We start from the raw sequence: 57,671 nt of genomic DNA on the forward strand, positions 1-57,671 counted from the left end.
TGCAAATAGGCCGGAGCACTGGGAAAAGCTGCGCGCTGGTGGCCCGGGGGTTGGCAGCGGCCCGCTCCGCGTTTCGGATTGGGAGTGCAAAAGTGCGGCCTTTTCCCGTAGCTTCCAAACCCAGACGCGAAAATATCCGTTCAGGGCCGCACTAAAAGACTCTTCTGCCACACAATCAGCTAGATTCATTTTGCAGTTATGTGCCCTTCGTGTTAGCGGATAGTTTCTGGAGTGGTAAAATCCGGGGGAATGGGACGGACTAGGCGCGGGCGGCGAGATTCATATTGCCGAATAGTTTGCCCTAGCGCTGCTAAGAAGGGTAAGCCGACAGTTTCGTACTCGTACGCTCCATCATTGATAATACCATCCTTGTTCACATATAAAACGGCACTCAGCATGAATTCCGTTTGATGGGTGGAATCAGCAAAGTAAGCGACATCGGCAAGGTAGCCGTGTGACATACCTACTATATTGTAGATGCGGAGGCCGGGCTCCTTGGTTGCTGTTGGGTGGCGGCCATACAACAGGTACTTCTTATAAGCATCGAAATACCGACTGCCTTTGTACATATTATACAGGGAGCTATGCGGCGTATGATGGAGGTAGTAGCGTAAAAACGCATAATCGGTAGCAGTGAGGCGTAGGCGTTGGGCGGCGGGCAGGGCATCGGGGAACAGGACTGCTTGGAGCAGGCTTGTGATGGACAGTAGCGGCAGGTAATTGGCTGTGGTAAAATCGTAGGGCTGGGGAATGATGCGGCCACCAGCCTGATGGGCCCGTCCCTTAGTAATGCGACCAAGGGGTAACGACAAGGGGTGAAGGTTGACAGCTGCAGGCTGCTGGTATACGACCTCTGCGGTAGCGGCACTCCGGAACTGTATCGGGTTGGTGTACCGGTTGGCGGCTGTGTCGCAGGGGGCGAAGCGGCGCACGATGCGGGACTCCGGGTAGCCAAGTTCGGCCAAGCGGGCATTAAGCGGGCCCTGGCCCAGAAACTCGTAGAGGCGGTTGTAGGCGTGATTGTCGCTGACGAGCAGCATCCGTTTGATATAGTTACCGACGGTATTGACCTGGTCGGAGTCGGGAGAGGGATTGTAGGGCGCAGGCGTTTGGCAGCGGAAAGCCACGCCGGTTTGCATGGGCGAACGACGCGTGAGGCCAGGTCGACTTAAATCATTAAGCTTTTCGAGGGCCAGAGCGGCGGTGGGCAGTTTTACCAAACTGGCCGGATTGAAATACTGGCGGGCATTAAGTCGAAAGTGGTGCGGTACAAACGTGGGCCGCTGCTGCGCGTCGCGGTTGATTTGGGTGTAGATGATTTGCAGCTCGTAGGCTTCGGCTCGGTTAACAACAGGCAGCAGGCGGGCGTCAGAATGCAGTAGACTATCCAACAATGGGCTGTTGGGGACAGTAGCAACATGGGCTGGGCTGGTTTTGGCCGGAGAAAGGGCAAGGGCGGTGCCTAATACCCCCACAGTAAGTAGCGCAGCAAATCGAATCATGGAGGAAGATACGGTGAAACCCCTCTCCCGCTTGGGGCCGGGAAAAGATGAAAGCCGTTTCCTGATAGGAAACGGCTTTGGGGTGTATTGATTTCGTGCTAGTAGCCGCCGAGCCGGCTTGTGATTCGCCCGCTGACAGTGAATGTAGAACGGAACATCATCACATTAGTGCTTGGCTTGGTCCTGTAGACGGAGGCACTATATATATAGGAGTGCTTACGGCTGCACGGGCTTGCGGTTCCGGGCCAGCAGTAAGTTGGAATCGTTCTGCCGCCAATTGTAGCCGGTACCAAACGGTAATGGGCGCGGCGGGTTGGCTTTATCGGTATAGGCGGCGGTGAGGGCCGGCTGATACTGTTTGGCGAACAGGTTGATGGGCCGCTTATAGGTGCCGTAGTAGGTAAGCTGCCAGTTGGTGGGCGGGAGGTACTTCATGGCAATGCCCGAATCATCCTGCAACAGGTAATTACTGCGTTCCAGAATGAGGGTGCGCACTTTGCTGAAGTAGCTTTTGTGCATTAGGTAGGTAGCCGACTTCACGTAGGTAGTAAGCGGGCCGAGGCTGCGCACATAGTTCAAGGCGGCTTCTTTCGTCTTGCCAAGCTGCCAGTCGCTGAGGTCGGCGGAGAGGTACACGACGGTTTTCGGAGGGCCGGCTTTGCTGCGCAGTTTCACTTCTACTCCGGGCACCACGTTGAGGCCAGGCTTTTGCACAGTGGCCGAATCGGCATCGGTGAGTTGGCCTTCGGGAGTGAGCTGCACGTAACGCAAGGCTTCCACCTGATGGTCGGTGCGGGCGGCAAACAATAGCAGCAAGGGCACTACACCGCCGATGTTAACGCGCTGGTTGCTGCGCTCCGCCGTTTTGACAATGGAATTTGCCTTGCTGAGGGTATTGGTGTCGGGTTTTTTGGAATTCAACTCCACCGCCATATCGTTGGTGCGGAAAAAGCTGAAGTTGAGAACGGACCAGAGGGAGGCTTTCAGGGCCGGAAAGAGGCGCGGATCTTCCAGCGTAGCCGGGGCCGGCACTGTTCCAATCGGCTCCAATCCCATCAGCACGTAGGTGGTGCTGGTAGGAAACATGGTAACGACGTTAAGAAAATCGGGGCCACTGAAGGGGTAGAATACTGTAGGGCTGGCGGCGCGCACTGAATCCAACTCGGTGGCAGCCCACTGCTCTATTTTGTCAGTGCGGGTGGCGTGGTAGGTGGTCCAGCTTTTGGCCTGGTCAGCGGCATATGCCTGCCAGGCGGGCTGAGCGGTAAGAGGGCCCAGTTCACTTTGCTTGCTAACGGGCAGACCCGCCAGAAACGCGGCTATATTGTGGGTAGTGGTAGTATCGGGGGCCGCCGGGGAGGCCGGAGCAGCCGGCGGGGTAGCGGTGGTATCAGGCGGGGCGGCGGGGGGAGCGGCTTGTTCCTGGCGGGCGGTTTTTTGTTCGGAGCAGGCAACCAGCGTTACAACCAGGGCCGGTATCAGAAGCCGGACAGGGAAAAGGCGCATAGAACGGAATAAGGTGAAGATGTAGCGAAAGGTAAGAAAAGCCCGTTTATATAGCGTTTCTAGAGTTTTTCGCCGCACTGCCAGCAGTATTCGGCTTCCCGCTTGTGGTCAGGGGCCTGGCAAACGTGGCAGACGACTTGCCTGTATGGAGAAACGGGCGGGGCGGCGTTACCGGCTCCGGCCATTTGGGCAGAGACGATGCCGGTGGGCACAGCAATAATAGCGTACCCCATAATCATCAGCACCGAAGCCAGGGTTTGCCCCAGGATGGTAACGGGCGAAATGTCGCCGTATCCCACGGTGGTTACCGTAACAATGGCCCAGTAAATACTCTTCGGAATGCTGCTAAAACCGTTCTGGCCGCCTTCCACTACATACATAAGCGTGCCGATGACAGTGACCAAGGTGAGTACGGCAGACATGAAGACCAGAATCTTGAAGCGGCTGGCTTTAAGGGCCGTCACGATAAACTCTCCCTCACCCACAAACTGCCCCAGCTTGAAAATACGGAAGACCCGCAGCAGCCGCAGCGTACGAATGACAAGCAGGTAGCGGCTGCCCACCATCAGCAGGCTGGCCAGCGTCGGTACAATAGCTAAAAAATCGATGATGCCTAACAGGCTGAAGGCGTACGTGAGAGGCCGGCGGACCACTAGCAGCCGCGCCAGGTACTCCAACAGAAACATTCCCGTAAACACCCACTCAATAGCGCGCAAGTAGCTACCGTACTGAGCATTGATGCTTCGCACACTTTCCAGCATCACTACCACCACGCTCAGCACAATGGCTACCAGCAGGGCCACATCGAAATTGCGCCCAGCACGGGTGTCCGATTCGAAAATAACCTGGTACGCGCGTTGTTTCCAGGCTGGCTGCGAAGAGTCGGGGGTGGGACTGGACATGCAAAGGGGCGGCAGAGAAGGTTAGGCGCGAAGCACGCGGCGCCGGCTTAGCCAGTATACCAGCAGCCCTACCACCAACGTAGCCAAGCCGTAGAGCGTTTCCTGCGGTTTGTCGCGGGCAATAAACCAAAGTGTCCAGCCATTGAGCAATAGAAACACCAGTGGCGTAACCGGGTAGCCCCAGGCGCGGTAAGGGCGCGGCAATTCCGGGTCCCGCATCCGCAGAATAAACAGCCCCAGTACTGTCAAGAACGTGAACAGATTCAGAATAAAGCCGGCATACACCACCACTTCCGAAAACGACGACACCAGTACGAACAGCAACGTAAGTGCCCCTTGGAACAGCGTGGCCCGCACTGGCACACCCGCTGCGCTACGCTGTGCTAGCCATTGCAGGGCCGGCACATCCTCCCCCATGGCCTGCACAATGCGTGGCCCGGCAAATACCATGGAGCTGACGGTAGAAACCAGTAAAGCCGCAATCAGGCCGCCCATCAGCCGGCCGGCCGCTGCTCCCAACAGGGAAGTAGCCGCCACGAAACCCACTTCCACCTGGCCTTTCAGCTGGGCAACGGGCGTAGAGTACAGGAAGATGAAGTTCAGCCCAACGTACAGCACCAGCACAATGGCCGTACCAGTAAGCAAAATCCGGGGCAGGTTGCGCTGCGGATTTTCTAATTCGCCCGTGAGGTAGGCAGCCGCGTTCCAGCCCGAGTAGGCATAGGACACGAAAATCAGGGAAACGGCAAAAGCAGGACTCAGCAGCTGCTGCCAATCAGAGGAGGTTTGGGGCAGGAAGGCCAGCGGCTGGGGTTGAGCCAGACACAAACCGGCTCCAATAAAGCCCGCCAGCACGGCCACTTTCACGGCGGTTATTACTACCTGCAGGCGGCTGCCTACCTTGCGGCTACTGGCGTGCACCGCTGTGAGCACCACCACCACTACCACGGCCAACACCCGGGGCGGCAACGCGGGCCATACGCTCCCGGCGTACCGCTCCAATGCCAGAGCAGCGGCGGCAGTTGGAGCCGCAAACCCTACCGTAGCCGATGCCCACCCCGATAAAAAGCCCAGCGCCGGATGATAGATGCGCGACAAGTAGTGGTACTCCCCGCCCGAGCGGGGCATGGCGGCTGCCAGCTCTCCGTAGCATAAGGCTCCGCACAGGGCAATAATCCCTCCTACCACCCACAGCATCAACAGCACAAAACCACTCTGGATAGTCTCTACCTGAAACCCCAGGCTGGTGAAAACCCCGGTACCTACCATATTGGCCACTACCAGGGACACGCCGGTCAGGACACTGATTTTATAAGGAGACGGTGAGGAGGAGGTCATGCAGAACAGGGTTTGGCGGCCAAAGATGCACATTCCGGCCGGCTGGCCGCTGCTTTCTTCTAATCCAGCCCCCTACCCTTCTACCCACCCAGCATGGCTGGTGAAGCTCGGCTTTTGAGTTACGTCTGCTCTCCAGAAAACCAGCTGCGCCAACGTGTTTGCTGCACCTCTATACATGCGTTCCGAAAGCTATAACCAATAAAAAAGGCCCGCCAGCAATGCTAACGGGCCTTTTCATACTGACTGTGGCCTGATACTTAGGCGCTAACTTTGTCTTTGGGGCGCTTGTAGAGCGGTACAGTGCTGCACGGCTCCCCATACATAATGCTGGCGGCCACGGGTAACAGCTTCTGCATAATAGCCACGTAGGCGTAGGTAGGTACGGGCTTGTCGCCGCAACCCTTGATGACCAGTTTAGCGTCGCGGAATTGCTCAGCGTCTACTCCGGCAATTGCTTCCTGAAACAATTCCTGCTCCAAGGCTTCCAGGTTGCCAAATACATAGCGGTGAGCATGGTTTTGGAGCTTACCAGCCAGGAGCATGTAGGCCCAAGTGGGTACAATGGCATCCGCAGAACAGATGATGGCCACGTTCTTGCCATCGTACTGCGCCCAATCGTGGGTTTTGATGAACTCCCGAAAATCCTTCTCGCGCAGCATCAGCCCATGAAACAGGTTATCCTTGATATCATACACTACCCGCTCACCGGCATGAATGAACTCCTCCAGGTTGAAAGTGACCAGACCGGAGTTGGCTACACGGTTTACAAACTCTTCCATGCGTATTAGTGCTTCGTTGGTAAGGCTGAGGGCCTAGTATTCGGTGGAATAGCCGAGCCCTATGCTTTGTTCTTGGGAGTAGTAGTGTACACGTCTTTCAAATAGAACGGCTCGTAGTACGCTACGTCTTTGAATTGTTGCTGCTCATAAGCCCGAAGCGCCAATGCTCCTACGGCCACTGCCGAGGGCTCAATACCAGGCAGAAACCCGGCTTGGGCCTTTTCGGCTACCAACGGCTGAAACTTAGCAGCTCCGCTTCCGAAGAATAACAACGAATGCCCGGCCAATTGTTCGGCCAGCGTGTGTTCATCCAGCAGCAGGGATGCAGGAGCAAGTATTTCGGTACCCTCGGCGCGGTACACGCCGGCGTATACTTCCATCCGGCGGGCATCCAGCATGGGGCAATACAGAAACTGCTCGGGCCGGGCCGTAACGGCGGCTACCTGGTAGGCCAGGCTTTGCAGGGTACTAATGGCCACTAGCGGAATGTCCAGCGCATAGCACAAGCCCTTTGCGGCCGCCGCCCCAATACGCAACCCAGTGTAAGAGCCCGGACCATCGGAAACCGCCACGGCTGCTACATCCTGCAACGTGTGCAGCGTGTTCTCCAACAATTGATTGATGAGCACACTCAGGTGTGAAGAATGCGACTTTTCCAGCCGCAACTCCGACTGCCCAACTAGCTTACCAGTATCCAAGCGGTGCAAAGCAACGGAACAGACTGGCGACGAGGTTTCGAGGGAAAGAATAAGGGTGGACATAGGGCAAAGGTACGGCCAACGGCAGTAAGCTTTATGATGCTTGTTTTTCTGTGCCCAACTCCTCTAGAGCTTTTTTCTCCCACTCTGCTTCTTCCAGCAGCTTATTAAGGCGAGGTTGAATGAACCACACCCCAAACGGCCAGAAAAAATACATTAAAAACCACAACACGGTTTTGCGAGTATCAGGCCGCTGTCCGGTTTCGACGGCTTGCAGCAGCGAGGCCGCAAACCAGTGCACATGCAGGTAGGCAAATATCACATAAAGGAAGAGCCAGCCTACAGTCCCATTAACACGCCAACCCGTTGTAGAAATATAGAAGTTAGGGTCCTCACTGATGGCACTATACCCCCAAGCAGCTAATACGAGGAAGCCATCTATCAGCAGCCATGTATTGCTATAGCCATCTTGCTTAGGACGTAACGCCAATAACTCACTTGACTGCAGTACCAGCCAAGACAATAGCGTAAATGCGCACAGAAAGCCTAGTACTCTGTCGGTAATGCTATCTGTGGTATACCACGATAGGAAATGTGGCCCTAACAGCAACAGAAAGACCTGCCAATGCTTTGCACGCAGTACTAAATCATTCATTCACCCTTTGTATAAACAGAAAAGACAACCCCAATATCGGATTGTCTTTTCTGTTTATACAAAGGTTTTATTTACTGTCGGCCGCCCGCCGTGCTGCGCTTAGCCTCGGGGCGGTTTTTTGCTTCCACAGTACCCGGCTTTAGCAAGGCGGCATAGCGAGGCACATCATTAAGCACGGCCTGCGCCATCAGAATGTTGGGGTCATCGTCGAAGCTAGCTTCAATGCCGCCTTTCTGGAAGTAATAGCGCGACACAATTTCCTGTTCCAGCAACTCCCGAATTTCGGGTTTGAAGCGCATCAGGTCGTTGGCTTTGTTGGTGGTTACCTTCCGGCGCATGGCTTCCAACTCTACTTTCACGTCGTCGTAGTGCTTTTCGTCCTTGACTTTTTTGGTCAGGTCGGCTAGCGCCTTCTCCGCATCCGTACTGTAGTTGATGTCCTTCCCCTTGAGGTAGTCCATGAACTTCTGGTAATCGGCGTCGGTGAGCTTAAACTGGCGGGCGGGGACAATGGTAGCATGCTCCGAGCGGTAACGCGTAGCGTAATCAAACAGGTAGCTTTTCTGGAGCAGTACCCGCGTGATGTCGGCAATTTCCCGGTCTACTACTTCTACGTCGGGAGCCACGCCGCCACCGTCGTACACGGTACGGCCGGCTACCGTTTTAAAAGCTGTGCGCAGCGAATCGGGCACTTTGCCCAGCGTGCCGTCGTCGGCGCGGTGCGAGTAGTCGATTTCCTGAATGCAGCGGCCACTCGGAATGTAGTATTTCGCCGTCGTCACTTTCAACTGTGAGTTGTAGCTCAGGGGGCGGGTGGCTTGCACAAGGCCTTTCCCAAACGTCCGCTCCCCTACCAGCACAGCCCGGTCGTAGTCCTGCAACACCCCCGATACAATCTCGGAGGCCGAGGCTGAGCGGTTGGAAGTAATAACGACCATAGGAATCTGGGTATCGAGGGGGGCATCCAAGGCTTTGTAGGTCTTGTTCCAGTCCGACACTTTGCCTTTGGTGCTCACGATATCCTTCCCCTTGTCTACGAACAGGTTGGAGATATTCACGGCCTCGTTGAGCAAGCCGCCGGGGTTGTCCCGAATATCAAATACCAGCTTTTTGGCGCCTTGTTCTTTCAGCTTCGCCACAGCCAGCCGTACTTCCTTGCCCGCATCTACCGTGAAGCCCGAGAGCTGGAAGTAGCCAATTTCAGGTGTGAGCATACCGTAGTACGGCACGTTGTCTACCTGAATCTTGTCACGGGTAATGGCAATTTCCACCGGGGCATCCTGGCCGTAGCGGGTTACCATCAGCTTCACTTGGGAGTTGGCCTGCCCCTTCAGCAGCTTGCTGATGTCGGCATTGGACTTCTTGTCCACATTCACCCCGTTGATGGTCAGGATTTCGTCGCCCGGTAATAGGCCGGCTTTCTGGGCGGGGTAGCCTTCGTAGGCGGCCTGCACCACCGTTTTACTATTGCGCTTCACTACTACTGCCCCAATGCCACCGTACTGGCCCGTGGTCATGGTGCGGAAGTCTTCAATATCGTCCTCCGGGATATAGTTGGTATAGGGGTCCAGGGACTTAAGCATGGCGTCGATACCCGTTTTCACCAGCTTGGCTGGGGGTACCTCATCCACGTAATAGGTGTTCACCTCCTTAAATAAGGTGGCGAAGATGTCGAGGTTCTTGGCAATTTCGAAGTACCGCTCATTGTCGGTAGCCGCGCGGAAGGATACGAGCAGACCGGCACCGCCCAGCAAGGCAGCCACGGCCAAAGATTTTTTGCGCATAAAAGGGGCTGAAGGCAACTGTACGACCCTAAACGGTACGCCGGAGGGTCGGTTTGCATTTCACTCCTGAAAAGCTGCCCCCCAGCACATTTGTTGTCAAGACCCGGCTCCTGCCTCCGCAGTTGCACCGGTCTCGGCAAGCAAACGCTCCAGCCCTGAAGTTAATTTCTTTTCGATAAGGGCCAAGGGCTTTTTTTCCTTGCCGGTGTAGATAATGGCCAGTTGGGCTACCCGATGCCCGCTGGGGGCTTCCAGCAGTCGGTACTTGTTGAGGCGGTAGGCCTCCCGTAGCAGACGCTTCAGGTAGTTGCGGTCAACGGCCCGCTTAAAGTTGCGCTTGCTCACGCTCACCAGTACCTGCGGCGGCTCGGCGGTGGGCGTTTCGGTGGCCCGCCAGGTAAGGCGCAAGGGGTATAAACCAAAAGAAGAACCCTGCCCGAAAAGCGCTTCAATGAGCTTTTTTCGGCACAGATGTTCTTCTTTCGGGAACGAGTAGGAGCGTGCGCCCGGCGTTGAAACAGGAGTCGTCATCGGCGGGGGCAGCGGCCATTCAGCCGCCGGCAGCGGCTTAGCGCTTATGACGACCTTCGTCAGATACGGTCAGGCGCTTGCGGCCTTTGGCACGACGACGAGCGATTACGCTACGGCCGTTAGCGGTTTCCATGCGCGAGCGGAAACCGTGCTTGTTGCGGCGCTTGCGCTGCGAGGGCTGAAAAGTACGTTTCATGGTATGGGTAAGTGACTCTGTTACAAGTAAGGCCGGCAAAGGTAACAGGATGATTTGGAAAAGGCAATGCTTCTGGCAGCTTTTTCCGGCCTTCTACTCTGTTACTTAGCAAAAACCACGTCACAAGATACGGTGGTTTTTCCGCTTGAATCCGTACACTTTCCTGTACTGGCCGTTTGGCAATACGTACCTTTACGCCGGGCTTTTCGGTGCTGCCGCTTCCTTGCTTTCCATGATTCACTACCACGTTTCCTTCGACAATCCGCTCACGTTTTACCTGCACATTCAAATGACGTTTGAAGTGCCCGCGGGCACCGAAGCGCCCGTGAACCTGCAGTTGCCCGCGTGGCGGCCGGGGCGGTATGAGCTGCAGAATTTTGCCCAGAAGCTGCAGCATGTGGTAGTGGAAGATGCAGCCTCAGGCGCGCCGCTAGCGGCGCGTAAAATCACCAAGGACCGGTGGCAGCTGAGCGGCGCGGCGGGCCGCACAGTACGGGTGCGCTACAACTTCTACGCCCACCAGATGGACGCTGGTGGCTCCTGGCTGGATGAAACGCAACTGTATCTGAACCCAGTACAAGCCTTCATGTACCTTGAAGGTCGGGAGGAAGAAACCAGTCAGCTGCTGCTGGAGCTACCGGAGGGCTGGCAGATTGCCTGCGGGCTTCCTCAACGGGGCCCTAATCTGCTGGAAGCGCGCAGCTTCGACCATTTAGCCGACTCGCCGCTCATTGCCAGCCCCACGCTGCAGTACCGCAATTACGAGGTCAATGGGTTGCCATTTTACATCTGGATACAGGGAGAATGCCCCGTCGACTGGGCCCGGCTGGTGCAGGATTTCCGGGTATTTAGCGAGGAGCAACTGAAGCTATTTGGCTCGTTTCCAGCCCAAGACTACCATTTCCTGAACCAGATTCTGCCTTACAAGCACTACCACGGCGTAGAGCACCTTAACTCCACGGTAATTGTGCTGGGCCCGGCGGAGCTACTCATGACCGAAGGCCTGTACAAGGAGCTGCTGGGCGTGAGCTGCCACGAGCTATTCCACGCCTGGAATATCAAAAGCATTCGGCCAGCCGAAATGCAGCCCTATGACTATGCCCGCGAGAACTACTTCCGTACCTGCTTCATAGCCGAAGGCATTACCACCTACTACGGTGAGTACCTGCTGGCACGCAGTGGCTTACGCACCGCCGAGCAATATTTTGCCGAGCTGAACACAGTGCTGCGCAAGCATTACGATGACTACGGCCGCTACCACCTCTCGGTAGCCGATGCCAGCATGGACCTGTGGCTGGATGGCTACAAGCCCGGCGTACCGGACCGCAAAGTATCGGTGTACCACAAAGGCGCTCTGGTAGCCCTACTGCTGGACCTCACGCTGCGGCAACTCTCGGGTCATCAGCGGAGCCTGGATGACGTGATGCGCCGCCTATGGGAAAACTTCGGCAAAACCGGCGTGGGCTACACCGAAGAGGACTACACTCAGATAGTGCAAGAAGTGGCGGGGCGTGATATGCACGCTTATTTCGACAAGTTCATCTACGGTACGGCCCCGCTGGAAGAACCACTGAACCGAGTGCTTGGCTTTGTGGGTTGCCGCCTGCGCATGGATGAAAATGCCTCAGTTTCAGAAGGAGTATATGGGTTTCGGACAGTGGTGAAGAACGAGCGGACGGAGGTAACGGATATTTTGCCCGATGCCCCGGCAGCCTTGGCCCTGACCGTGGACGATGAAGTAGTGGCTGTTAATGGCCGCCGGGTGGATATGAACCTGCAGGTATTGCTCAGCGACGGTGCTGACCACCACGAATTAACTGTTTTCCGACAAAATCGGCTCCTGACGGTGGCGCTGGCAGCTGATTCGACGCACCGGTTCTGGCAGAAAATAACGGTGGAAAAGCTCCCTTCCGCTACTGCTGAGCAGCAGGCTAGTTTCCAGCAGTGGCTGGGCCAGGCCTTTTAGTCGAAAATCCAGTTTGATTTTCCGACCTCTACCCTCCCATTGCCAGTATAACTGTGCACTTTCTTTCTGCGGATTTCTGTACCGTTTGCCGTGGCTAATATTCGCAGTTTAGGAACTCTCTGCACGCTTTTTCCTTTTCGTTCTCTGTCCACCCGACAACGACGCGCCTTTCGACCCAAGCCTACTCTATCACTCATGTTCCGGTTTCGTACCGTAGCAACCGTCCTGCCACTGGCGGTGGTGCTACCGGCCTGTTCGTTGCGTATGCAGCCTGCCGAAAAGTCTCGGCCCAGCGTTGCATTACCGCCCCTGCCGCCTCCCAAGCCCCCGCGCATCTACCGCCTTCAGCACCTGGATACCTTGGTACAGGTACCAGGCCGGGTTCTGCGCATTTATCCGGCACCCCGCCAAGCCTATACCCAGCTGAAAAGCCCCGACTGGGTACTCACCAAACCAGCCTCGGCGGAGGAAGAAGAATCCTTCCTTGATTTTGCGTCGGAGGAAAAGATGCGCTTAGGCAAAGCCGGCCCGCGGGTACTGCGCACCGGGCGGGCGTTGCGGCTGCGCCCCACAGCAGCCCCGGAAGTGCGGCTGGTGAATAACCCCGCCGAAGACGAGCGGAATGTAGCCTACGAGTATCTGGCCACCCTACCCAGCATTCATCAATGGCTGATTTCGGTGCATTTGTATGAAGGCGGGTATTATATGCTGGTGGATCAGCGCAGCGGCCGCCGCACGCAACTGATGGCCCCACCCGTAATTGCCCCCGACGGCCGCCACTTTGTGTGCGGTAACTCCGATGTGCTGGCCAGGTTTGAGCCCAGCGGCCTGCAACTCTGGAGTCTCGATGATAAAGCGCCCCGCCTGCTCTGGGAACGGCAAACGGAATGGGGCTGTACTCAGCCGCGCTGGCTTGATAACCGGACCATTCTGTTTGAACAGGATTTCTTCGACAAAGGCGACGTAGATACCCGCGTAGTACGTCTCACAGTGGTACCGTAGGAACTCTTAGTAAAGCAAAAAGCCCCACCAGATTGTTTGGTGGGGCTTTTTGCTCTACTAAGGCCAGCATAACCGGCTTTTTTATCGGGGCCTTTCTGACTTTTATTTACTGACATGGCCACCGGGCGGGCTGTCTTGATCTGGTTACTAGCTTGGGTGATGAAGTCCTGATCTAGATTCTGGGGCTGATTGCTCCCACTACTGGAATGGTTTCGTGCATCCAGGTCCACGGGATTGGCCTCCGGCCGGCTAGCGTCCTCGGACCCATGGGCGTGTCCCGCTTGTTAGCTACGGGCTTATTCTATTCGCTTTTTGTAGCAGCAAGAGTGAAAGGAGAAGCAGGTATCTATGCTGCTCCTACTGCACTACTCCCATCTGGATTTACAAAACAGACAGGCTTTCTTCTAAGCTAAACACTAGATAAACACAACATGAACGTTGCACTTCGTGTGAATAGCTCGAAAAAAGCCTGCCTGATACTTACGAATAAAACAAGGTGAATTAGTCGCCTTGCTTGCCGGGGCCTTTGCCCCCACCTACCGACATTGGGTTATTGCCTTGGGGGTTATTGCGGATGTTGTGCACTCCTTCGCCGGCCGAGTTACCGTCGGTGGTGTTACCGTGCGCCGATACGTCCATGGTATTGGGACTTTGCACCTGGGTACTTTTCTTTTTGGTATTGGCCGCCGGGTTTACGGAAGTTTTATCGTTGGTCAGGTCGGTTTGCTTTTTGCTCATGCTCATAGCCGTGGGATTTACGGGTGAATGAATATTCCTTGTACCCGGTAGCGTTGGCGCAGGTTGCTACAAAATTTGGCTCATTCTCAAAAGCTATAACGCAAAACACCTGTCATCCTGAGCGGAGCAAAGGACCGTATCACGTCAGAACAAGTCGTTCTCATGTGATACGGTCCTTTGCTCCGCTCAGGATGACAGGTGTTTGAAGCTACTGCCGGAACAGTTAGGCTTCGGTAGCTACGGGCTGCACAGCCACCAGCTCACCGAACTGCTTTTCGCGGGCTTCAATTTCTTCCTGGGTCAGGTTAAGTAAACGCTCCGTACCGAATTTCTCCACGCAGAATGAGGCCATAGCGGAGCCGTGAATCACGGCGCGCTTCATGTTCTCGAAGCTGATGTCATCGGTGGCAGCCAGGTAGCCAATGAAGCCACCCGCGAAAGTGTCGCCGGCGCCGGTGGGGTCGAATACTTCCTCCAGGGGCAGGGCCGGAGCGAAGAAAATCCGGTTTTTATGGAATAGCAAGGCGCCGTGTTCCCCCTTCTTAATGATGAGGTATTTCGGGCCCATTTCCATGATAATTTTGGCCGCCTTCACCAAGGAGTGCTGACCCGACAGTTGGCGGGCTTCCTCATCGTTGATGCTGAGCACGTCTACCATCTCAATGGTCGTTTTCAGCTCGTCCATGGCCACATCCATCCAGAAGTTCATCGTATCCATCACAATGAGCTTGGGGCGGTTTACGAGGCGCTGAATCACGAGGCGCTGAATCTGGGGCGTGAGGTTGCCCAGCATCAGGTACTTGCAATCTTGGTAGGAATCGGGCAGAATGGGGTCGAAGTCGGCCAGCACGTTCAACTCAGTAGCCAGGGTTTCGCGGGAGTTCAGGTCGTTGGAGTACTTGCCCGACCAGAAGAACGACTTCTCGCCCTGCTTGATCTGCAGACCTTCGGTGTCCACGCCATGCTCACCCAGCATCACGATATCCGACTGCGGAAAGTCGTCGCCTACTACGGCCACGATTTTCACGGGCTTCACCGAGTAGGAAGCTGACAGGCTGATGTACGTGGCGGCGCCGCCAACAATCTTGTCAGTTTTGCCGAAGGGGGTTTCCAGGGCATCGAAGGCCACCGTACCGATAACAACCAGACTCATAGACTCAAAGGGAAAATAGGTTCAAGGTTCTACTTATACCAGCCCGCAACACTAAGCGGGGCCGAATCCTTCCGGACAAGCGCAAAAAAGCTGCACACTACCCGAGCAGGGCAATAAAAAAGGCCTCTGCCGAGGAGGAGAGGCCTTTTTCGAAAATTGATGGGTAAATAATGGGGCTCGAACCCACGACCTTCGGAATCACAATCCGACGCTCTAACCAGCTGAGCTATATCTACCGTGTTGGGTATTGTGTCACAAAAGTAGGCCTACCTGGGGGATTTGCAAAAATATCGGGCAGTTTTTTTCCATTGACGCGCTAACTACCTGTTACGCAAATTGGTGGGCGCACTGCATGAAATGCCGTTTTTCAGTTTCGTACGCTCCTTGGATGGTACGTACCGGGGCCCACGCCCGGATTCCGCGTACCTTTGTGGTTTACAACACGCTTTGCTTTATGTCCGACACGCCGCAGCCGCTTACTTTCGCTGATTTCAAACTCAACAAACAACTCCTGACGGCAGTGGAGGAGGCAGGTTTTACGGAGCCCACGCCCGTGCAGCAGCAAACCATTCCGCTGCTGCTGGCTGGCCACGATGTATTAGGTATTGCCCAGACCGGCACCGGCAAAACCGCCGCGTTCGGCCTGCCCCTGCTGATGAAGGTGAAGTACGCCCAGGGCATTCACCCGCGCGCTCTGGTAATGGCTCCTACCCGGGAGCTGGCCATGCAGCTGGAAACCCACCTTAAAAAGCTGGCGGTTTACACTGATTTGCGGATTTTCGCCATCTACGGCGGGCTGGGTCCCAAAACGCAGATCGAAACCATTGCCAAGGGCGTGGATATCCTGATTGCCACACCGGGCCGCCTGATGGAGCTGTACCTGAAGGGTGATTTGGTGCTGAAGGAGCTGAAAACCCTGGTGCTGGATGAGGCCGACAAAATGATGGATATGGGCTTCATGCCCCAGATCCGGCGCCTGCTGGAAGTGATTCCGCGCAAGCGCCAGAACGTGCTGTTCTCGGCCACGATGCCGGAGAAAGTGACCACGCTGAGCGAGGAATTCCTGGAGTTTCCGGTACGGATTGAGGTGACGCCCGCCGCCACCTCGGCCCAAACCGTGACTCAAACGCTGTACGAGGTACCCAACCTGCTCACCAAAATCAACCTGCTGGAGTACCTGTTCCTCGATTGGGACACTTACCACCGCGTGATGATTTTCACGCGTACCAAGGAACACGCCGACAACGTGGCCAGCTTCCTGCAGCGCAAAGCTCACGGTGAGGTGCGGGCCATTCACGGCAACAAGGGTCAGAACATGCGCATCAACGCCATGGAGGCCTTTAAAGCCGGGGAAGTACGGTTTCTGGTGGCTACCGATGTGGCGGCCCGGGGCATTGATGTGCCCGAGGTGTCGCACGTGGTAAATTTCGACGTGCCGCTGGTGTACGACGATTATGTGCACCGCATCGGCCGCACAGGCCGGGCCCAGCACACCGGCGCGGCCATCACCTTCGCCAACGAGGCCGAGATGTACCACATGGAGCGCATTGCGGAGTTGATCCGACAGGAAATTCCGCTGCTACCCATCCCGGAAGGCGTGGAAATTGCCAAAACCTCCTTCGATGAGCAGCAGAACATGGACCGGGAGAAGGATGAGCGGCGCAAGCGCGAGGACCCTAACTTCAAGGGCGCCTTCCACGAGCGGAAGGAGTGGATTAAGCCCGGCGTGACCATTGATAAGCGCACCGGCAAGGAGTTCAAAGCCGGACCCAACCGCAGCCAGAAGGGCAAAAAAGCCAACCCCTCCAAAGGCAAAGCATCCTCCCACTCCTCCAAAGCCTTCCGCGCTGCCCAGGGCCGCGCCCGCGCCAAGCGCAGTAAGTAGTGAAGTGGTGAAATGGTGAAGTTGTGAAATGGTGGGTGGCCGTTCTAAAAGCGCATTTCGCGCCAGCAGAACGGCCACCCACCATTTCACAACTTCACCATTTCACCGCTACCGGTAGTGGTCGAAGATGGGCAGGTGGCTAAACCGAATGGCTAACAGGGTGAAGGCAAAACCCCAAAAGGCGGCGCTCCAAGCCATGTGCAGCAGAATGCGCCAGCGCGGCACGTGCAGTTGTGTGGCAATAACGGTACCGCCCACCGGGCTGAATAGGATGGGTGTAAGAAAGGCAATGCCCACCATGCCGAAGCGCCGGTAGATGCTCACGATGGTGCGGGTGCGGCGGTTGAACAGCGGCTTGCCTTTCTGCTCCCGTTTGTGCCGCAGGTGCAGGGCCCACCGCCGGCCCAGGCCCGATATCAGCACCACCGTCGTCATCATGCCCGCCACCGACAGGCCCCAAACCAGCGGCATGGGCAGGCCCGCCGCCACGCCCGCAATGGGAGCCGCTACGAACTTGAACATGCCGATGGCGAAAACCGTGGCGTATTTGAGCAGATCAGGTAACACGGGACAGAAGCAGTAAACGAGAGAAGCAGAACAAAGATAACCGGTGAAAGGCCGCCGGGTTGGAGACAGGCCGTTAGCAGACTGTTACGAAACCTACCGGTTGCAAGCCTGGTTCAACGGCTGGGGTTTATAGCTTGCTGCCGTACGACAGGTCGCCGGCGTCGCCCAGGCCGGGCACAATGTAGGCCTGCTCGTTGAGGCCCTGGTCGATGGCGGCAACCCAGAGCGTGGCTTCGGGTATTTCGCGCGTCACGTACTCCACACCCTGGGGGCTGGCAATAACGGCGGCAATGTGCACCTGCCGGGGCGTACCGAAGCGCAGCATGGCCCGGTAGGTTTGCACCAGACTTTTACCCGAGGCCAGCATGGGGTCGGCCAGAATCAGGACCCGCTCATCCAGGCTGGGGGCCGAAAGATAGTCGACCTGTACCTGCACCTGGGCCGTACCCTCGATGCGGTAGGCGGCGGCAAAGGCAGATGGCGACTGGTCGAAGTAGTTCAAAAAACCCTGGTGGAAGGGCAACCCGGCCCGCAACACGGTGGCTAGTACCGGAAAATCGTGGAGCAGCTTGCCGCTGGACTCGCCCAGGGGCGTGCGTACGGTCTGGTCGGTGTAGCTGAGGTGGGCGCTGATTTTGTAGGCAATGATTTCGCCCAGGCGCTGCAGGTTGCGGCGGAAACGCAGGGAATCCTGCTGCACGGTTACGTCGCGCAGCTCGGCCAGAAAGTGGTTGGCAACGGAGGGTTCGGCACACACTTCGTGCACGCGGGGGTTGGCCGCAGCGGCGGCTGCAGCGGAAAGGTTGGCAGAAGAAGGCGTCAGCGCATCCATTTCAGGTACCAGGGGCGTTGGGTGAAGGATAAGGCCGCGTACGGAACGGGCGCGGCCCCGAAATTGGCAAAAAAACGAGCAATAGACGGTATCATCCCGCCCTCAAAATCGAGCACCAGCCCGGGTGTGCCGGCGTGGGCCCGGATGGCAGCATCTACCAGCAGCAACGGGGCCGCCGCCTTTTTACCTTGCACGGAGGCCGCAGCAAACAAATACACCAGCCGGGTACGGTATAGCACGAACAACGCTCCGGCCAGCAGCTCGCCGGTTTCGGGGTGCCGGGCTACGCGGATTTCCAGCAGGCGCCGGGCCGCCAGTGCCTGCACCAAGCGGCGCAGCACGGCGTAGTGGCGGGCTTGCAGGCCGGCGGCCGGGCCCTGCGTGTGCTGAAATAAGGTTAGCAGCGGCTCGATATCCTGGGTCTCGGCCACGAGCGGCGGAAGCTCAGCGGCCGCCTGCAGGCGCAGGCGGCGGCGGTAGTCGGAGCAGTAGCCGGCCCGGATGACTGCATACGGCTGCTGCAACGGGAGCAGGTACGTCTGGCGCTGCTGCACTGCCAGTGGGGACGGCACGGTGGCGGGCAGGTGGTTTTCGTCGTTTAGCTGCAGGTAGCCACGCGTGTAGCGAGCGGGCAGCGTACTCAACGGCCAGTTTTCCGGCGCGGCCAGGCCAGCATCAACCCCTGATAGTACTCCCAGTTGCTGCGTGAAAGGCGGTTGGTGCAGCTCCCGGCCCCAGGGGCGGCGCTTCACGGGCAGAGGCCATACGGCCAGGTAGCGGCCCGTTGTTTCCTCCACTTCAACCAGCGCGTCCCAGCGGCCAGCCGTGGCCCGCAGCCACCAGCTGGCAGCGTAAGGCACCACCTGACGAGCCGAATTTACGCAGGCATCCCAGGCGGCCAAATCCAGTTCTGAGTAGCGCAGCAGGCGAATGGGCATGCCCAAAGGTACTGCCCCGCCGCTTCCGTCGTTAGCTGCTTCAGCCAATCCTTGCACAAACTCCGTAGGTTTGCCCACCTACGCGCCGGCTTCGGCGTACACGGCTCTGCTTATGAGAAATTCCTACTGCTACTTACTGGGTTTGATGAGCTTGCTGGCCGCGCCAGCCGCTGCCCAGGATACGCCTTCCCGCCCCACCGACGGCCAGGGCAACTGGCTCACCTACGACCAGCCACCCAAGCCTGGCAAACCTGAAACTGTGGCCCCCACCCAAGCCCAGCCAGGAAAATCGGACAAGACTACCATGGGCACTACCTACGTGCCCTTGGATGCTGATATATACCGCCTGATTGACCGGTATGTAATTCTGCACGGCCCTGACTCCTTGAGTGACCCGCATACTTCTGTTCGGCCTTATACCCGCGCCGCCGTAGCCCGCCTGGCTGAACGGATGCTGCAGGATTCCTCGGCCGGCCTCTCACGGCAGGATCGGTTCAATATTCGGTATTTGCTGCGCGACAACTGGCACGATGCCCGCCAGGATTCGGCCATCAACCTGCGCAACAAGCCGTTGCTGAAGTATTTTTACCAGCGGCCCTCTGACCTTTACAGCATAGAACAGCCGGAGTTTTCCTTGCGAGTGAACCCCGTACTGGGGCTAAGCCTGGGCAACTCGGATGGGGCCAAGAGTTACGCGTTCCTGAACACCCGCGGCGTGCAGGTAGAAGGTACCATTGACAAGCGGCTGGGCTTTTACGCCTTCCTGGCCGACAACCAGATGGCCGTGCCCCGGTACGTGCAGGAACGGGTGGAGCGCGACAACGCCGTACCGCACGAAGGTTTCTGGAAACCATTTAAAACTACCGGTGGGCAGTATGACTACCTTACGGCGCGGGGCTACCTTACGTATGCGGCGGGCCGCCACGTAAGCCTGCAACTGGGCCACGACCGGAACCAGATTGGCAACGGCTACCGCAGCCTGATCCTGTCGGACTACTCCTCGCCCTACTTGTTTTTGAAGGTGCAGACGCGCATCTGGAAGTTTCACTACCAGAATCTGTTCACCCAACTCATCACCGACCCTGGCAACCTGGACGCTTCCTACGACCGGAAGTTTCTGGCTATGCACCATTTGAGCCTAGATGTGCTGCCTAACCTCAATATCGGGCTGTTCGAGAGCGTACTATCAGCCTCGTCGCGGCGGGATTCGGTGATTCGCAACGGGCAAGTGCAGGTGCAGCGGCGCAACACCTTCGATATTCAGTACCTGAACCCCATCATTTTTTATCGAGCCATTGAACAGAGCACCGGCTCCCAGGATGGCAATGCTCTACTGGGCCTCGATTTCAAATGGAACCTGTGGAAGCGGGTGCAGCTATACGGTCAGCTGGTGCTGGATGAATTTGTGCTGAGCCAGATTAGGGCCAACAACGGCTGGTGGGCCAATAAGCAGGCCGTGCAACTGGGAGCAAAGTATATCAACGTAGCGGGCATCCGCAACTTCGACTTACAGGGCGAAATCAACTTTATCCGGCCCTACACTTACCAGGCCCTCGATAAATTCCGGGACTACCAACACGCCGCTCAGCCATTAGCTCACCCCATGGGCGCTAATTTGTGGGAGTTGATTGGCATTGCCAGCTTCCAGCCCCTACCCCGCTTGCACGTAGTAGGCAAAGGTTTCCTAGTGAAGCAGGGGTTGGACCCCGCCGGCCAGAATTTCGGCTCTAATGTGCTGCTGCCTTACAACAACCGCCCCCTCGACAGCAATGGGCAGGTGCGGGAGTTCGGATTTGAAGTAGGCTCGGGCATTGCCTCCTACCTATTCCACGGCGACATGACGGCTACCTGGCAGGCAGCCCACAACCTCTGGCTGGATGGCAAAGTCATTTACCGTCACCGCACCTACGAGGGCGGCCAAGTTCCGCCCTATTTCACCGCCGATGGTGGCCTGCTAGCCTCGGTGGCTCTGCGTTGGAACATTGCCCAGCGCCTACATGAGTTTTAACCACCCCCGAGTATGCGTCACGAATCGGCTACTACGCTGCTGTACCGCCCCGTTAACCAGGCTGAGCTGGACTTGATTGCGGCCTCGGGGTGGGTAGCGTTTCCGCCCCGCCTGCCGGAGCAGCCATTCTTCTACCCCGTACTCAATGAGCAGTACGCCGCTCAAATTGCCCGCGACTGGAACGTGCCCTACTACGGCGTGGGCTACGTGCTCCGGTTTGCAGTGGAAGCCGACTATGCCGACCAGTTTCCGGTGCAGAACGTGGGCAACTGGGAACATAATGAGCTCTGGGTGCCTGCTGAAGAACTGCCTGAGTTTAACAACCATATCGTAGGCCAAATTGAGGTAGTCAGTATATTCTCTGCTTAGCCTCGGCACCTGTTTTACCCAGTAAGCCCTTGCCATTCAGGCAAGGGCTTTTTTGTGATTAATACTTCGTCATTCAGAGTCAGGGGTAGCACTTATCCAATACGCAGCAGAAGTTGCGCAAGCTCAACAGTATGAAAGTGAGGCATTGCAAGCAGGTATGTTCGTCTTCCAACGGCACCCGTTCGTCTTGATATAGCATCATTTCAGCTAATCATCGGGCTATTTCAGAGGGTAGAGAAATACGAAGGGGATTCTACTGCGTAGGTTTGCTTCAATCCGGGAAATAGTTCCCGAATTTAGAAATATGTGCATCTGGACCCACCGCTTTGCCAGCCGCCTGCCGGCAGCAGAGTACCAACAACGGGTCTAGGTTCTCGTTACCTACCGCCTCCTGAAACGCTGCTTGGCAGCGCTGATACCCGCCCATTTCCCATACCTATGTTGCAACGCTACTATCTGTTTTGCTTATTAGCCCTGCTCAGCAGCTGCGCCTATGACAGCGCCGACGAGCTTGTGAAGCCCGTGCAGCCATGCACCACGCCCACCACAGTAAGCTACGCCCTGAACATCTCACCCCTGCTGGACCGCAACTGCCGCAGCTGCCACAACTCGGTGCTGCTTACCGGCAACGTGAACCTGGATAACCTGTCGGAGATACAAACCCGGGCCAAAACTGGCCAGTTGATGGGCGTAGTCACGCACGCGCCCGGTTTTCAGCAGATGCCCCAGGGCGGAGCCAAACTCTCTGATTGTGACATTGCTCTTCTACAGCAGTGGGTAACGGCTGGAGCCCCCAATAACTAAATGGGCTTGCCACGTGCGCGCCAGGTGGCGCTACTGCGGTGGGGAATACTGGTTTTGCTGACTATTGGCGTATTAGAAAGCCAGGGCCAGGGCCGCTACATGACCCAAACCGGCTCGGTCAGCTTCTTCTCCACCAGCATCATCGAAGATATTGAGGCGCATACCGAGGAGGTATCGGCCATTTTCGACCTGCAGAACGGACAGCTGGCCTTTAGCATCCCCATCAAGTCGTTCCAGTTTAAGCGCACCCTCATGCAGGAGCACTTCAATGAGAACTACATGGAGACGGGGCGTTTTCCGAAAGCCACGTTCCGGGGCAAGGTGCAGGACCTGAACACGGGCGCCCTGCTGAAAGGTGGCTCGCAACGGATAACGGTGGAAGGGGACATTACCATCCACGGAGTAACGCGCCGCATTACCGTACCGGGCGTGCTCGAACTCAGCCAAGGCTCTTTGCTGGTAAACGCTTATTTCAGCGTGGCCCCGGCCGATTACAACATTGAAATTCCGCTGCTGGTGCGCGAAAATATTGCCAAAGTAGTGGGCGTAAAAGTGCGCCTCACTTGTGAGCAGGCCGCCCAGATTTCGGCTAAATAACCCTTTTGGTTTTCTCCTTACCCCTTCATTTCTGCGCTATGCGGCTACACTTTTACGATTATTTTATCCGGGTAGGGGCGGCTCTGCTACTAGTGCTGGGGCTGGCAGCGCCGGCGCTGGCCCAGGACAATGACCTGCTGGGCCAACTGGAAAAACAGGCTACGGCCCAGCCCACCCGCGAGGCCGTGCACGCCACCTTCAAAAGCACCCGCCTCATCAATGGCCACACCATCGAAACGCCCGGGCAGGGCACCATGGTTTTTCTGATTTCGCACCGTTTTGGCACCCTTAACAGCGGCGCCTACAACTTCTTCGGCCTCGACCAAGCCACCATCCGCCTGGGCCTGGAATACGCCCTGACCGACCACCTGGAAATTGGCGTGGGCCGCAGCTCGGTAGGGAAGGCATTGGATGGGTTTCTGAAGTACCGCGCCATCACCCAAACCACTGGCCCCCGCGCCATGCCAGTGAGCCTGACGCTGTTCAGCAGCGCTGCCCTCACCACCCTGAAGTACAACGACAACATCGACCACACGCTGCCGCGTCGGCTGGTGTACTCCTATCAGGCCCTTATTGCCCGCAAGTTCAATGATAACCTCTCCTTGCAGGTAATGCCCACGCTGGTGCACCGCAACCTGGTAATGGAATCGGGGGATGCCAACGACGTATACGCCCTGGGCATCGGGGGCCGCCAGAAAATTACCAAGCGCACTTCCATCAACCTGGAGTACTACTACCTGATGCGCGACAACAAGCCCACCGGCGTGCGCAACGCCGTAGCGGCCGGCCTGGATATTGAAACCGGCGGGCACGTTTTCCAGCTGCACGTAACCAACTCCCAGGGCATGATTGAGCAGCACTTCGTGAGCGAAACCCGGGGCAATTTCTTCGACGGTGACATTTATTTCGGCTTCAATGTGAACCGCAACTTCACCGTGAGGCCCAAAAAAGGCTTCCGCAACTAACGACTTCTTCTTACTCAGTTTTCCCTTTTTCACCTCAACTCCCATGCTACACAAGATTACTTCCCTAGTACTGGCCGCCGGCTTGCTTACCCTCGGCGCCTGCAACAACGACGACGATGACGCGACGCCCGCGAGCAACATGGTAAACGTGGCCGCCACGCTGGATGGCAAGCAGGAAGTACCCGCCAACTCCTCCACGGCCACCGGCGCCATGACCGGCACTTACGACAAGAGCACGAACACCATTACCTACCGGGTTACTTACCAAGGCATCACCCCCTTGGCTGGTCACCTGCACGTGGGTGCACCAACCGTGAACGGCGGCACTTTCGTGACATTTGCTAATGTGGGTACCTCCCCCATCACCGGTACTGCCACCATTTCGGATGCCGACGAGGTGAAGCTGCTCAGCGGCGAAACCTACGTGAACCTGCACACGCAGGCTTACCCCAACGGTGAAATCCGTGGCAACATGACGGTAAAGTAATTCCCTGGCGAAATCGTCTGACGATACACAGCCCCCGGCGCGCAGGTGCCGGGGGCTGTGTGCGTTCCGGGGGTGCTGTGGCTGGCCTTACAGCGCCTTATGCCCCGCCGCAGGGAATGCCCTACCTTTGCCGTCCCGATGAAGACCTACCTCCGCATTCTGCAATACGCCCGCCCCTGGGCGGTATTTCTGCCGCAATACCTGCTGTTCACCGTGCTGACTATCTTTTTCAGCATTGGCAACTTCACGCTCATTATTCCGCTGCTGAGCGTGCTGTTCGACAAGACGGACAAGGTGCCGGCTAAAGCCCCCGACCAGGTACCCGGTTTCCAACCCACCATTCAGTGGGTGACGGATACGTTCAATTACTTCTTTGCCCAGGTACTGGAGCAGCGGGGTAAGCTGGGAGCCTTGGCATTTGTGTGCGTGGTGGTGGTGGTATCGGTGCTGCTGAGCAATGTATTCCGCTACCTGAGCCTGCGGCTGCTGGCTACGGTACGGGCCCGCGTTATCCGCAACCTGCGCCGCGACTTATATCACCGCATCATCAGCCTGCAGTTGGGCTTCTTTGGCAGTGAGCGGAAGGGAGACTTGATGTCGCGCTTTACGGCCGATGTGCAGGAGGTAGAAACCTCGGTAGTGAATACCATGACGGCCGTTATCAAGGAGCCGCTGACCATCATTGCTTACTTCATTGTACTGTTCCACATTTCGGTACCGCTCACGCTGTTCACGCTGATTCTGTTACCCATTTCGGGCGGTATCATTGCCACGGTAGCCAAGCGCCTGCGCACCCAGGCCAAGCAGAGCCAGAGCACGTTGGGCACCATGCTGTCGGTAATTGATGAAACGCTGGGCGGCATCCGGGTTATCAAAGCGTTTAATGCGCAGGACTATATTAAAGGCAAGTTCGAGGACCAGAATGACCTGTACGCGCGCACTTCCCGCACCATTGACAACACCCGCGACCTGGCCTCTCCCTTTTCCGAATTTGCGGGCGTGTCAGTAGTAGCCGGGCTGCTGTACTTTGGCGGCACGCTGATTTTGGGCGGGCAAACCGCGCTTACCGGCGAAACCTTTATCGGCTACGTGGTGCTGTTTTCGCAGGTACTCACGCCGGCTAAGGCCCTGTCGGCTTCGTTCGGCAATATTCAGCGGGGGCTGGTGGCCGGGGAACGGGTGCTGTCCATCATTGATACCGAGCCGGCCATTCGGGATAAGCCCGATGCGAAGCTGCTGCCGGCTTTTGAGCAGCAGATTGAGCTGCGCAACCTGCAGTTCAGCTACGGCGACGTGCCCGTGCTCCAGGACATCAACCTAACCATTCCCAAAGGCAAAACCGTAGCCTTGGTAGGCCCCAGCGGCGGCGGCAAAAGCACCCTGGCCGACCTGCTGCCCCGTTTCTACGACCCCACCGGTGGGCAGCTGCTCATTGACGGCCACGACGTGCGCGACTGCACCATTCACTCCGTGCGCGACCAGATGGGCATTGTAACGCAGGAAAGTATCCTGTTCAACGACACCATCTTCAACAACATCCGCTTTAACACCGAGGCCACCGAAGCCGAGGTGCTGGAAGCCGCCCGCATTGCCAACGCCCACGACTTTATCACGGCCTCGCCGGATGGTTACCAGACCATGATTGGGGACCGGGGCAGCCGTCTGAGCGGAGGCCAGCGGCAGCGCCTGAGCATTGCCCGCGCCATTTTGCGCAACCCACCCATTCTGATTCTGGATGAAGCTACCTCGGCCCTCGATACCGAAAGCGAAAAACTGGTGCAGGAAGCCCTCACGCGCCTCATGCAAAACCGCACCAGCCTGGTAATTGCCCACCGCCTAAGCACCGTGCAGCACGCCGACGAAATTGTGGTGCTGCAGCACGGCCGCATTGCGGAGCGCGGCACTCATGAGGAGCTACTGCGCCGGGGCGGCCTTTACCAGCGCCTTAATACCATGCAGGCTACTAACGCGGCGTTGGCCTAAGCGGCTGGATGAATACAGCAGAGCTGGCTTCAACCACTGTATTGTTGAGTTGCTATATTTAGTCCGTAAATCGGGCTCTGCCGTATGACGGGCTGAATCCCCTCTTCCACCACAACCTTCCTTCGCTCATGCTTGCTCTTAAACGATTGGTAACTATTCTGGTCATGGTATTTCTGCTGCTGGCGCTGTTAGTCCTGCTGGTGCCCTCAGTGCAGAGTAGTTTTGCCAGTATGGCGGGTTCGCCGGAAAGCCTGTATTCTGGTTTGTTTATTGCCGCAGCAGTGCTGCTGGGCTTGCAACTGCTCACCGAAAACCTGGACAGCGTAATGCTGCGCCGGGATGTGGCCGCCCGGGAAGGCAAAATCAACGAGTTGAAGGCCCGTCTCTACGACCACCAGCTAGACCAGCAGCGCACCGCCGAGCGGCCCCCAGTTGTGCCCCGCACTGGCGTTACCACCTACCCTGATTCCTACCAGCCCACGTTCCCCGAGTCGGACCCCGCCCTGCCTAACGCCCCCATCGACCAGCCCAACTCTATCATTCCGCCGAATAAGCCCAACTACCCGGCGTAATTCCTGCCTCCCGTGACGCACACTTCGCTTACCGACCTTATCCACACCGAGCTTACCGAGGCCCAGACCGTGCTTGAGCGGTTTGTGCAGGACGCGGCCAACCTCCTGGCCATTGAGCAGGCCGCGCGCCTGATAGCTGCCAGCCTTAATGCCGGCGGTAAAGTCCTGACCTGCGGCAATGGCGGCTCCCTCTGCGACGCCCAGCACTTTGCCGAGGAGCTTACCGGCCGCTACCGCCAGAACCGCCGCGCCCTGGCTGCCATTGCCCTCACCGAGGCTTCTCACATGAGCTGCGTGGCCAACGACTTCGGCTACGACCACGTGTTCAGCCGCTTCGTGGAGGCCCTGGGCCGCCCCGGCGACGTACTGCTGGCCATCAGCACCAGCGGCAACTCCCCCAACGTGCTGCTGGCCGCCGAGGCCGCCCGTAGCCAGGCGATGCGCGTGGTAAGCCTCACCGGCAAGGATGGTGGCCAGTTAGCCGGAATCAGCGACGTGGAAATCCGGGTGCCGCACACCGGCTACGCCGACCGGATCCAGGAAGTACACATCAAGGCCATTCACATCATGATTATGCTAATTGAGCAGTTGGTGAAGCCCTAGCCGGCATACGCCCTGCCTAAGGCCACTACAAGGACCTTTTTACGCTGAAAAACGCCGGATAACGGGGTATTTCGGCGTAAAAAGGTCCTTTGTATTGTTGAGGTTAATCGTATCTTCCGCTCGTTGTATTCAAGTATTCACGTTCAGTTTCGCTTCACTAGCTATGCTTACCAAAACCTTCGGTTCGGCCGTGCAAGGGGTTAACGCGTATACTATTACCATTGAAGTAGTTGTATCCATGGGCACGGGGTTTTACGTGGTGGGCCTGCCCGATAATGCCATCAAGGAAAGCCAGCAGCGGGTGGAGGCGGCTCTGAAGTTCCGGGGATACCGCATGCCCCGCACCAAGGTGGTGGTGAACATGGCTCCGGCCGACATTCGCAAGGAGGGCTCGGCCTATGATTTGCCCATTGCCGTGGGCATCCTGCACGCCTCCCAACAACTTACCACCGAGCGGCTGGGCGAGTACGTGCTCATGGGAGAACTGTCGTTGGATGGGGAGTTGAGGCCCGTGCGGGGCGTGCTGCCCATTGCCATTCAGGCCCGCAAAGAGGGCTTCAAGGGCTTTATTCTGCCCCAGGAAAACGCCCGGGAGGCCGCCATTGTCAACAACCTCGATATTATTCCGGTGAGCACCATGCAGGAGGCCGTGGACTTTCTGGAAGGCCGCCAGCACATTGAGCCAGTGGTTATTGATACCCGGGACGTATTTCAGCAGGCCGCCAACCAGTACGCCGCCGACTTTGCCGACGTGCAGGGCCAGGAAAACATCAAGCGGGCGCTGGAAATTGCCGCCGCCGGGGGCCACAACGTGATTATGATCGGCCCGCCCGGCGCGGGCAAAACCATGCTGGCCAAGCGCCTGCCCAGCGTGTTGCCGGCCCTGAGTATGCAGGAAGCCCTGGAAAGCACCAAAATCCACTCGGTGGCCGGCAAGCTGGGCGCCAATGCCTCCCTGCTGAATACGCGCCCCTTCCGCAGCCCGCACCACACGATTTCCGATGTGGCTTTGGTAGGCGGCGGTGGCAACCCGCAGCCGGGCGAAATATCCCTGGCCCACAACGGCGTGCTGTTCCTGGATGAGTTGCCGGAGTTTAAGCGCACCGTGCTGGAAGTAATGCGCCAGCCGCTGGAGGAGCGCCGCGTCACCATTTCCCGAGCCAAAGTCAGCATTGACTTCCCGGCCAACTTCATGCTCATTGCTAGTATGAACCCCTGCCCGTGCGGCTACTATAACCACCCCGAGAAAGAGTGCGTGTGCGGGCCCGGCGTGGTGCAGCGCTACCTCAACAAAGTATCGGGGCCGCTGCTGGACCGCATTGATTTGCACGTGGAGGTAACCCCCGTCACCTTCGACCAGATGACGGAAACGCGCCGCTCCGAGGACAGCCGCACCATTCAGGCGCGGGTGGAGCAGGCCCGCCAGAAGCAGACCGAGCGGTTCGGGGAATTTCCCGAAATTCACTCCAACGCCATGATGCCCTCCCAAATGGTCAAGGATATCTGCCGCATTGATGCCGCCGGCCTCACGCTGCTGAAAACGGCCATGGAGCGCCTCGGCCTCTCGGCCCGGGCCTACGACCGAATCCTGAAAGTGGCCCGCACCATTGCCGATTTGGCCAGCTCCGAGGAAATTCAGTTGCCCCACTTGGCGGAGGCCATCCAGTACCGTAGCCTCGACCGGGAAGGCTGGGCGGGGTAGGTGGTGATTTAGTGAGTTGGTGATTTAGTGAGTTTACTACTTGCCCGCTGCAAACAACCAACTCACTAAATCACCAACTCACTAAATCACCAACTCACTAAATCACCGTTACTTTTGCGGCGTGATATACAACGCCTTGGTTAAGCCCCTGCTTTTTCGGTTGGATGCGGAAAAAGCCCACCATTTGGTATTCAACAACCTGAAGCGAGCCTACCGCCTGCCGGCCGCGGCGGCCGCGTTGCGTGGCCTTTACGGTTTGCGCCACCCCAACCTGGAGCGGGAGGTGTTCGGGTTGCGCTTCCAGAACCCAGTGGGGTTAGCGGCGGGCTTCGACAAAAATGCTGAACTGACAACTGAACTGGCGGCCCTGGGGTTTGGCTTTGTAGAGATTGGGACGGTAACTCCCCGGCCTCAACCCGGCAACCCCACGCCCCGGCTGTTTCGCCTGCCCCAGGACGGGGCGTTGCTGAACCGCATGGGCTTCAACAACCACGGGGCCGAAGCGGCGGCGGCCCGCCTACGCCAGCGCCGCCCCGAAGGGTTGATTATCGGCGGCAACATTGGCAAGAACAAGGACACGCCCAACGAGCAAGCGGCCCAGGACTACGTGGCCTGCGTGGAGGCCTTGCACGAGGTGGTGGACTATTTTGTGGTGAACGTATCGTCGCCGAACACGCCGGGGCTGCGGCAGCTGCAGGAGCGGGAGCCGCTGATTCAGCTGTTGCAGCAGGTGCAGGAGCGCAACCAAGCGCTGCCCAAGCCCCGGCCGCTGCTGCTCAAAATTGCCCCCGACCTCACCGATTCCCAGCTCGATGACATTCTGCTGATTGCCCGCGAAACCAACCTTAGCGGCCTGGTAGCCACCAACACTACCATCAGCCGGGATGGCCTCACTACGCCGGCCGCGCAGGTTGCCGGCCTGGGCGCGGGCGGCCTCAGTGGCAAGCCCCTGCGGCAGCGGGCTACCGAGGTAATTCGCTACCTGAGTCAGCACAGCCGGGGCCAGTTGCCCATTATTGGGGTAGGCGGGATTCACTCGGCCGCCGATGCGCGGGAAAAACTGGAAGCTGGCGCCTCCCTGCTCCAGCTCTACACTGGCTTCATCTACGAAGGCCCGGCCCTGGTGCGGCAGATTAACAGTGCACTGGTGAAGTTGTAAAACTGTCATTACGAGCAGCACGAGGCAATCTTTCCTTCCAATGGCACTAAAAGGTAAAAAGCAAAAAGCCTCTGACATCCGTGCTGGCGTCAGGGGATTTCTGCTTTTCCGGGCTTCTAGACAGGAAGGCTTGCTTCGGTTTCCGGCCTCGCAATGACATGCCCGACATCTTACCACTTCACAAACTCACAATTTCACCACTTCACCCGTAGGCGCGTAGCGGCGCTGCAGCCAGATGAGCAGAGGTACTAGCACCAACGTGGGCCAGAGGAAATTGAGGGGAAAAGCAATAAACTTGAGGCTGGTGGCCGAAAACGCCGATACCGCCGCAATGTAGGCACCCACGAAGCCCGAAATATGGTTGCGCAGCCATTGGCCGGCAGGCCAGGGCCCCGGCCGCCGGAACGCCCACAGCTGCCGTAGCGTCGTCATCAGACCAATGCCTCCAAACACCAGCATTACCACGTTGAACGGCCGCGCCCACAAGCCATAGCCCAGCGTTCCGGCAAAAACTGCCAGGCCCAGTAAGGCACTCGCCCAGTCATAAAGGCCGGGCCGCTGACCGGCGCCCATACTCCTGTGGTACAGGGAGCGGTACCCAAACTGCGCCAGATACAGGCTGAATATGCCCGTCAACAGCAGAAATGTAAGGCCTTTAAAACTAGCTGCTACAATGGCCGTGGTACCCGCCACCAGCATGGCATATAAGAACATCTTGCCCCACAGCCGGTGCGCCGGGCCACCTTTACGCACCAGTAGTGCTACCGGGGCCACGAAGAATCCGGTAAAGCCAGCGGCAATGTGCAGCCAGCGGTTCAGCAATAAAAAGGTTTCCATGAGAAGAGAGGGTGAGTAGTTGAGGAGGGGTAGCTAGGCAAAAGTGCCTGCTTAAGCACAGAGTCGCAATTACCACTTACTCAAGTGCGCCTACCGCCTTCCGAACCCTCACATCCGTTTTCCCAACTGTTCTTTTGAACGGGTATTTGCTTACTCAAGCACTTTCTACAACCTCACTCCTACCCGGCACTCCACTACATCGGCGGAGCCGCCGTGTACTTTCAGGTCAACGTTGCCGAACACCCGATCAGTGAAATGGTACTTCAGGCCTAGCCGCTCGTAGTAGAAGTTGTTGGATTTGTAGGGATTGTACACATAGACGCCCAGGTGCGACACAAACGCCAGCCGTCCGAACAGCAGCTCATGGCCCACGTACACCCCAGCCTTCTTTACATCGGGTGAGCGGCTGTCGGCCTGGGCCGTGTCTCGCACCTGCGCTAGTAGGCTCCGGTCATAAAACCCCTCAACGCCAGCTACCAGGCTGCTTTTGCGGTTTACGCGCCGGCCCACGGCCAGCGTCACGGAGTTCACCCAATAGCGGCGGTGGTCGGTGGTATTGCGCTGCTTCCAGCCTACTGAGCTACTCAAATTCCAGAAAGTATGACCGATGTCGGTCGGCTCGGGTGCGGGCGCGGTGCTCAGCGGCCGGAACGGGCGCTGCTGATGGTAATTAAGCCCTACTAGCACGGTTGGCAGGTTCACCCCGAAATTGGGTTTTGTGGTAGCACCATTGGAATAATGATTCAGCCCCAACCCCAGCAACAGCCCCAAGTGCTGCGTCAGGGCCACATCGTACTCCAGGTGGGTTTGGATGGTGGCGTTGAGGGCCGAGCTGACGATGGTGTTTTTGTGGTTGGTATCCGAATTGTAGCGCACCGGAAAGTAGCCCACACCCGTACCAATGCGAAAATTCAGCTCCTGCCGCCGGGTGCGCCAAAACGACTTATTAATGTAGGCCGTAGCGGCATAAGAGCGGCCCAGCACCGGGTTATGGTAGTCGTAATACACCAACGCCAGGCCCACTTTAGGGTAGCGGTACCAGGCATGCCAGGGTTCCGAGCCGTTCGTTTGGCGCTGCAGGTTCAGTTCCACCCCGGTCGGGTGTGATACGGCCAAGTGCTTAACGGCCGCTGTGTGTCCCAGGATAAAGCTGCCTTGTCCATACGCCCCCACCACCCACGGGGCAGCGGGCTGATGCTGAGCCTGCACTTTTTGTACTCCTCCCCAGCAAAGCAGCCCAAGCAGCAGCTGCCTGTTCCAAAGTATCATACGTTCAATAGCAAGCACCCTAGCCAAAAGTAGCACAATCAGGCCGTTACTGTTCCGGAAACCCGCAGGATTTATGCCCGCGGTAATTCTCTACTACTGTTGGGGTTAATTGGAAACACCGAGGTTTCACCAAGATGATTCTCAAATTAAATATGACTTTTACCGCAACCCTGGTACCACAACTTACGGTATGAGCCCCTGAAAACCACGAAAGACGTGGCTGTGCAGTTGAGAATGACGCTGTTGGTATGTGCGTCCAAATCACCCCCATTGACATGAAAAAAGTTGCTCTCCTGGCCGCCCTGGGCGTTGCCTCTGTTTCCGCCGTACACGCTCAGGACGCTGGCGGCTTCCGCCTCGGTGTGAAAGTGGGTGGTACCTACTCCAACATTTCCGGCGACAATGTAAGCCAGATTACTGGCGCTGGCTACAGCACCGACCTGGGCGACTACAAACTGGGCTACAATGCCGGGGTAGGCGTGAGCATTCCGCTTTCTTCGGATGGCTTCTTCTCCTTTGCACCGGAACTGCTCTACAACCGCAAGGGCTACGAAATTCAATCAAAGCAAACGGGCAGCCTAGGCACTGAGAACGGCAAAACAGTAGAGAGCCGCGAAATTGAACAACAACGTGTGCTACACTACCTGGATGTGCCGCTGCTCGCCAGAATCAACGCGGGCGGCTTGTTCTTTGAATTAGGCCCACAGGTGAGCTACCTGTTCGGCTCGAAGAACAAGCAACAAACCACCACCAAATACACGGACGGCACCAAGGTTAAATCTGATAACGACGGTGTTTTCCGCGACTACACGGGTTTCAGCCGCGACGAAGCCTACAAGTCTGATTTAGCCCAGTTTGACATCAGCGGGGTGGCTGGCGTGGGCTACATGACCGACGGCGGTATCAGCCTGGGTCTGCGCTACGCTCGGGGCTTCAACTCCCTCATCGACACCAAAGACCAGGACAACGAGCCGAAAGCATTCAACAACGCCTTCACTCTGCAACTGGGCTACCTGATTCCGACGAAATAGTTGGATCAACGTATCAGAATAGCTGCTTCCACCGCGTGGGGGCAGCTATTTTTTTGGTTGATGCATACTCCTTTGCCTATGTATCTGCGTTTAAGGCAGGGTGCTGGCACGCTTTTCGTTCAGCCGGTTTAGTTCCATGCAGTTCCCCTTTCTCACTCCAATTCTGTTGTGCTCATGAAAAAGTCAGTACTGGCCGCTGCGGCCCTGCTCGCTACTGTTGCCATTTCCGAGTCGAAGGCGCAAGGCATCCGCTTCGGCCTGAAAGCCGGGGGCAACCTCTCCAACCTCTCAGGTGATTTGACGGACGAGGACCGGTACGAAAACAAGTTTGGTTTCCACGGCGGGGCTATGCTCAATATCGGCCTGCTCGATGATGGTTTCCTCTCCATTCAGCCGGAGGTATTATTCTCGCAGAAAGGCTTCAAGTTTGCCGAGAATCAGGCCTTTGGGTTGTACCAGTACAGCGGCAGCCGCACCTACAACTACATTGATGTGCCGGTGCTGTTGAAGGTTAATGCCGACGGGTTCTTTTTTGAGGCAGGTCCGCAGTACAGCTACCTGATGAAGGTAAAGGACGAAACCCAACGCAGCCTCAACGGCACCGTGTTTACGAACTACTCCGGCACCCAAAACCTGGACAATGTGAACCGCAACGAAATTGGGTACGCCGCCGGACTGGGCTTTCAGTCCGATGCTGGCTTCCTGATTGGTATCCGCTATAATGGCTCCTTCACCGATTTTGCCAAGGACGGCTACACCGGCGACGCCGACGTGCGCAACGCCCGCAACTCGGTATTTCAGGCGTCGGTAGGCTTCCTGCTGCCCGGCAAATAGAATCATTTGAACATAGAAAAGCCCGGCTATCTGTCCAGATAGCCGGGCTTTTTGTTGAGTTTATGCCAGCTTAGCCCTTTACGGCCGCCGCATAGTTGCGGTAGAAGTGCGGGATGGTTTCGATGCCTTTCAGGAAGTTGAACACGCCGTAATGCTCATTGGGCGAGTGAATGGCGTCAGAGTCCAGGCCGAAGCCGAGCAGTACGGTATCCAGGCCCAACTCGCTCTTGAACATGGCCACGATAGGAATAGAGCCGCCGCCGCGCGTGGGGATGGGGCGCTTGCCGAAGGTAGTTTCCATAGCATCGGCCGCGGCTTTGTAGGCTACCGAGTCGGTGGGCGTAACTACCGGCTCACCGCCGTGATGGGGCTTCACCTTCACCGTAACGCCGCTGGGGGCAATGCTTTCGAAGTGCTTCTGGAACAGGGCCGTAATTTCATCGGAAGTCTGGTTGGGCACCAAGCGCATCGAAATTTTGGCGTAGGCCTTGGAGGCAATAACCGTTTTGGCGCCCTCGCCGGTGTAGCCGCCCCAGATGCCGTTCACGTCCAGCGTGGGCCGGATGCCGATGCGCTCCACGGTGGTATAGCCTTTTTCGCCGTAGGTATCGGGCAGGCCGATGCTCTGTTTGAACTCGTCGTCGGAGTGCGGCACGCGGTTCAGTTCGGCGCGCTCCTCCTCCGTCAGCACGGCTACATTGTTGTAGAACTCGGGGATGGTGATGTGGTTGTTCTCGTCGTGCAGCGAGGCAATCATCTTGCAGAGCACATTGATGGGGTTGGCCACGGCACCGCCGTAGAGGCCAGAGTGCAGGTCCCGGTTGGGGCCGGTTACCTCCACCTCGTGGTAGCTCAGGCCGCGCAGCCCCACTTCAATGCTGGGCTCATCGTTGGCCAGCATGCCGGTGTCAGAAATCAGGATAACGTCGGCTTTCAGCTTCTCCTTGTTGGCGCGCACGAAGATGCCGAGGTTGTTGGAGCCGATTTCCTCCTCGCCTTCAATCATCACCTTGATGTTGCAGGGCAGGCCGCCCTCTTGGTTCATCACCTCCAAGGCCTTTACGTGCATGTACACCTGGCCTTTATCGTCACAGGCGCCGCGGGCGTAAATCTTCTCGTCCTTGATAACCGGCTCAAACGGGGGTGAATCCCACAGCTCGTAGGGGTCGGCGGGCTGCACGTCGTAGTGGCCGTACACCAGCACGGTGGGCAGGCTGGGGTCAATGATTTTCTCGCCGTACACGATGGGGTTGCCGGCCGTGGGGCAGAGCTCCACGTTTTCCAGGCCGACTTCCAGGAAGCGGGCTTTCAGGTACTCGGCGGCCCGCAGTACGTCGCCGTGAAACTTGGGGTCGGCGGAAACCGACGGAATACGGAGCCAGTCGAGGAGTTCGGTGAGGAAACGCTGCTGGTTCTGCTCGAGGTAGGAAGCCATGCGGGGTGGTTTAGGGGTTGGAAATGCGGGGTAAAGGTAGCCAACGAATCAAATGAAGTACATTCTCTATCATCAGCAGAGTCTGTTCATTTAATAAAGCCCTCAAGCATATCTACTAATACGCTTCTGGGGTCCTTCTCTAGCTGCTTAGGGGCCTCACCGGGTAGTGCTTTTCCCACTTTCTTCAATTGATGACGCTGACAGTTCCGCACATTGTAATGCCCAACTTTATTCGGCAGATATACTACTATATAGTATCCCATATCATGGGATTGATTACACCGCTGAAGTTCTGGCAAATCCCAGAATTTGTTCTGCGTATAGAACGCAAAAAGGGAGCCTACTTTATTACTGGTTTGAACGGCAATTGAGGGAATAGTGCAGTTGCGAAGCGTTTTAATAAAACCCTGTTTCTTTTTTATCCACACAATATGATAAACAGCGTCTTCGACAGTGCCATTATCATAATCATATAGAAAAGTCATAATACTATCGACACCAGCTTGCCGCAGCTGCGTAAGAGTAGTCGCCAGTTCTGTTTGCTGACAGGTATTTCCGTTTAAGCCTTGAACTCTTGCATTATGCCTTTTCTCTATTACGCACGAGGAAAACGCAAAACAGATTACTAATACAGATAACAGATTATACATTCCCACTACTTCTTATCCCAAGGCATGGGCACGCGGCTTTCGGTACCGGCGCGCAGGCGCTGGATATTGGCGCGGTGAGTATAGATGAGCAGCCCGGCCACCACGAAGCCAAACCACAAGAGTAGCTGGTTATCGGGACGGAAAGGGGGCAGTAGCTGGAGCAGGGCAAACGCCACCCCGGCCGACATGCTGCTCAGGGACACGTAGCGTGACACCAGCAGCACCGCAATGAACACCAGAATGCATACACCCACGGTAGCTGGGGCAATGGCCAGCATCACGCCCAGAATGGTGGCCACGCCCTTGCCGCCCCGGAACCCGGCCCAGATGGGGTAAATATGCCCCACCACCGCCAGCACTCCACAGGCCAGCTGGTAGTACAGCAGCTGCGAAGGCAGAATAGCACCCTGGTTCAGCATCACCATGGCCAAGGAGGTGGCAGCCCAACCCTTAAATACGTCCACGGCCATTACGAAGGAACCCGGCTTCTTGCCCAGCACTCGGAAGGTGTTGGTGGCCCCGGAGTTACCGGAGCCATGCTCCCGAATATCCAGCCCAAAAAACGCCCGCCCGACCCATAATGCCGTGGGAATAGAGCCAATGAGGTAAGCGGCCACCAGCAGGCCGAGCACTAAGGGGAGATTCATGCGGGAAGGGAGTAGCAGTTCAGTCGATGGGGTAAAGATACGGAGCCGGGACGCGGGCGTTGGCAGAAACCAGAACGGTCATGCTGAGCTTGCCGAAGCATCTCTACCGCTTCGTTGAGCTACACCTGCTAAAGCGGTAAAAATGCTTCGACCACAGCTGCGCCTTCGCTCAGCGTGGCGTTTAATGGTTCGGGCCAAAAACAAAGCCCCGGCCGATAGTTGGCCGGGGCTTTGTTTTCTACTCTTCGCCGAAGGGGTCGTTGGCGTCTTTCTTCTTTTTCTTCTTTGACTCCTTTTTCGGCTCCTCCACCGGAGCATCGGTGGGCGGTGTAGCCTCTACGGCTTCGTCCTTTTTCTTCTTCTTTTTGCCAGTATCCTCAGCGGGGGCAGCGTCAGCGGCGGGAGCTGGGGCGGCGTCTACGGGCTCGTCCTTTTTCTTCTTTTTCTTGCTGGCAGGCTCCTCCACGGGCGGGGCCGCGTTGGGGTCGGCCTCCAGGGCTTCATCCACTACGTCCTTTTTCTTCTTCTTTTTCTTATTGGCATCCTGGTCGAAGTCGAAGTTGCCGGTGGGCTGAGGCTGAGTAACGTTTACCTTCTTCTTGGCGGTTTCCTTGAGGAAGTCCTTGCGGAAGTGGTTGAGGAAGCTCTGTACTTCTTGGTCGTCGCCGAGGTAGAAGCCGTACTGCGTGGCCGTGTTGTAGTCGCCCTTGGCTTTTAGGCCAATGATTTCATCATAGGAGCCGTGTTGGGCTTTGGTTAGCACCACATTGTTGGAGTATTTGATGTAGTACCAGGTCTGCGGCTCGGCTTCCAGGTACAGTTCCACGGCGTCGCCGGTGCTTTCCTTCTTGATTTCGATGTAGCCGTCAATCAGGGCGTTGATGTCCTTCTTGCCCACGCTTACCAGACCAATTTTGCCCACCGAGTACCACGACTTGAACTTCTCGTTCCAGCGCAGATTCACCTGGCTCAGCACAACAGTGTGCAGGAACTTGGCCGATACCTTTTGCAGGGGCACGTAACCGCCCTTGCGGGTGCTGTAGTCCTGCACGGCCTTATTGCCGATGAACTCACCCATTTTGTAGAGCTGAGCCGGGGAGCCATTGAGGGCCTCGGGCGCTCCTTTGGCGTTGGTGGCCAGGTCGGTGCCCATGGCCTCCACCGCCTTTTCGGGCAGCACGATATCAAAGGCCATAAAGGTATCAAGGTCGTAGAGGTTGCTGTCGGGCTTAGCCGTACCCAGGCCGGCGGCCGTGAGAGTGTAGTCCTTGTTGGAGTTAATCAAGTTGAGCTTACCCCGGAAACTCAGCTGGCCGGTGGAGTCCTGCAGGCTCATCACGGAGCCCTCGTACACGTCGGGGTCGTTGGGGTCGTGCTGGCTGATGGCGTAGGTTTTCTTACGGATGTCGTAGGTCAGGTTACCATCCACCTCAAACAGGTTCATATCCGTCACGCCGGGCTTGGCGGCCACAAACAGCGGATATATTTTGCTGGTACCATCAGCCATAAACAGGCCCGTGAGCATGGGGGTGCCGTCTTCCGCTTTGGGCTTGTTGAGCTTAATACGGATGGCTTTGGGGTCAATGGTATCCTGCACGGCAAACCACTCTGAGGCGGCGGCCGACTTCACGAAGTTCAGCTTAGCCTGCCCATCAAAAGTGAAGCCTTTTTTCTGGGAGTTCATGGTGATGCCGCCCCGGTAGGCAATGCGCGGGGCCAAGTTAAACTTGTCGGTAGCCGTGAGGTTGGCCACGGCAATGGTGGGTGGCGAAGGCGGCAGGTCTGTATCGTCGCCGCTGGGCCCACGCTTGAGCAAGCCTTTGCCCAGCGCCGCGCCTTTCCGCCCGGTCGAGGCCATCATGGTAGCCGTGGAATCGACGTGGAAATTGGCAAACTTGATGGCGAAGGAGTCGGCAGAGGTTTTGTAGCTGTAGAGAGCATTGCCAGTAAAGGCCGTGCGCGACAATACCCGAACTTCGCCCTTGTACAGGTTGTGGTACTTGCGCAGGGTATCCATCACAATGCCAGCATTCTGGAAGCCCCGCATTTCGGCGTTAGGCAGAATGTACACCTTACTGGAGTCGGGCATAATCCAGGCATCGGCCGAGGAAATGCGGGGCACCCCGCCAGCCACCAGGCGGTAGCGGCTCAGATCGTACTGGCCGGTGGCCGCCTGGAATTTCAGGCCCCGTTGCTCCGGTTTGGTGCTATAAAAGAAGGAGCGGGAGGAGTCGGCCCCAGGCGCCAGCTGCAGCTGTACCAGCTTTTTCTTGAAGTCCCACTTACCGCCCGACAGCGTGGTGCGGTACTGCGAGTAAGGCAGCTCAATACTGGATTTGCTGTCGTCCGCCTCTCGGGCAAACTCCGTGTTGCCAGCTTTCAAATCGTAGGTAAAGCTCACGTTGTTGGCCGTAAGGGCCGGCTTGTTCACCTCCGCCGATTTGATGTTCAGCGTCGACTTAGAGCCGGTGTAGCGCGTGGGCTTGAAGGCAAACGAGGTGGAGCGGATAAACGACTGGGGCCCGTCCATGCGCCCGTCGCCGAACAGGCCGGTGGGCGTGTAGGTGAGCGTACCCTTGAAGCCATAGGTGTTGTCGTACACCTTAAAGGCTTCGCCCTTGTCCTGGGTTGTGAGGTACATGGAGTCCTGCTTCACGGCCCACTTCATCTGGTAGCCGGGCAGGAACGTCACCTTGGCAAACTCCGTCCCGTTGAGCGGCCCCGGCAGAATGGAAGCCGTTTTGCCCACCGTTACCACCGAGTCCTTGTAAAAGATAAACTGGTCGCTCTGGAAGTCGCCGGTGAGGTACTTGATGTTGCCGATGCCCTGGAAGCCGTTGTTGTTCATGGCCACCTTGTTGAACAGCCGGCCTTTGCCCCCGTACAGCGGAAAGCCGTCCTTGGGCACGCTGTACACAAAGCCCAGAGAGCCGTCGTCCTGCATGCTCAGCTTGGTATCAAAGTTGGGCACGATGCCCCCGCTCACGAAGGTTCCCTTGAAGCCTACGGCCGCCCGGTTCTTGTTGTTGAGCGAATCCAGCTTAAAGGGCGGGATATCGAAATACATGGTGGTATCGTAGGCCCCGCCCAGCACTTCCGGCTTGTCGAAGAACACGTAGGCCCCGGTGCTGGCATCAAACGAGGGGTAGGCCCCCAGCTTCTTCCGCCCCGATTTGTTGTTGGGCGCGTTGATGTAGAGGCGCCCGGCCGAGTTCTTTTTCTTGTTGGTCAGCGTCCAATCCAGGTCCTTGCGGGCTTTCATCACCGAGCCCTTCGAGCCCTTGCCCTTCACAATGATGGAGTCAATCTTCACCAGGTCAATGTAGAACCCGTCGTAGTCAAACTTGAACTCCTTGCCCTTGAACACGAAGGCCGAGGCCACTACCGTACCGTTGAACAGCACACCCCGGTTTTTCTGAATGCGAATCACCGAGGAATCAGGCTTCACAAACACCGTCACGGAGTCGTCGGAGAAGTTGAACCGGTCCACGCCTCGCACAATCAGGTCGTTGGTGTTCAGGTCCAGCGTGGCATTTTTGCCGTTCGGGGCCAGGCTCTTGATGGCAATGTGGTCGTAGTCCTTCTTGCCCCGCGACGAGTTAACGTAGTGCATGGCTTTGGGCAGCAGCACAATCTGGTCGGTTTGGGGGTACCAGGCTACGTAGCCGTCCCGGGCCAGGCCCGCCACGGCTGAGCGCACGTTATCGGGCTTGAGCTTGCGGAAGGTGGCAATATCCTGCACCGTAAACAGGCGTTTATTGCCGTTTTCCATGCTGTAGCCCACTACCATCTGCAGGGGGTGCAGCTTGTTGATGGCCTTGATCTGCTGGTAGCGGGTATTGGTGTAGAATTCCTTGCTTTCGAAGTTAGCCGTTACCTGGTTTTTGGCCGTCAGAATGCTGAACTCGATGCTGGGCGTGCGCACGGGCCAGGTCAGCAGTTCGGCGGCCACCTCCATCTGGTGGTAGGAGTCGTAGTAGGGCGTAGATTTATAAAGCCCTTCCTCCCGGGCCAGTTGCAGAATCTGCTTGCCCTTGTTGTACTTCAGCTTCACGCCGGGGTGAGTCAGGGAGTCCTGCTTATCCTGGAAAATGGATACTTGCGCGTGCTGGGCCGTGATGATGGAGTCGCCGAGCACGTAGGCCCGCGACGAGGCCCGAAACTTGGGTTTGCCATCCACATCCACAATAATGCGCGACATGGCCCCGTCCAGGGAAGCCGACAGCGCCCGGTTGCCCGTGAGCGAAAAGCCCCCGAAGTAGCGGATGTTCTCGCCGATGTTCTTCACGCGGGCATCGTTGGTGGCGGAAATAAAGCGCGGGTAGCCCGAATCTTTTACGCCTGCTTTGCGCTGCACGCTTTTATAGGCAAACCACCCTTTGATGGGGGCTTCCAGCACCGCCGGATAGGTGAGCGTAACGGGGTTGGCTACAAACTCAGCCTTCAGGATATCGAAGTCGTAGGTGGTAAGCGCTACTGAAGCCGGGTTGCCGTTTACCTGCCAGGCAAACTCCCCGCCATAGCCCACAAACCGGTTGGTAGCAGCCACCACGGCTCCGCTGGTTTTGCGGATGTACACCGAGTCGGAGGGTGACACCAGAAACAGGTCGGCATCCTTGAGCATAATGGCCGGCCCCCGAGTAGGCGGCGCCAGGTACGTATCGTAGGAAGGCACGGCCGCCGCATCCCAACCCGAGTCGGCGGGTTTGGCGGCAGTACCAGTGCTCTTTTTGGCCGGGGTGCTCCAGCCGTCGTCGGCGCTGTTCCAGGGGTCATCATCGCCCCAGCCGTTGCTTTTCTTGGCGGCCTTGGTGTTGAGCGGCTTGGTGCTGACAGTGGGCGTAACCGGCGCGGCCGGGGCCGGGGCTGGTGGAGCCAGGGAGGGCATATCCTGGGCGTGGTAAGCAAAGCTGAACGTACCGCCCACTACCTGCAACGAACTGTAGCGCGACTTGTGCAGAAACTTGGTATCCAGAAACGAAGCGGCGGCGGCCAGGAATTTCTCGGCGTCGGCGGGTTGCTCCTTTTCCAGGGTTTTGCCGGCCACATCCAGAAATTCCGTCATCTGCTGGTCGGAGAAGTTTTGCACCAGCGCCCCAGCGGCAATGGCCGTATAAAACTGCTCGAAGTGGGGCTTGGGCCGGAACTTACGGCCCAGCATATACTGGCTCAGGGCCACAATGTAGCGCTGCTGGGTGGCCGTGAGGCGGTTGCTGGCCCACACCTGCTGCAGGCGGGTGCCAGCAGCTTTAGCGGCCGCATTGTTGGTGGTGGCCATCATCGACTGCACATCCACCATAAACTGCTCGGGCTCCGAGCTGAGCTTACCCGCAAACTTGGGCAAGGCCGGCGCTGCCGGCGCGGGGTCACCCTTTTTAACTGGCTGGGGCTTTTGCTGCGCCCAGGCCGGAGCGCCAACCCCCAAGCCTACTATTATGGCGCAAACCCATCTAAAAGCGAAGTGCTTCATATACCTATCCACAGAAACCTGATTACTCGCCTACAATTTCAGCAAAAGACAGCACTTTCCGGTGTCTTGAGGCCTTTGCCTCCCCACAATCATACTCGGGCCTTTTTTCGTTCAATTCTGAGTGTCAGCCCTTTTTCAGCAAAAACCCTACCGCTCAAGCCAACTTGCCCGAGCGGTAGGGTTTTATGGTTAAAGCCAGAAACAGGCGCTATGCCGGCTGCCGGAATACGGCTGATACCCAGTGGTTCTGCACCCGGTGACTCTCGTACCGGAAGCCGGCTTTCTCGGCCGCTTCCCGAATCAGGGGCAAATCATCCTCGTAGAAGCCGCTGAACAGGATGGGGCCGCCGGGCTGGAGGTACTGGGCATAGGCGCCCATATCCTCCAGCAGCACATTGCGGTTGATATTGGCCAGAATGATATCGAAAGGAGCCTCGCCTTCCAGGGCGGTTACGTCGCCGAGGCGGGCCTCTACCTTGTCCTGGACGTTGTTTTCGGCGGCATTATCGGCGGCGTTTTCGGCCGTCCAGGGCTCCACATCCACGGCCAGCACGTAATCGGCACCCAGCTGCACGGCCATTACAGCCAGAATACCGGTACCACAGCCCATATCCAGCACCCGCTTACCCTGGTGGTCAATGTGAAGCTGGTTGGTAATCATCAGGGCCGTGGTATCGTGGTGGCCGGTGCCGAAGGACATGCGCGGCATAATCACAATTTCGTGCTTGAGCTCGGGCCGGGCTTCGTGAAAAGGGGCGCGCACCGATACCTGGTCGGCAATAACCAGGGGCTGGAAGTTCTTTTCCCACTCGGCGTTCCAGTTCTGGCGGGTAATCACGCGGTGCGAGAACTCCAGCTCACCCAGGCCCTCGTAGCGGCTCATCACCTCGGCCACGTTATCAGCCGAAAACTGGTCCTCATCAATATAGGCGCAAAAGCCTTCGTCGTTGTCCTCGAAGGTGTTGTAGCCTACTTCGGCCAGCTCGGCCACCAATATATCCGACAGCTCGCGGGGAGCCTGCACGCGCAGTTCAACGTAATCCATGAGGCAAAAATGTGAAGTCAAAGTTTAAAAGTAAAAAGTCAAAGCTCAGTTTGCGCCTCAGAAGGACGAATGGGGCTTTGACTTTTTACTTTTAAACTTTGACTTTATCTCGCTATTGCTTACGGCAGCCGGCGTGGCCGCGCACTTTGGTGTAGTGAAAGGAGAAGTCGGCCAGGTTACGGTTGTCGGTCACAAACAGCACGTAATCGGCAAAGTCGCGGGAGTCGGAAAGGTACCACAGGCCCACTTTATCGGCGAAGAGCTTGTTGGTTTCCTGGTACACCAGCACGTCGGCAAAGGCTTCCTCTGGCTCCTGGTACACCACGCCAAAGCACTGCCCCCGGCGGCGTGGGTCGGTTTCCAGAAACACCGTGCCGTACAGGCGGCAGGGGTCCACGGAAGCCGCCACGGCGGGTAGCGCCAGCGGCACCCGCGGCTGCGGGGCAGCAAAGGGGTTGAGCGCCAGCAGGCCGGAGAGGAGAAAGGCAGGGAGCATAAGAATTGGCTGAACGGTATCCTCCGGACAATTATCCGGCCGAAATAAGTTCGGCGTCATTCCGAACGGAGTGAGGAATCTGGGTTAGTCCATTGGTATGGTTGACCCAGATTCCTCACTCCGTTCGGAATGACAGTTAAAATGACTTGATGATTTCCGTGAAGTCGCGGGACTTGAGCGAGGCACCGCCAATGAGGCCGCCGTCCACGTCGGGTTGGCTGAACAGCTCACGGGCATTTTGGGCGTTGGCCGAGCCGCCGTAGAGGATGCTGGTGTTGAGGGCCGCCTCGGCGTCGTAGGCACGGGCAATCTGCTCCCGGATGAATGCGTGCACTTCCTGGGCCTGCTGGCTGGTGGCCGTTTTGCCCGTACCAATGGCCCAGATGGGCTCGTAGGCAATAACTACCTGGTCAAACTCCTCATTGCTGAGGTGGAACAGGCCGTCTTTCAACTGCTTGCTGATGAAGTTGAAAGTCTCGTCGGCCTCCCGGGTTTCCAGGCTTTCACCCACGCAGAAAATGGGCTTAAGGCCGGCGGCGAGGGCCGCTTTCATCTTCTGGCTCAGCAGTTCATCGTCCTCGTGAAAATACTGGCGGCGCTCCGAGTGGCCCAAAATCACATACTCCACTCCCACCGACTGCAGCATCCGGGCCGATACCTCACCGGTGTAAGCTCCGCTTTCCTTCTGGTGGCAGTTCTGCGCGCCCAGGTGGAAGCGGCTGCTCTGGGGCAGCTGCTTGCCAATAGCCGATAGAAAGGGGAAGGGCGGGCACACTACCACCTCAACTGAGGAGTTGGTGGCTTCGTCCTGCACCATATTTACAATTTCGGAAATCAGCGCCTGGCCGTCTTGGAGCGTGGTGTTCATCTTCCAGTTGCCGGCCACAATATTCTTACGCATAGCGGAAAGGGTTGAGGTTGGGGTTCGGGTGCAAGTTAGGGGAATGCGGGGTAGTGGTTCCGGTCCGGCGGTTGAAAGCCGTCGGGCCGGTCGTCGTTCGGTTCATCGGCACGGGAACGTAGCAACGTCAGCTTGCGGCAACCGGCCCGACGGCAACCGGCCCGACGGCTTCCAGCCGCCGGACCGGAGCGTTCTATTTCGCTACTCTCCTTCCCCACCATACCAGCCCCAGGCTCGCTACTGCTACCAGCCCAGCCGCGGCCAGCGCCATCCAGGCCAGCACCAGCGTATCCGCCTCCGTGCGACGGGCGGCCCAAATGCCCACCAGCCCCCACGTAACGGCTGCCGGGTAGGCCAGCTCCCGAAACCGCTTGGTTACGTTGAGCGCCAGCCCCGCCACGATGCCTACCAGAACAATGGCTATTTCAATACCCTTGGCCTCACTCACCTGCCAGCGCGTGCCCAGGGCCACGGTAGCATTTACGGTTAGCGCCACCGAAATCCAGCCTAGGTACAGCCCAAAGGGAATATTTACCCAAGCCGGAGCTTCACCCCGGGCGGCAAACTGCCGCACGCGGCCGTACACCACCGCCAACCCGGCCAGAATACCCAGCATTACCACCAGGCTTGCAGGCAACAATTCGTAGGCAAACACTACCAACCACAGGCCCGTCAGCGCATTCACCAGCACCAGCGGCCGGGCCACCGCATCGGGTAGCGGGTTGCGGCGCTGGGCGGGCAGTAGCTGCCACACCGCGTACACCAGCAGGCTCAGGAAAATGACGCCCCAGATGCTGAAGGCGTAGCCAGCCGGCGTAAGCGGCGTGGGGTATTTGTAGGATACCTGCGCGTTGGTTTGCCCATTAAAAGGAAACCGTTGCGACACATAGTTCAGGGCAATGTTGCCCACAATGGCCGCCGAAGCCGCCCAGCGCCAGGCCCGGCTTTCCGTGGGAGCCGTCAACGCATCAAAGGCAGCAGTAGAAGTAGAGGAGTTCATAAATCACAGATGGTGCAGATACAGCCGCAGATGATGCTGATTCGCTCTACGGTTTTGGTGTAAAGATGTCGGATGAATTCGGGCATAGCCAATTCAGTGCTGATAGTGCTGAACTGGCTATGCCCGAATCCTTTTCATCCCTTATCCAAAACGCCGGAACGAATCTGTGCTATCTGCGGCTGCATCTGCGCCATCTGTGATTTATAGCTTCTCGGCCAGGAAGCGGGCAGTGTGGTTGCTGTCCTTGAGCTTCACCATCTCTTCAGGAGTGCCCTCGAAGAGCAGGTGGCCGCCGTTGGTACCGCCTTCGGGGCCCAAGTCAATTACCCAGTCGGCGCACTTGATGATGTCCATGTTGTGCTCGATAATGAGTACCGAGTTGCCCTGCTCCACCAGCGCGTTCAGAGCCGTCATCAGCTTGTTGATGTCGTGGAAGTGCAGGCCGGTGCTGGGCTCGTCGAAGATGAACAGGATTTTATCGTTCTGCAGGGTGTTGCCCTTGGTCAGGAACGAGGCCAGCTTCACGCGCTGGGCCTCCCCGCCCGACAGCGTATTGGCCGACTGCCCCAGGCGGATGTAGCCCAGCCCCACATCGTCGAGCGGCTTGAGGCGCTCCACGATTTTGGGCTGGTCCTTGAAGAAGGCAATGCTGTCCTCGATGGTCATTTCCAGCACCTCGTTGATGCTTTTCTCCTTGTACTGCACGTCCAGCACGTCCTGCTTGAACTTGCGGCCCTCGCAGGCCTCGCAGGTCAGGTATATGTCGGCCATGAACTGCATTTCAATCTTCACCTGGCCCTCGCCCTGGCACACCTCGCAGCGCCCCCCGTCAATGTTGAAGGAGAAGTGCGAAGGTTTGAAGCCCCGGGCCTTGGCCAACTGCTGATCGGCAAACAAGGTCCGGATGGCGTCGTAGGCCTTCACGTAGGTAACCGGGTTCGAGCGGCTGCTTTTGCCGATAGGGTTCTGGTCCACGAACTCCACGTGCGTTACCTGCCCATTTACGCCGGTGAGGCGGTCGAACTTACCAGTGGCCTCACCCGCGCCGCCGCCTAGCTGCTTGAGCAAAGCCGGCGCCAGAATCCGCCGAATCAACGTGGATTTACCAGAACCAGATACGCCCGTTACTACCGTCATCACGTTCAGCGGAAACTTCACCGACACGTTCTTGAGGTTGTTTTCGCGGGCTCCCGTCAGTTCCAACGCGTTGCGCCAGGGGCGGCGGGTTTTGGGCGCCTGCACCGCCATCCGCCCGCTCAGGTACTGGCCGGTGTAGGTATCGGAGGCCAAAACTTCGGCGTAGGTGCCCTGGAATTGCAGGATGCCGCCACCGCTGCCGGCCTCTGGACCAATGTCGATGATCTGGTCGGCCTGCTCCATCATCTTGTCCTCGTGCTCCACCACAATTACGGTGTTGCCGAGCTGCTGTAAGGAGCGCAGCACGCCAATCAACTGCTCGGCGTCCTTGGGGTGCAGGCCAATCGAAGGCTCATCGAGAATGTACATGGAGCCCACCAAGGCCGAACCTAGCGAGGTAGCCAAGGAAATCCGCTGGCTTTCCCCGCCCGACAGCGTGCTGCTGAGGCGGTTGAGGGTGAGGTAGCCCAGGCCCACCCGGTTCAGGTACTCCAGGCGGTTGGTTACCTCCGTCACGAGGCGCTCGGCCACTTTGGCTTCGTGCTCGGGCAGGTCGAGGGTCTGGAAGAACTCCAGGGCCCGGCTCACCGGCAGCAGCACCAAATCGGTGATGCTCTGGCCCTGAATTTTGACGTACTGGGCATCTTTGCGCAGACGGGTGCCCCGGCAGTCGGGGCAGGTGGTGCGGCCCCGGTAGCGGCTTTGCAGTACCCGGTACTGAATCTTGTGCGTCTGCTCGCTCACCCACTTGAAGTAGGCGTCGAGGCCATCGAAGTACTTGTTGCCCTTCCACAGCAGGTTCCGCTCGGCCTCGCTTAGCTCGTTGTAAGGCCGGTGAATAGGAAAATCGAAGCGGATGCCGTTTTTGAGCAGCGGCTTCAGCCACTCGCTCTGCTTGTCGGTGCGCCAAGGGGCAATGGCACCCTCGTACACAGTCATGCTCTTGTCGGGAATTACCAAATCCTCGTCAATGCCCAGCACCGAGCCGAACCCTTCGCAGGTTTGGCAGGCGCCGTAGGGGTTATTGAAGGAGAAGAAATTGACGCTCGGCTCCTCAAATACCAACCCATCCAGCTCAAACCGGTCGGAGAAGGTGCGGGTTTCCTCATCCATCTTCACGATGCAGGTGCCGTGGCCCTCGAAGAAGGCCGTCTGCACCGAGTCGGCGAGGCGGAACATCAGGTCCTCGTCGCCGGGCTGAATGGCGGTGCGGTCAATCATGATGAACACTTCCCCTTTCACCTCAGGCTGACCCTCGGCCAGCAGCTCCTCAATGAAGGCGGTTTCGCCGTTTACTACCACCCGGCTGTAGCCCTTCTGCAGTAGCAAATCCAGCTCCTTGCTCATGGGGCGGCCATCTTCCGAAGGCAGCAGCGGGGCCAGCAGCATCACGCGGGTGCCCTCGGGCAGGCGCATGAGGGCATCCACCACGTCGGCTACGTTGTCCTTCTTCACCTGCTCCCCGCTGATGGGCGAGTAGGTGCGGCCCACCCGCGCAAACAGCAGCTTGAGGTAGTCGTAGATTTCGGTGCTGGTGCCCACGGTGGAGCGGTTGTTCTTGATGCTGACCTTCTGCTCAATGGCAATAGCTGGCGAAATGCCCCGGATATAGTCCACGTCGGGCTTGTCCATGCGGCCCAGGAACTGGCGGGCGTAGCTGCTGAGGCTCTCCACGTACATGCGCTGGCCCTCGGCGTACAGCGTATCAAACGCCAACGACGATTTGCCCGAGCCCGACAGGCCCGTGACGACGATGAATTTATTGCGCGGCAGAGCCACGCTGAGGTTTTTTAGGTTGTGAACCCGGGCGTTCTTAATCAGAATAAACTCGCGCGGGTCGAGCTGGTCAATAGGGTCGGCCGCGGGGGCGGCTACTTGCAGAGCGGAATTATCGGCCATAGGTCGGGTAACAACTGCGGCCGGGGGTTTGGTTTCCAGCCGCTGCGGTTTGATTCAGGCGAAGGTACAAGGGAATCAGAACGAGCGGAACCAAGTACTCAACGGCAACTAACCGCCCGCCACAAATTCTTTAACATTGTGGTACGTCTCTTTAGCTACCCGCTATGTCCATCACGAGCCCATTGGCCTCCCTTTATATCGTTTTACAAGCCGTTCGTGCCAGTGCTGAACTCCATGCGCCGCTGCTCCGCAAGAACGAGGCAGCTACCCGCGCCGCCCTCATCGACCCCGTACTCCGGGCCCTGGGCTGGGATACGGCCAATGTGCAGATGGTGGAGCCAGAAAAGACGATTGGGGGCGACCTGCGGGTTGACTATCTGTTGCGCGACACTACCGGCAAGCCTCATTTGGTGATAGAAGCCAAGTGCCTGGATGCCAGCCTCGACAAACACGGCTATGTGAGCAAAGTGCTGGGCTACGCGCTGGGTTTCAAGGTGCAGACCGTTTTCATTACCGATGGTCTGAGTTGGCATTGCTATTCCAACCTGCACAAAGGCAACACGGAAGCCATTACGTTTTCTCTGGCCGACAATTTGTTGCCCGCCGCCTTACACCTGATTCAGTGGCTGGATGCGGCCCAGAGCGGCTACGGACTGACGCAATCAAGTAATTATGTTTCATTAGTAGCTGAAGTTACACAAATCACTGCGCCCAAGGCTCAGAAAAAACCCGCCAGTAAGACGCAGAAGCCTGATGAGTCTACGTTGCCAGGTTTTGTGGACTTGACCCATATCAATACGCTGCATTTAGAGCCAAATCAGAAACCGAAGCAGCTACGGCTACCCAACGGCACGGTAAAGAGCATCAACTCATGGAAAGATATTTTGCTGGAAGCGTCACAGTTTTTTCTTCAGCAAAGCGAATCCGTGGCGCTGCCCTTTCCAGACAAACCAGGCAAGAAAACAGCTTTGTTTTCCCTACAAAAAGCACTCAAAGGCAGTAGTCAACCAATTCATTATCAAGGTAAAACACTCTACATCTACACGAATTATAACGCCCAATCACGCTTGGCAAATGCCCTGTACGTGTTCAGTAAGCTGCCTACGCGGGAAAAGCAGCAGGCACCAGCTGTAGCGTTTTAGTATTATCCCATCTGACATGATATGCCTCCCGCCCTCGCTCGGCTGTGCCAAGTGAGCCCTATGCCTGAGGGGCTATGCCCCGAATCTGACCGCGCCGCCTGCGCACCCAGAGCAGACGCGCGCAGCAGAGCGGCTGGAGCGTGATGCCTCACTCGGCGTAGCCGAGCGGGTGCGACAGTGCGACGTGAGGGCAATACAGCAGCCCCTACCCGAATACGCCTCCGGAACCCTTACTTTTTCAGCTGCTTCCCCACTACGCGCGTCCACACCGAGTAGCCGGCGGGCGTCATGTGGAGGCTGTCGGATACGTAGAACTGCGGCTGGGGCTTGCCGTTGGGGCCTAGCAGCGGCGTAGCGGTATCCACGTAGCGCAGACGCTTGGGGTGCTGCTCAATATAGGTCCGGATGAGTTGGTTGGCTTCCTGCACTTTGGGGTAAAGCGCCCAGCGGGAGGGGCTAGGTTTAATGGCCAGAAACACCAGCGGCACCTTGGGCAACTTCTGCTGCATCAGCTTCTCAAAAGCCAAAAACGACTGGTACACCTCCTGAGGCGTAGCGCCGGAGCCAATGTCGTTGTCGCCCTCATAGAGCACTACCTGCCGGGGCTGGTAGGCTACCACCAGCCTATCGAAGTAGTAGAGGGCATCGGGGAAGCGGGAGCCGCCGAAACCTCGGTTGAGCACAGGCCGATTAGCAAAATCCTCCCGCAAGGTTTCCCACTTCCGAATGGACGAGCTACCGTAGAACAAGATGGGGTGCGCGGGCGGAGGCGTGAGGCTATCCTGCCGGGCAAAGGCGCGCAGTTCGTCGGTCCACTGAGCGGGGTTAACGGCCGGGGTCTGGGCGGCGGCCACCTGCGCCGCACCAGCCAATGCTAGGCCCGTAATTACTGAGCGAAGCCGACGAATAGAAGGTGAAATCATAGCTAAAGTAAGCAGAACAGTACTTTCCTTCCCAGCACAGCGGGTGGGCAAACGGAGGAAAGTCGAGAACTGGCCCTGATGGTTGCTTCTTGCTATCCTCCAGCTTACGCGGGTGGTTGCCACCAAACATAGCGACCCTTTAATACTTTATTCAAAGTCCTTGACCGGTGGATTGGAAAGTTTTTTCGGCTTTTCCGGCTGCTATTCCTCGTTCTGCCCGCACTTGCGAAACCCAGGCTGGCATGTGTGCGTCAAGTTTGATATTTTCAGACTTATGTTGCCCTAGCGACAGTAAAATACCTTTCTCGTTTTTCACTTTATGAAGAAACTCCTACCCGTATTTCTTCTGCTCGGACTGCTACTATGGCTGATTCCTGGAGCAGTGCTGGCCGGTGATTCTCCCGCTCCGCTGAACGGCCAGTGGAAGGGGCCGCTGAAAGTACCCGGCGGTCAGCTTACGCTCATCATCACAGTAGTTCCGCTTTCCAACGGCACGTACTACGCCGCTCTTGATGCCCCCCAGCAGCGCATCAGCCGCATGCCGGCCGAAGTAGCGGTGAAGGGCACTGACATTACCATCAGCATAGCGCAGGCCGGCAGCAAGTTTGTGGGCAAGGTGAAAGATGGCGGGGCCACGTTTCAGGGCACCTGGACGCAGCCCGGTCTCACCACCCCGCTCACGCTGAGCCGCATGAAGCCCACGGCCCAGCCCGTGGCTGCCAGCAAGCCCCGCCTGACTCCGCCTTACCGGGAGGAGGAAGTTAAATTCCTGAACACCAAAGCCGACCTGGCCCTGGCCGGCACACTTACCATTCCGGCGGGCCCCGGCCCCTTCCCGGCGGTGGTGCTGCTCTCCGACAACGGCCCCCAGAGCCGCGACGTGGAGCAACAGGACTACCGCATGTTTGGCTCCCTGGCCGACTACCTCACCCGCCGGGGCATTGCTGTGCTGCGCTTTGATGATCGGGGCGTGGGCAAATCCCAGGGCAACCACTTCTCCACCACTACCGTGGATTTGGTGACGGATGCTCAGGCCGCCATGGTATACCTGCGGGCCAAACCCCTCATCGACCAGCGCTACATTGGGCTGGTAGGCCACGGCGAAGGTGCCAACGTAGCCCTGCTGGCCGCTGCCGAGCAGCAGCCAGCCACTCCGGCTTTTGTGGTGTCGTTGTCGGGCTACGGCGTGCCGGGCCGCGACGTGATTATGCGCCAGCAGCTGGAGATTATGCGCCTCATCGGCTCCAATCCCGCCCAGGTGAAGGCGGCGCTGGAGCTGCACAAGGAAATGGTAGACATCATCCGGCAGACGCCCAACGATAACCAGGCCCGGGGCAAGGTGGCCGCTACCCTGCGCTTCAACAACACCGATATGGACCCCCACATGGCCCGGGCGCGCGCCGTGCAGCTGACCTCACCCTGGTCGCGCTACTTCCTGGATTTCGACCCCACCCGCAGCCTGGCCGACGTGAAATGCCCGGTACTACTGCTGGGTGGCTCCAATGACTTGCAGGTGGACTCGCAACAGAACATGGCTCCGCTTAAGCAGGGGTTGAAAAACGCCAAGGTGAAGTCGATGAAGCTGGCGGGCCTCAACCACTGGTACCAGCCCGAAATGAAGGACTGGCCGGTAGTGAACGGGGAGCAGCAGCCAGTATTCTCGCCCAAAGCCCTGGATACCATGCGTGAGTGGATATTCGCCAGCACGGAGCGGCCCCAGCCAGTGCCCTCCACCGGCAACACCGCTGATAAGCCCGCGGCCCCGGCCAAAACGGCCAAGAAGGCCCCCAAATCGGCCCAGGCCAGCCGCTAGAAAGTACCTACTCCAACAAGCACCAGGAGCCCTAGCTTCTGGTGCTTTTTTGTAGCCTGACTGAGCCTCTCGCGGAACCCACCGGGTTGCCCGCGTCGTTTATAGCAGCCCATGCCTTCCCTCCGCGCCGACTTACACGATTTGCTGACGTTTGAAATGCTCAGCCGGCATACGCTTGATATTCTGCGGCATAAGCATGGGGTAAGTGAGGGAGAGTTGTTTTCGGCCCTGATGCAGGCGCTGCGGGAACAGCGGGCCAGCACCGGGCAGCCGCTGCTCCCACCCAAACCCGGCGCGTTGGTGTGCGGGCCCGATGAGCACATTTGCCGGCACTGCGGGGAGATTTTTCCGAAGCCGGCCGCCATGAAGCACCTCTGGCAGGCCCACGACTTGGTAGTGCGCCGCAACCCGGAAGCTCATTACACCACTGATGTTCGGCTGGCGGCGCTGTACCGGGAGGCCACGGCCGCCGGCACTGATTTGCGGCTGGTAATTTCGGCCTGGGAGGCTATGCTGAATGTTGAGCGGCGCTATACCCCCATCCGGGCGGCGCACCAGCGGCGCTACCTGGTGCGGCGGCGCGGCTATACTATTCTGGTGGTGGGCAGCACTGCCCTCAACGGCCAGTACCAGCGCCACGACCTTAACCAGGACAGCCAGCGCCAAGGCTTCGTGCGTTGTCTGCGGGGTACGTTCGTGCTGGTGCCTATGCGGGCCTAAAGGAATAGTGCTTCAGCCGGGCCGGGTGTATCTAACCTCGGCGGCTTGCGTAGCAGGTAGTATTCACTCTCGTTTACCCTCCTCCGCTATGCCCCGTTACGTTTTTGCCGCTTCGGCCCTGCTTCTGCTAGCCGCCTGCCAGGGCCGGGAGCAGCCTTTCGGCACCGGCTCCCAAAATTCTGCTCCCGACAAAGACGCCGGAGCCGCCACCTTGCAACTGGCCGGCGTGTACGCCGATACGGTGCCTTGCAACGACTGCCAGGGCATTGCCACCCGCCTCACTCTCAAGCCCGACAGCCTGTATGAGCTGCAGGAACTCTACCTAGGCCGCACCTCCCCCGTAAACTACCGCCGCGGCCCCTGGCGGGTACGGGGCCAGGTTGTAACCCTGGAGCCCAGCGGCAACGACCCCGTGCGCCGCTACCAGGTGGCCGACAGCCGCATGCTCCAGCTCCTGGATGCCAACGGGAAGCCTATGCCCACTTTCGGGCTGCGCTACCGCTCCGATGGCAACCTGAGCGAAGCCGGTACCCGCCGGGAGTTTACTGGCAAATACACTTACATGGCCGATGCAGCCATGTTTGAGGAATGTGGCTCCGGCAAACGGTATGCGGTGGCTTTGGCGGGGGGTGTAACCGCCGACCTGGAAAAACGCTACGCCGACACGCGCAAAACGGCGGGTCAGCCGGTATTTGCCCGCGTGCAGGGCGAGTTGCAGCAGCAGGCTGGTACCAACGGTCAGGCCCCTACCCAGGCCCTGGTTATCAGCCAGATTCTGGAGATGAAGCCCGACGCCATCTGCCCCCAGGCACAAAAACAAGCCTTCCAGCAGTAAGACGCTACTTTGTGGTACCAAGCAAAAGGCCCGGGCGGAAATTTCGCCCGGGCCTTTTGCTTGGGTTTTACCGCTTACACTACGCAGGCTTTTTTTCCGGCGTCATATCCAATTGGCGCAGCTTATCGGCTTTCAGCGCGGTTATGCCTACTACCACGATGGTCATAATACCGCCGAATACTACCGAAGCCGTAGTACCGAGCCACTTAGCCATAGCCCCCGACTCAAACGCCCCAATTTCGTTGCTGGAGCCGATAAAAATGTTGTTGACGGCTGACACCCGGCCTTTCATGTAGTCGGGGGTGAACGTCTGGAGCAGGGTGGCGCGCACAATCACCGATACCGAATCGAATACCCCCGTCAGGAACAGTAAGCCCAACGATAGGTAAAAGTTGCGCGACAGGGCAAACCCGATGGTAGCCAACCCGAAACCGGCCACGGCCCAGAGCAATTTGCGCCCGGCGTGGCGCCGCAAGGGAAAATACGTGAGCAGTAATGCCATCAGCACCGAGCCTACCGCCGGCGCCGCTTCCAGATGCCCCAGACCCGAGGCCCCCACTTTCAGGATCTTCTCCGCGAATACCGGCAGCAGCGCCACGGCTCCGCCAAACAGCACCGCAAACAAATCCAGGGACAGCGCCGCCAGCACCAATTGGTTGCCGAATATAAACCGCAGGCCGCTACTCAGGCTTTCCACGAAATTGGGTGCGGGCGCACCCTCCCGGGTTGGTAGTGGGTGCGAGGTCAGGCTGATAAACAGCCCCAGGGAAACTATTAACAGCCCAGTAGCCACGGTGTAGGCGTTGGCTACGCCCAAATGCGCAATCAGGTAGCCCCCAATAACCGGCCCTATCACCGAGGAGCCTTGCCAGGTAGTGCTGTTCCAGGTAATGGCGTTGGCTAGCTTATCTCGGCTGGGCAGCAGTTGGGGCATGTAGGCAAACAGGGCGGGGCCCAGAAATCCGCGGGCAATACCACTCACAAAAATCACTGCGTAAATAGGCAACGTGCCCATTTGCCCAATATTCAGCAGCCGCTTCTCAACTCCCCAGGCTAGCCCGGATAACACTACGGCGCACAGCAGCAGCAGTGTCACGGCCGCCACTACAATGTTCTTGCGCTTCATTGAGTCGGCTACGTGGCCCGCGTACAAGGACACGGCAATGCTGGGAATGGCTTCCGTGAGGCCAATCAAGCCCAGCGCCCAGGGGTCGTCGGTGAGTTTGAACAACTGCCAGCTCACCACAAGACCCTGAATGCGGGTGGCCATCACAAAGCTGGCCCGGGCCCCAATGAACCGCCGAAAATCGGGGATGCGCAGCGCGGCATACGGGTCGTGGCCCGGCGTGGCGGGGGAAGCGGGAGCAGTCATGGCGCGGCAGGCCGGGAAGGAAACGGCCCAGCAAAGGTAACGTGCCCCTGTCGCTACGAAGCTCGGCCATGTCGTTTTTATCAGTTGAAGCTACCTCATTACCTACCCTACCAAGCCGCTTACAGGGGTTTTTCGTATGCAGATAACTGACCGACCTGGGCAAGATATGTATGTGCTAAGCCAAGCCCCTTGCCGCAGCTTCCTGCTCTTTGTTCCTGCTCACGTATGAAGCCACCTTCCACTTCAGCTCTGCCTTCCTTCCTATCGTTGCAGGTGCGCCCCGAGCTGGCCGTGGCCATCATTCGGTGGTTGCGGCCAGTATCAGCCGCCGAGTTGCAACAGGGCTACCACCAGTTACTGCAACACGCTCAGACCGGATACTACTGGCTGGTTGACCTACGCCAGCGCGGCCCGGCCAGCGAGGATGATACCCACTGGGTACTCACCCAATTCATCGGCTGCTTGGCCCGGCAAACGGGCCAACGCGTGTACCTGGCTTTTTTAGTAACCGCCGGGCAGCTGAATGCGGAAGAGCAGCAGTCCGGCTCTCCCATGGTTCAGAACGAGCAGGCTCACGTCCGATTATTCGGGGAGGAGGCTCCCGCCCTCCACTGGCTTGCCAGCCGCCGCCAGCACCACAGCGCCTAAGTACTGCCTATTCCTCCCTTTTCCATTCCTCAGCTATATGCTCCGCGCCCCCCTACCCGTATTGCTGCTTAGTGGCCTGTTTGCTTGTGCGGCCTTCTCCTCGGCACATGCCCAAACCCAGCCCACCGCCACCACGCAACCAGCAGCTCAATTGAAGGATGGTGCCTTCCGGCGTGAGGGCAAAACGTTCCGGTTGCAAGCTGGGCAGGTGTTTACCCTCACGGCACCCGTGCGCTTTGCCAACGGCCTCACCTTGCGCCCCGATGGTATCATGGTAAGCAAAAACGGTAACCGCCAACTGTTGGAAAACGGCAAAGCCATTAACATGCAGGGCGACGTGGTGCTGTACCGCGACGATATGATGACCCCCGAAGCCATTACTCGCCACGATGAGCAAACCACCGGTGCAGCCGGAACTACTACCATAACCATTCCGGTGGCCGTAAACCTCTCGGCTATTAGCGCGGAGCTGCAACGCACTGCCCAGCGTTTCGAGCAGTTACAGCAGCTCAGTCAGCTGCTTGACCAGCGCACCAGTGCCGCCGCCGCTGGTACCACTCCTCCCCCCGCCCTGGAAAGCCAGATCCGGGATCTAAGTCAACAGCTGCGCCCATAATGCACGGTTCTTGCACAGCCCCTGCTACAGGTAGTTGACTATCTGGCAATTTGTCCAAAATCCTGTTTTCCACGCCAGCAACGCTGTTGCGTTGGGATTAACTGGACGCAATACAGTATATAGAATTCCGTATTCCTGATATTAAGGTTTAGGGTCTTCGAAAATAATTTTGGCATTTACGCGCGGTACCCGTTGTGTTTGGCGCGGCGGTTCTCTACATTTGGTTTTAGCGGCTTCTTCACGCATCATTCATTCAGGTTTTCACCGGCAACTGCACTCTATGGCCTAAAGCTCTACGTCCCCTTTACTTTCGTAGTGTTTATGGAAATCATGCAGCCGAGCGACTCCGCTCTCATCTCGCGCTATATTGCCGGCCAGGAAGATGCCTTTGCTCAGTTACTTGAGCGGCACAAGGCCCGCGTATTTACCACTATCATGCTCATTGTTCGCGACGAAGACGTGGCGGAAGATTTGCTGCAGGATACATTTATCAAGGCCGTCCACACCATGAAGAGTGGGCGTTACAACGAGGAGGGGAAATTTTCATCGTGGATTTGCCGGATTGCGCATAATTTGGCCATCGACTGCTTCCGCCGCGAAAAACGGAGTCCTTTATTGAACCTTGACACAACAAGTCATGCGTTCAACTCGTTGTCGTTGGCAGAAGAAGGAGCTGAAGCGGCGCTTACCCGGGAAGAAACCCACGCGCGGCTTCGGGAACTGATTCAGG

51 protein-coding genes and 1 tRNA gene (1 of these 52 running past the window's edge) are annotated in these 57,671 nt (G+C 57.8%); 23 read left to right on the plus strand and 29 right to left on the minus strand.

Annotation, left to right across the window (positions count from 1 at the left end):
* Positions 1-212: 212 nt before the first annotated feature.
* The 10 genes from ABIB60_RS20795 to rpmH all read right to left on the minus strand — a co-directional run bounded on the left by ABIB60_RS20795 (position 213) and on the right by rpmH (position 9,891).
* Complete coding sequence (locus tag ABIB60_RS20795) at positions 213-1,502, minus strand: serine hydrolase (protein WP_354582295.1); 1,290 nt, start codon at positions 1,500-1,502, stop codon at positions 213-215.
* Between the two features lie 216 nt (positions 1,503-1,718).
* Positions 1,719-3,008, minus strand: coding sequence for a hypothetical protein (locus ABIB60_RS20800; protein WP_354582296.1), 1,290 nt, complete (start codon positions 3,006-3,008; stop codon positions 1,719-1,721).
* Between the two features lie 59 nt (positions 3,009-3,067).
* Complete coding sequence (locus tag ABIB60_RS20805) at positions 3,068-3,910, minus strand: ion transporter (RefSeq protein ID WP_354582297.1); 843 nt, start codon at positions 3,908-3,910, stop codon at positions 3,068-3,070.
* A gap of 21 nt (positions 3,911-3,931) precedes the next feature.
* Complete coding sequence (locus tag ABIB60_RS20810) at positions 3,932-5,248, minus strand: APC family permease (protein WP_354582298.1); 1,317 nt, start codon at positions 5,246-5,248, stop codon at positions 3,932-3,934.
* Between the two features lie 257 nt (positions 5,249-5,505).
* Positions 5,506-6,027 carry a DUF2480 family protein gene (locus tag ABIB60_RS20815; RefSeq protein WP_354582299.1) on the minus strand — a complete coding sequence of 174 codons (522 nt, stop codon included), beginning with the start codon at positions 6,025-6,027 and terminating at the stop codon, positions 5,506-5,508.
* A 59-nt stretch (positions 6,028-6,086) separates the two neighbouring features.
* Positions 6,087-6,788 (minus strand): tRNA (adenosine(37)-N6)-threonylcarbamoyltransferase complex dimerization subunit type 1 TsaB, encoded by a 702-nt coding sequence (tsaB, locus tag ABIB60_RS20820; protein WP_354582300.1) that lies wholly within the window; start codon positions 6,786-6,788, stop codon positions 6,087-6,089.
* A 31-nt stretch (positions 6,789-6,819) separates the two neighbouring features.
* Positions 6,820-7,380 (minus strand): hypothetical protein, encoded by a 561-nt coding sequence (locus ABIB60_RS20825; RefSeq protein WP_354582301.1) that lies wholly within the window; start codon positions 7,378-7,380, stop codon positions 6,820-6,822.
* Between the two features lie 71 nt (positions 7,381-7,451).
* The gene (locus ABIB60_RS20830; RefSeq protein ID WP_354582302.1) at positions 7,452-9,164 is read right to left on the minus strand and encodes a S41 family peptidase; all 1,713 of its coding nucleotides are present in this window, start codon (positions 9,162-9,164) and stop codon (positions 7,452-7,454) included.
* Positions 9,165-9,260: 96 nt separating this feature from the next.
* A complete protein-coding gene (locus tag ABIB60_RS20835) occupies positions 9,261-9,695 on the minus strand; it encodes a ribonuclease P protein component (RefSeq protein ID WP_354582303.1) in 435 nt (144 codons plus the stop codon).
* 37 nt (positions 9,696-9,732) lie between these two features.
* Positions 9,733-9,891, minus strand: a complete 159-nt coding sequence (rpmH, locus tag ABIB60_RS20840) for a 50S ribosomal protein L34 (protein WP_045689549.1) — start codon at positions 9,889-9,891, stop codon at positions 9,733-9,735.
* A gap of 232 nt (positions 9,892-10,123) precedes the next feature.
* Here rpmH and ABIB60_RS20845 point away from each other — a divergent pair, with 232 nt between their 5' ends.
* Both ABIB60_RS20845 and ABIB60_RS20850 read left to right on the plus strand, forming a co-directional pair.
* Entirely contained in the window at positions 10,124-11,857 is a 1,734-nt protein-coding gene (locus ABIB60_RS20845; RefSeq protein WP_354582304.1) for a M61 family metallopeptidase, read from the plus strand.
* Between the two features lie 195 nt (positions 11,858-12,052).
* A complete protein-coding gene (locus ABIB60_RS20850; protein WP_354582305.1) occupies positions 12,053-12,859 on the plus strand; it encodes a hypothetical protein in 807 nt (268 codons plus the stop codon).
* Between the two features lie 501 nt (positions 12,860-13,360).
* Here ABIB60_RS20850 and ABIB60_RS20855 read toward each other — a convergent pair.
* From ABIB60_RS20855 to ABIB60_RS20865, 3 genes are all read right to left on the minus strand, one after another.
* Positions 13,361-13,597 carry a hypothetical protein gene (locus ABIB60_RS20855; RefSeq protein ID WP_354582306.1) on the minus strand — a complete coding sequence of 79 codons (237 nt, stop codon included), beginning with the start codon at positions 13,595-13,597 and terminating at the stop codon, positions 13,361-13,363.
* A 223-nt stretch (positions 13,598-13,820) separates the two neighbouring features.
* Positions 13,821-14,750 (minus strand): PfkB family carbohydrate kinase, encoded by a 930-nt coding sequence (locus ABIB60_RS20860; protein ID WP_354582307.1) that lies wholly within the window; start codon positions 14,748-14,750, stop codon positions 13,821-13,823.
* 162 nt (positions 14,751-14,912) lie between these two features.
* Positions 14,913-14,986 (minus strand) — tRNA-His (locus ABIB60_RS20865).
* 218 nt (positions 14,987-15,204) lie between these two features.
* Between ABIB60_RS20865 and ABIB60_RS20870 the strand changes: the two genes are divergently transcribed.
* Positions 15,205-16,635, plus strand: coding sequence for a DEAD/DEAH box helicase (locus ABIB60_RS20870; RefSeq protein ID WP_354582308.1), 1,431 nt, complete (start codon positions 15,205-15,207; stop codon positions 16,633-16,635).
* Between the two features lie 108 nt (positions 16,636-16,743).
* Here the strand turns inward: ABIB60_RS20870 and ABIB60_RS20875 are convergent, their stop codons facing one another.
* From ABIB60_RS20875 to ABIB60_RS20885, 3 genes are all read right to left on the minus strand, one after another.
* Positions 16,744-17,202: a hypothetical protein gene (locus tag ABIB60_RS20875; RefSeq protein WP_354582309.1), complete on the minus strand. Its 459-nt coding sequence runs from the start codon at positions 17,200-17,202 to the stop codon at positions 16,744-16,746.
* Between the two features lie 127 nt (positions 17,203-17,329).
* On the minus strand, positions 17,330-18,034 hold the full coding sequence (gene upp / locus ABIB60_RS20880; protein ID WP_315998302.1) for a uracil phosphoribosyltransferase: 705 nt from the start codon (positions 18,032-18,034) through the stop codon (positions 17,330-17,332).
* Positions 18,022-18,972: a GNAT family N-acetyltransferase gene (locus ABIB60_RS20885; protein WP_354582310.1), complete on the minus strand. Its 951-nt coding sequence runs from the start codon at positions 18,970-18,972 to the stop codon at positions 18,022-18,024. Before ABIB60_RS20885 ends, upp begins: the two co-directional genes overlap by 13 nt.
* Before the next feature lie 112 nt (positions 18,973-19,084).
* Between ABIB60_RS20885 and ABIB60_RS20890 the strand changes: the two genes are divergently transcribed.
* The 11 genes from ABIB60_RS20890 (at position 19,085) to ABIB60_RS20940 (ending at position 30,221) form a co-directional block, all read left to right on the plus strand.
* Positions 19,085-20,980, plus strand: coding sequence for a hypothetical protein (locus tag ABIB60_RS20890; protein ID WP_354582311.1), 1,896 nt, complete (start codon positions 19,085-19,087; stop codon positions 20,978-20,980).
* A 12-nt stretch (positions 20,981-20,992) separates the two neighbouring features.
* Positions 20,993-21,349 carry a hypothetical protein gene (locus ABIB60_RS20895; RefSeq protein ID WP_354582312.1) on the plus strand — a complete coding sequence of 119 codons (357 nt, stop codon included), beginning with the start codon at positions 20,993-20,995 and terminating at the stop codon, positions 21,347-21,349.
* Between the two features lie 438 nt (positions 21,350-21,787).
* A complete protein-coding gene (locus ABIB60_RS20900; protein WP_315998306.1) occupies positions 21,788-22,153 on the plus strand; it encodes a hypothetical protein in 366 nt (121 codons plus the stop codon).
* The gene (locus ABIB60_RS20905; protein WP_354582313.1) at positions 22,154-22,750 is read left to right on the plus strand and encodes a YceI family protein; all 597 of its coding nucleotides are present in this window, start codon (positions 22,154-22,156) and stop codon (positions 22,748-22,750) included.
* A 38-nt stretch (positions 22,751-22,788) separates the two neighbouring features.
* Complete coding sequence (locus ABIB60_RS20910) at positions 22,789-23,715, plus strand: DUF5777 family beta-barrel protein (RefSeq protein WP_354582314.1); 927 nt, start codon at positions 22,789-22,791, stop codon at positions 23,713-23,715.
* A 43-nt stretch (positions 23,716-23,758) separates the two neighbouring features.
* Entirely contained in the window at positions 23,759-24,202 is a 444-nt protein-coding gene (locus tag ABIB60_RS20915; protein WP_354582315.1) for a CHRD domain-containing protein, read from the plus strand.
* A 138-nt stretch (positions 24,203-24,340) separates the two neighbouring features.
* Entirely contained in the window at positions 24,341-26,185 is a 1,845-nt protein-coding gene (locus ABIB60_RS20920; protein WP_354582316.1) for an ABC transporter ATP-binding protein, read from the plus strand.
* Positions 26,186-26,313: 128 nt separating this feature from the next.
* A complete protein-coding gene (locus ABIB60_RS20925) occupies positions 26,314-26,757 on the plus strand; it encodes a hypothetical protein (protein WP_354582317.1) in 444 nt (147 codons plus the stop codon).
* A gap of 12 nt (positions 26,758-26,769) precedes the next feature.
* Complete coding sequence (gene lpcA, locus ABIB60_RS20930; RefSeq protein WP_354582318.1) at positions 26,770-27,360, plus strand: D-sedoheptulose 7-phosphate isomerase; 591 nt, start codon at positions 26,770-26,772, stop codon at positions 27,358-27,360.
* A 163-nt stretch (positions 27,361-27,523) separates the two neighbouring features.
* Entirely contained in the window at positions 27,524-29,062 is a 1,539-nt protein-coding gene (locus tag ABIB60_RS20935; RefSeq protein WP_354582319.1) for a YifB family Mg chelatase-like AAA ATPase, read from the plus strand.
* Between the two features lie 124 nt (positions 29,063-29,186).
* Complete coding sequence (locus tag ABIB60_RS20940) at positions 29,187-30,221, plus strand: quinone-dependent dihydroorotate dehydrogenase (protein ID WP_354582384.1); 1,035 nt, start codon at positions 29,187-29,189, stop codon at positions 30,219-30,221.
* A gap of 186 nt (positions 30,222-30,407) precedes the next feature.
* On the opposite strand, the gene ABIB60_RS20945 is transcribed toward ABIB60_RS20940, so the two are convergent.
* Together ABIB60_RS20945 and ABIB60_RS20950 are read right to left on the minus strand one after the other, a co-directional pair.
* Complete coding sequence (locus ABIB60_RS20945) at positions 30,408-31,058, minus strand: DUF2306 domain-containing protein (RefSeq protein ID WP_354582320.1); 651 nt, start codon at positions 31,056-31,058, stop codon at positions 30,408-30,410.
* 165 nt (positions 31,059-31,223) lie between these two features.
* Complete coding sequence (locus tag ABIB60_RS20950) at positions 31,224-32,327, minus strand: acyloxyacyl hydrolase (protein WP_354582321.1); 1,104 nt, start codon at positions 32,325-32,327, stop codon at positions 31,224-31,226.
* Between the two features lie 275 nt (positions 32,328-32,602).
* Here ABIB60_RS20950 and ABIB60_RS20955 point away from each other — a divergent pair, with 275 nt between their 5' ends.
* Both ABIB60_RS20955 and ABIB60_RS20960 read left to right on the plus strand, forming a co-directional pair.
* Positions 32,603-33,358, plus strand: a complete 756-nt coding sequence (locus ABIB60_RS20955) for a porin family protein (RefSeq protein ID WP_354582322.1) — start codon at positions 32,603-32,605, stop codon at positions 33,356-33,358.
* 174 nt (positions 33,359-33,532) lie between these two features.
* Entirely contained in the window at positions 33,533-34,192 is a 660-nt protein-coding gene (locus ABIB60_RS20960) for a porin family protein (protein ID WP_354582323.1), read from the plus strand.
* Between the two features lie 70 nt (positions 34,193-34,262).
* On the opposite strand, the gene ABIB60_RS20965 is transcribed toward ABIB60_RS20960, so the two are convergent.
* The 9 genes from ABIB60_RS20965 to uvrA form a co-directional block, all read right to left on the minus strand.
* A complete protein-coding gene (locus tag ABIB60_RS20965) occupies positions 34,263-35,627 on the minus strand; it encodes a dipeptidase (RefSeq protein WP_354582324.1) in 1,365 nt (454 codons plus the stop codon).
* A gap of 86 nt (positions 35,628-35,713) precedes the next feature.
* Positions 35,714-36,277: a hypothetical protein gene (locus ABIB60_RS20970; RefSeq protein WP_354582325.1), complete on the minus strand. Its 564-nt coding sequence runs from the start codon at positions 36,275-36,277 to the stop codon at positions 35,714-35,716.
* Positions 36,278-36,282: 5 nt separating this feature from the next.
* On the minus strand, positions 36,283-36,924 hold the full coding sequence (gene plsY, locus ABIB60_RS20975) for a glycerol-3-phosphate 1-O-acyltransferase PlsY (protein WP_354582326.1): 642 nt from the start codon (positions 36,922-36,924) through the stop codon (positions 36,283-36,285).
* A gap of 238 nt (positions 36,925-37,162) precedes the next feature.
* Positions 37,163-42,394, minus strand: a complete 5,232-nt coding sequence (locus ABIB60_RS20980; protein WP_354582327.1) for a hypothetical protein — start codon at positions 42,392-42,394, stop codon at positions 37,163-37,165.
* A 208-nt stretch (positions 42,395-42,602) separates the two neighbouring features.
* Positions 42,603-43,439, minus strand: coding sequence for a 50S ribosomal protein L11 methyltransferase (gene prmA / locus ABIB60_RS20985; protein ID WP_354582328.1), 837 nt, complete (start codon positions 43,437-43,439; stop codon positions 42,603-42,605).
* Between the two features lie 112 nt (positions 43,440-43,551).
* The gene (locus ABIB60_RS20990) at positions 43,552-43,935 is read right to left on the minus strand and encodes a 7(1) septoil knot domain-containing protein (protein ID WP_354582329.1); all 384 of its coding nucleotides are present in this window, start codon (positions 43,933-43,935) and stop codon (positions 43,552-43,554) included.
* 136 nt (positions 43,936-44,071) lie between these two features.
* Positions 44,072-44,836, minus strand: a complete 765-nt coding sequence (gene tpiA / locus ABIB60_RS20995) for a triose-phosphate isomerase (protein ID WP_354582330.1) — start codon at positions 44,834-44,836, stop codon at positions 44,072-44,074.
* 193 nt (positions 44,837-45,029) lie between these two features.
* The gene (locus tag ABIB60_RS21000) at positions 45,030-45,836 is read right to left on the minus strand and encodes a TspO-related membrane protein (RefSeq protein ID WP_354582331.1); all 807 of its coding nucleotides are present in this window, start codon (positions 45,834-45,836) and stop codon (positions 45,030-45,032) included.
* A gap of 201 nt (positions 45,837-46,037) precedes the next feature.
* Complete coding sequence (gene uvrA / locus ABIB60_RS21005) at positions 46,038-48,872, minus strand: excinuclease ABC subunit UvrA (RefSeq protein WP_354582332.1); 2,835 nt, start codon at positions 48,870-48,872, stop codon at positions 46,038-46,040.
* Positions 48,873-49,036: 164 nt separating this feature from the next.
* Between uvrA and ABIB60_RS21010 the strand changes: the two genes are divergently transcribed.
* On the plus strand, positions 49,037-50,014 hold the full coding sequence (locus ABIB60_RS21010) for a hypothetical protein (RefSeq protein WP_354582333.1): 978 nt from the start codon (positions 49,037-49,039) through the stop codon (positions 50,012-50,014).
* Positions 50,015-50,244: 230 nt separating this feature from the next.
* Here ABIB60_RS21010 and ABIB60_RS21015 read toward each other — a convergent pair whose 3' ends face one another.
* Positions 50,245-50,937: an SGNH/GDSL hydrolase family protein gene (locus tag ABIB60_RS21015; protein ID WP_354582334.1), complete on the minus strand. Its 693-nt coding sequence runs from the start codon at positions 50,935-50,937 to the stop codon at positions 50,245-50,247.
* 319 nt (positions 50,938-51,256) lie between these two features.
* On the opposite strand from ABIB60_RS21015, the gene ABIB60_RS21020 reads away from it, so the two are divergent.
* The 3 genes from ABIB60_RS21020 (at position 51,257) to ABIB60_RS21030 (ending at position 54,305) form a co-directional block, all read left to right on the plus strand.
* The gene (locus ABIB60_RS21020) at positions 51,257-52,750 is read left to right on the plus strand and encodes an alpha/beta hydrolase family protein (RefSeq protein WP_354582335.1); all 1,494 of its coding nucleotides are present in this window, start codon (positions 51,257-51,259) and stop codon (positions 52,748-52,750) included.
* A 111-nt stretch (positions 52,751-52,861) separates the two neighbouring features.
* Entirely contained in the window at positions 52,862-53,470 is a 609-nt protein-coding gene (locus ABIB60_RS21025) for a hypothetical protein (protein WP_354582336.1), read from the plus strand.
* Positions 53,471-53,558: 88 nt separating this feature from the next.
* Positions 53,559-54,305, plus strand: coding sequence for a copper resistance protein NlpE N-terminal domain-containing protein (locus tag ABIB60_RS21030; RefSeq protein ID WP_354582337.1), 747 nt, complete (start codon positions 53,559-53,561; stop codon positions 54,303-54,305).
* A 79-nt stretch (positions 54,306-54,384) separates the two neighbouring features.
* Here the strand turns inward: ABIB60_RS21030 and ABIB60_RS21035 are convergent, their stop codons facing one another.
* Positions 54,385-55,677, minus strand: coding sequence for an MFS transporter (locus ABIB60_RS21035; RefSeq protein ID WP_354582338.1), 1,293 nt, complete (start codon positions 55,675-55,677; stop codon positions 54,385-54,387).
* Between the two features lie 225 nt (positions 55,678-55,902).
* Between ABIB60_RS21035 and ABIB60_RS21040 the strand changes: the two genes are divergently transcribed.
* The 3 genes from ABIB60_RS21040 to ABIB60_RS21050 form a co-directional block, all read left to right on the plus strand.
* Entirely contained in the window at positions 55,903-56,325 is a 423-nt protein-coding gene (locus tag ABIB60_RS21040) for a hypothetical protein (protein WP_354582339.1), read from the plus strand.
* 37 nt (positions 56,326-56,362) lie between these two features.
* Complete coding sequence (locus ABIB60_RS21045; protein ID WP_354582340.1) at positions 56,363-56,941, plus strand: DUF6799 domain-containing protein; 579 nt, start codon at positions 56,363-56,365, stop codon at positions 56,939-56,941.
* A 321-nt stretch (positions 56,942-57,262) separates the two neighbouring features.
* Positions 57,263-57,671: the 5' portion of an RNA polymerase sigma factor gene (locus ABIB60_RS21050; RefSeq protein ID WP_354582341.1), read on the plus strand. The gene runs 227 nt beyond the window's last position; 409 of the gene's 636 nt are visible here — the first part of the coding sequence; it begins with the start codon at positions 57,263-57,265; its stop codon lies beyond the right edge, outside the window.

Source organism: Hymenobacter sp. UYP22 (assembly GCF_040547285.1).
In the GTDB taxonomy this organism is placed as follows: Bacteria; Bacteroidota; Bacteroidia; order Cytophagales; family Hymenobacteraceae; genus Hymenobacter.

Coding starts and splice junctions, on each gene's coding strand:
- ABIB60_RS20795 (WP_354582295.1), bottom strand. CDS start 1,502: ATGATTCGATTTGCTGCGCTACTTACTGTGGGGGTATTAGGCACCGCC.
- ABIB60_RS20800 (WP_354582296.1), bottom strand. CDS start 3,008: ATGCGCCTTTTCCCTGTCCGGCTTCTGATACCGGCCCTGGTTGTAACG.
- ABIB60_RS20805 (WP_354582297.1), bottom strand. CDS start 3,910: ATGTCCAGTCCCACCCCCGACTCTTCGCAGCCAGCCTGGAAACAACGC.
- ABIB60_RS20810 (WP_354582298.1), bottom strand. CDS start 5,248: ATGACCTCCTCCTCACCGTCTCCTTATAAAATCAGTGTCCTGACCGGC.
- ABIB60_RS20815 (WP_354582299.1), bottom strand. CDS start 6,027: ATGGAAGAGTTTGTAAACCGTGTAGCCAACTCCGGTCTGGTCACTTTC.
- tsaB (WP_354582300.1), bottom strand. CDS start 6,788: ATGTCCACCCTTATTCTTTCCCTCGAAACCTCGTCGCCAGTCTGTTCC.
- ABIB60_RS20825 (WP_354582301.1), bottom strand. CDS start 7,380: ATGAATGATTTAGTACTGCGTGCAAAGCATTGGCAGGTCTTTCTGTTG.
- ABIB60_RS20830 (WP_354582302.1), bottom strand. CDS start 9,164: ATGCGCAAAAAATCTTTGGCCGTGGCTGCCTTGCTGGGCGGTGCCGGT.
- ABIB60_RS20835 (WP_354582303.1), bottom strand. CDS start 9,695: ATGACGACTCCTGTTTCAACGCCGGGCGCACGCTCCTACTCGTTCCCG.
- rpmH (WP_045689549.1), bottom strand. CDS start 9,891: ATGAAACGTACTTTTCAGCCCTCGCAGCGCAAGCGCCGCAACAAGCAC.
- ABIB60_RS20845 (WP_354582304.1), top strand. CDS start 10,124: ATGATTCACTACCACGTTTCCTTCGACAATCCGCTCACGTTTTACCTG.
- ABIB60_RS20850 (WP_354582305.1), top strand. CDS start 12,053: ATGTTCCGGTTTCGTACCGTAGCAACCGTCCTGCCACTGGCGGTGGTG.
- ABIB60_RS20855 (WP_354582306.1), bottom strand. CDS start 13,597: ATGAGCAAAAAGCAAACCGACCTGACCAACGATAAAACTTCCGTAAAC.
- ABIB60_RS20860 (WP_354582307.1), bottom strand. CDS start 14,750: ATGAGTCTGGTTGTTATCGGTACGGTGGCCTTCGATGCCCTGGAAACC.
- ABIB60_RS20870 (WP_354582308.1), top strand. CDS start 15,205: ATGTCCGACACGCCGCAGCCGCTTACTTTCGCTGATTTCAAACTCAAC.
- upp (WP_315998302.1), bottom strand. CDS start 18,034: ATGGATGCGCTGACGCCTTCTTCTGCCAACCTTTCCGCTGCAGCCGCC.
- ABIB60_RS20885 (WP_354582310.1), bottom strand. CDS start 18,972: ATGCCCATTCGCCTGCTGCGCTACTCAGAACTGGATTTGGCCGCCTGG.
- ABIB60_RS20890 (WP_354582311.1), top strand. CDS start 19,085: ATGAGAAATTCCTACTGCTACTTACTGGGTTTGATGAGCTTGCTGGCC.
- ABIB60_RS20895 (WP_354582312.1), top strand. CDS start 20,993: ATGCGTCACGAATCGGCTACTACGCTGCTGTACCGCCCCGTTAACCAG.
- ABIB60_RS20900 (WP_315998306.1), top strand. CDS start 21,788: ATGTTGCAACGCTACTATCTGTTTTGCTTATTAGCCCTGCTCAGCAGC.
- ABIB60_RS20905 (WP_354582313.1), top strand. CDS start 22,154: ATGGGCTTGCCACGTGCGCGCCAGGTGGCGCTACTGCGGTGGGGAATA.
- ABIB60_RS20910 (WP_354582314.1), top strand. CDS start 22,789: ATGCGGCTACACTTTTACGATTATTTTATCCGGGTAGGGGCGGCTCTG.
- ABIB60_RS20915 (WP_354582315.1), top strand. CDS start 23,759: ATGCTACACAAGATTACTTCCCTAGTACTGGCCGCCGGCTTGCTTACC.
- ABIB60_RS20920 (WP_354582316.1), top strand. CDS start 24,341: ATGAAGACCTACCTCCGCATTCTGCAATACGCCCGCCCCTGGGCGGTA.
- ABIB60_RS20925 (WP_354582317.1), top strand. CDS start 26,314: ATGCTTGCTCTTAAACGATTGGTAACTATTCTGGTCATGGTATTTCTG.
- ABIB60_RS20935 (WP_354582319.1), top strand. CDS start 27,524: ATGCTTACCAAAACCTTCGGTTCGGCCGTGCAAGGGGTTAACGCGTAT.
- ABIB60_RS20945 (WP_354582320.1), bottom strand. CDS start 31,058: ATGGAAACCTTTTTATTGCTGAACCGCTGGCTGCACATTGCCGCTGGC.
- ABIB60_RS20950 (WP_354582321.1), bottom strand. CDS start 32,327: ATGATACTTTGGAACAGGCAGCTGCTGCTTGGGCTGCTTTGCTGGGGA.
- ABIB60_RS20955 (WP_354582322.1), top strand. CDS start 32,603: ATGAAAAAAGTTGCTCTCCTGGCCGCCCTGGGCGTTGCCTCTGTTTCC.
- ABIB60_RS20960 (WP_354582323.1), top strand. CDS start 33,533: ATGAAAAAGTCAGTACTGGCCGCTGCGGCCCTGCTCGCTACTGTTGCC.
- ABIB60_RS20965 (WP_354582324.1), bottom strand. CDS start 35,627: ATGGCTTCCTACCTCGAGCAGAACCAGCAGCGTTTCCTCACCGAACTC.
- ABIB60_RS20970 (WP_354582325.1), bottom strand. CDS start 36,277: ATGTATAATCTGTTATCTGTATTAGTAATCTGTTTTGCGTTTTCCTCG.
- plsY (WP_354582326.1), bottom strand. CDS start 36,924: ATGAATCTCCCCTTAGTGCTCGGCCTGCTGGTGGCCGCTTACCTCATT.
- ABIB60_RS20980 (WP_354582327.1), bottom strand. CDS start 42,394: ATGAAGCACTTCGCTTTTAGATGGGTTTGCGCCATAATAGTAGGCTTG.
- prmA (WP_354582328.1), bottom strand. CDS start 43,439: ATGGATTACGTTGAACTGCGCGTGCAGGCTCCCCGCGAGCTGTCGGAT.
- ABIB60_RS20990 (WP_354582329.1), bottom strand. CDS start 43,935: ATGCTCCCTGCCTTTCTCCTCTCCGGCCTGCTGGCGCTCAACCCCTTT.
- tpiA (WP_354582330.1), bottom strand. CDS start 44,836: ATGCGTAAGAATATTGTGGCCGGCAACTGGAAGATGAACACCACGCTC.
- ABIB60_RS21000 (WP_354582331.1), bottom strand. CDS start 45,836: ATGAACTCCTCTACTTCTACTGCTGCCTTTGATGCGTTGACGGCTCCC.
- uvrA (WP_354582332.1), bottom strand. CDS start 48,872: ATGGCCGATAATTCCGCTCTGCAAGTAGCCGCCCCCGCGGCCGACCCT.
- ABIB60_RS21010 (WP_354582333.1), top strand. CDS start 49,037: ATGTCCATCACGAGCCCATTGGCCTCCCTTTATATCGTTTTACAAGCC.
- ABIB60_RS21015 (WP_354582334.1), bottom strand. CDS start 50,937: ATGATTTCACCTTCTATTCGTCGGCTTCGCTCAGTAATTACGGGCCTA.
- ABIB60_RS21020 (WP_354582335.1), top strand. CDS start 51,257: ATGAAGAAACTCCTACCCGTATTTCTTCTGCTCGGACTGCTACTATGG.
- ABIB60_RS21025 (WP_354582336.1), top strand. CDS start 52,862: ATGCCTTCCCTCCGCGCCGACTTACACGATTTGCTGACGTTTGAAATG.
- ABIB60_RS21030 (WP_354582337.1), top strand. CDS start 53,559: ATGCCCCGTTACGTTTTTGCCGCTTCGGCCCTGCTTCTGCTAGCCGCC.
- ABIB60_RS21035 (WP_354582338.1), bottom strand. CDS start 55,677: ATGACTGCTCCCGCTTCCCCCGCCACGCCGGGCCACGACCCGTATGCC.
- ABIB60_RS21040 (WP_354582339.1), top strand. CDS start 55,903: ATGAAGCCACCTTCCACTTCAGCTCTGCCTTCCTTCCTATCGTTGCAG.
- ABIB60_RS21045 (WP_354582340.1), top strand. CDS start 56,363: ATGCTCCGCGCCCCCCTACCCGTATTGCTGCTTAGTGGCCTGTTTGCT.